Source organism: Prevotella pallens ATCC 700821 (assembly GCF_000220255.1).
GTDB classification, from domain to species: domain Bacteria; phylum Bacteroidota; class Bacteroidia; order Bacteroidales; family Bacteroidaceae; genus Prevotella; species Prevotella pallens.
Genome location: NZ_GL982514.1, coordinates 269,791 through 326,176, shown reverse-complemented (window position 1 = coordinate 326,176; position 56,386 = coordinate 269,791). Strand labels below are relative to the sequence as shown.

Genomic DNA, 56,386 nt, shown 5'->3' with positions numbered 1-56,386 from the left:
TGTTTAGATGTACGTTTAAGCATAAATATCTGCAAGAATTATAGTGTAAAGGTACAAAAACTTGCAGATATTTGCAAATAATTTATAGCATAATATACTATGAATCAGAGGAATATTAGGCTTTTAAGGGTGGACTACTTATGAAATTATATGCTTAAGAGTATAGACTTGCAACTGGGTTTTAGGACTGACCCCGTTTTCCTACTGAGCCGTTATATTTTGTAATGATGTAGTGTGTGGTATTCTTATGTCCTACGGCAATACGTATTTTATACGTGCCATCTTTTGCTTGCGTGTGCTTTAACAAAGCTAATTTTATTGTTGCCATTGTTTTAAAATTTAGAAAACGAATAAAAAATGTTCGCTTATACGTCCAAATTTGGACAGAAAACAAGTTTTTTTTATTCGTTGATATTCAACGGCTGTATGTCTTTTATTTTAAAAAGAGCCTAATTATAAGGTAATTAAGCACTTTTCAAAAAGTGATTCCGTTGGGGTTCGAACCCAAGACCCACAGCTTAGAAGGCTGTTGCTCTAATCCAACTGAGCTACGGAACCAACAATTCGGCTGCAAAAGTACGGCTTTTATTCGTTTTCACCAAAAGAATAGTAAAGTTTTTTAGTTCGCGCCTCTTTATTCGTACCTATTAACAGATTTACGTATAGGGCAAAACCAACAGTTATAAGCTGCAAGCCACATACAGTAAGGTGTGTGTGTAGTGCGTTATATATTAAGTTTCGTACAATAAAGGCAGACAAACAGAGCAGTCTACACATTCTACTTAAACTGATTAAGGAACGAGTCGGCTTGCGTATTTCCTAAGTTCTTCGCTTTTTCGATATTGGCAATACCCTCCTGTTTCTGATTGTTTTTACACTGTGCAATGCCAAGAACAAGATAAGCCTCTGCATAGTCGTCTTTTAAAGCAATTGCTTGTTTGGCAGCAATAATAGCCTCGTCTAACTTGTTTAGTCGTAGCAGCAAATTAGCCGCTTCGGCGCAGTAGATAGGTTCAGCCGGATCGAGTCGAGCAGCTATCAGAATATCTTGTAGAGCTTGTTGCCACAACTTTCCCTTTACTTCTATCTGTTCGCGCAAATAGTAGAAATCAGCCTCTAAAGTGCCTTGATTAAGATATTCGTACACATAGAGGTCTTTCATAGCATCGCGATACTTTCCCATTTTGTTAAATTGCTGTGCGCGCGCCAAGAAATAAGGAGACGATGTTTCCATATATGGCGTGTCGCATAGTTCAACACATTGGTTCAGCAATGCAAGAACAGCCTCGTTGCTTGCATTAAGTTTTTCTTGGCATTGCGCCATTTCTAAGTATAGTTCGGGATTTTTAATAGGCGTATTTGTAAGCGCTTCGAAGTCGGTATATGCTTGTTGGTAATTGCCTTTTGTGTAAACAATTTGAGCCTGAAGATGTTTGTATACAGGAGCAGGATTAAGTTTATAAGCCTCGTTAGCCTCGTTCATAGCCTTATCTAAAGTCCAGCCTTGTGCTTTTGCCTTATCGGCGATGGCAGCCGTTGTTACACCCTGAAAAATTAGTCTACCATAGTTATAGTGTGCTTCGTCTTTAGCAGTAGTTTTAGCTATAGCTTGTTGCAATGTCTTATCAGCTTCGGCAACCTCTCCATTTGCTAAAAGTTTAGTAGCCAATGTAACGTAACCATTATTCAGCGTAGGAAACTTTTGCAGAAAATCGTTAATGGTAGCCATTCTGAGCGACTCTATTTTTGTTGCAGACAACATTAATGCAATAATAGCCTCGTCGGGCTGTTGCGGTAATGCTATTCTAATTCCAGACTGTAAGAGCGTAGGATCGTTTTGAGAAAGACCAGTTAGCACAAAGTCGTTGGCATATTTTGCATCGGTAGCACTTTGCAGAGTTCCGTTGCTATTGTAAATGCCTACTATTTGTCCTTTATCGTTCAGCACCGGTGCCCCGTTATATTTTTCAGAGGCAGTTGTGGAAAGCACACAGTAGTTATACTTCGTCATAAATTTTTCCACCTTATCTATATTAGCTTTTATAGGGGCGCCAGCTTGTGAGGGCATAACAATCCATGCAGCTGAATTGGCAACAACCGATGGTGCAAACAGAGCAGCATTAGTTTTGGCTGTTATCTTAAACTTTGCCACATCGTAAAGCTCGTTTGCTCCCAATATTGTTTCCACACTATATTTTTGTCCGTTGTTATCGGTAACTTCAGCTTTCATAGCCCCCACAAAAGGTTTCCATGTGCTAACACAAATGCCATTGTTTGAGACGAAAACACCATTAGACGTGGAGAGAATGGAACCTTTTGCATCGAAGGTGGTGAGAGTAAAGGTTGTGTTTGCAGCCTTTTTTACAGCCGCTGGTTGTGCTGTTGCTGCAGTGGCAATGCCCAGACAGAGCATTAGAAGAATAGAGAATATTTTTATTGGTTTCATACTTTTATATTCGTTTACGATGGTTGATTACTGTTTATTAGTTCGCGTGCATTCTGTAGTGCAGCCTCTGACACGTCAGAACCAGACAACATTTGTGCTATTTCTGCAACACGTTCTTCGCTTGTTAGCTTGCGCAATTTGCTGGTAGTTCCAGTAGCAGAGTCGTGTTTCTCTACCTTATAGTGCGTTGTGCCCAAAGCAGCTATTTGTGGTAGGTGGGTAATAGAAATAACTTGTTTATTGTTGCTACCCATTTGGCGCATAACAAATGCCATTTGCTGTGCAATTTTTCCACTAACGCCAGTATCTATCTCATCGAAAATAATGGTAGGAAGTTTAACCGCTCCACTTATCATAGCTTTAAGCGACAGCATTACACGCGCTATTTCGCCACCCGATGCAACTTGTGCTATGGGTTGCAACGGACTGTTGCGATTTGCAGAGAAAAGAAATTGCACCTTGTCTGCTCCATCGTCAGCAAGTGGCTTCGCCTCGAACTGTATATCGAACTGCACATTGGGAATGCCCATTGGTATGAGTTTTTCTTTCATTTCTTTCTGAATAGTTTTTGCAGTTTTTTCTCGTCCTTTGGTTAGTATAGCCGCTTGTTTTGCACAGTCGGTTTGTTTTGCAACAAGCGTTTGTTCGGCATCTTTCAGCAATTCGTCGCTGTTGTCTATACTGTCCAACTTAAGTTTCAAGTTGGCTTGTATTTCGAGTAATTCGGCAATAGTTTCTACGTGGAATTTCTTTTCGAGATGGTATATCTTATCTAACTGTTCGTTGATAAAATCTAATCTGTTGGGATCGAAATCAATATCGGCAGCAGCTCTGCTAACTTCCTCTGCAATGTCTTTTATCTCAATATACACGGAGTCTAAACGTGTATTCAGTTCGTTAGCTTTCGGGAAAACAGCTGTTATATTAGCCAAATTGTCGGTAGCAGACCTTAATTGTTGTACGGCACCAGTTTCCTCGCCATTCAAGAGATTGTCTGCACTAAACAGCGACGACTTAATATCTTCTGCGTGCGTAAGAGTTTTAGCCTCAGCTTCCAACTCCTCTTGTAGTCCATCTTGTAAGTTTGCACTTGCAATTTCTTCATACTGGAAGCGTGTAAATTCTTCGTTTTCCGAACTCTCTTTCAATTGTTTTTTAATTTCTGCCAATTTGCGTTCGGCATCTTTATACGCTTTAAAGGAGGTTGCGTAAGCAATGCGTTCTTTATCGTTATCTGCCAAAATATCTATAACATTCAGCTGGAAATCTTCTTTTTGCAATAGCAAGTTTTGGTGTTGCGAATGTATATCCACAAGTTGGTCGCCCAATTCGCGCATTAAGTTAAGCGGCACAGGTGTGTCGTTAATAAATGCACGCGACTTTCCGTTGCTGCTAATTTCTCGTCGTAGAATAGTTTCGTTAGAATCGAAATCGATATTGTTTTCGGCAAAGAAGTCTTCGAAAGCATTTTTAGTTAAAGAGAATGTTGCTTCTATTACGCATTTCTTTTCACCTTGTTTTATTTGTTTGCTATCAGCCCTATTACCCAACAGCAATCCAATGGCTCCAAGAATAATACTTTTTCCTGCTCCAGTTTCGCCACTTATTACAGAAAATCCATTGTAGAAGTCGATATCCAATTGGTCTATTAACGTAAAATTCTTTATATATAGATGCTTCAGCATATTGTTTTTGTATTATTGTTTAATCTTGTCCCACGTAGCATTCTGACTAGCGTTAATGCTAAAAAGAATGTCGTAGACCGATTCTTTTTCTTTTTGTGTCCCTTTTTTGTTGTATATATTCGCCAATTCGTCTTTCTTATAGTCTGTCCAAATTTGAGGCCACATACTCATAGGTTTATCTTCGTGTGCTTTTTTCAAGTCGTTTTGCAAAGCAGTAGTTATGTTGGTTCTGCCTCGTTCCACACTGTTTGCCATTTCGTCTAATCCTGTGCGATAGTAGTCGTATTGCAGCTGTCGGAATGGTTTCATTCCTCCATCAATATAATCGTTGATAATGGCAAATCTGTTTTTTGAATTTTCGAATGCTTTCCAGCCCGTGAAACTTAAGTTCTGCGCATTGTTGGTAAGATTCATGCAACGCTGTAGTACGTCGTCGCCACCCATTGGTGAAAACGAGTCGAGGTCTATCCCTATAATGAGATAGGCATAATACGCAAAAAGAGCAGTAAGCTGATTGTTGATAGTTTCCTCGTTGAACTCAATCTGGTCGAACTGAGCAAACTCAAAATTGAAGTCTCCGTCTTTAAAATTAAACAAAGTAGATGTGTATGCGGAGTTATACACAGGTCGGTTTGCTTGTATAAGTGCAGTGCAAGTAAATGCGTTGTTGCTTGCATCGTACTTAGTTACTGTGATATTAAAGTTACAAACAATTCTTTCGTTCTTCTGGAACTTAAGATTAGTCCATTGACGTTCGTTTACAAACTGTTCGAGAGTTTGTTGCAAATTTTCGAATACCGACTTATCGGTTCCTTGTATTTGATTATGGTTGATGGTTATTTTGGCTTGTAGTTCTTGCGCTACAGTGGTGTTGCTAAAGAATAGAAACCAACTCATTAATAATGTCGTGAGCCACCAACCGTTTGCATTTCTTTTCATACTCTTTCTTTTCTCTTTTCGAAATAATCGTTATCTGATTGTCGTCCGACTGGAAAGTTGTACCAACATTTCGTGTAGAGTTTAGCACAATAAAGTCGGCGTTCTTTCTCTCTAATTTTGCTAATGCATTAGCCTCTTCGTTGTTGGTTTCCAAAGCGAATGCCACAATACGTTGCTGGGGTGTTTTTTGTTGTCCCAATGTAGCAGCTATATCGTGCGTAGGCTGTAATTCAATGTGCAGATTATCCTTTTCGCGCTTTATTTTCGTATCGGAGAAACGCATCGGTTTAAAGTCGGATACAGCAGCACACAAGATAGCAGCATCTGCATTTGGAAATACTTGTGTGCACGCTGCATACATTTGTTCGCAGCTCTCTACATCTATGCGGTTTATACCTTCCGAACACGTTATGTGAACAGGACCAGCCACAAGTGTAACATTTGCGCCACGTTTGTAACATTCTTCAGCAAGCGCAAAGCCCATCTTTCCAGACGAGTAGTTGCCTATAAAACGCACAGGATCTATCTTTTCGTATGTTGGTCCTGCAGTTATTAGAATATGTTTTCCGTTTAAATCGTGTTTTTCATCTATAGCATTATTAAAATATTGCTCTAAACAAGCTACAATAGTTTCAGGCTCTTCCATTCTGCCTTTACCTTCCAAACCACTTGCCAAGAAGCCACTCGCAGCCTCTATTATGTAGTTTCCCCTACTCTTCAATATATTTATGTTCTCTTGCGTTGCAGGGTGTTTGTACATATCGAGGTCCATTGCCGGAGCAACAAATACAGGAGCTTTCATTGATAAATAGGTGGTAACAAGCATATTGTCGGCAATGCCATGGCACATTTTTCCCAATGTTGCTGCAGTGCAAGGGGCTATCAGCATAGCATCAGCCCATAAACCTAAATCAACGTGCGAATGCCACGTGCCATCACGCTGAGAAAAGAAATCGCTTATGACTGGCTTTTGTGTGAGTGCCGACAATGTAATGGGGGTAATAAATTCTTTTCCACTGGGAGTTATAACCACCTGAACTTCGGCTCCTTGTTTAACAAGTTGCCGAATAATAAGGCAACTCTTGTAGGCAGCAATAGACCCTGTGATGCCCAGAACTATTCTTTTTCCTTTCAACATAGTTATCGGTTGTTGAATTCGCGGAGGCGAATACGTGTGAGCACTTGTTTTGTATTATAAGTAAAGTCGCTTGCAAGCATCCAACTATAGAAGCCTGGATCTCTGTGCAATACCTCTGCAACGTCCCAACCACGATACTTCCCAAAATTGAACACTTCGTGGCGACGAGGTTTACCATTTTCATCGAGCAACACGTTACCATCTTTGTCGGTTACGTCTTTCCAAACTATACGTCCTGCAAAGTCTACATTATCGTTCATTCGCGAAAACTCAGCCAGTTCGTCCATATCGTTTTTTAATATACGCTCTGGATTAGTTTGATTTTCTTCAGAGTACATATTTACTTGTCCCTGCAAAACGCGCCATGTTGCTTCGGTATCTTCGTCAGCCCTATGAGCCGCAAAGTCATCTTCCATCTTTCTCCCACAATAATACTCGTATGCTGCAGCAAGATTGCGTCGTTCCATCTTGTGATAAATGTTTTGTGCATCTATAAGGCGGCATTTTGAGAAATCGAAATCAACGCCAGCTCTTAAAAATTCTTCTGCCAATAGAGGAATGTCGAAACGATTAGAGTTAAAACCAGCAAAATCGCAGCCCTTAAACTTATTAGCCAGTTCAGCAGCTTTCTCTTTAAATGTTGGTGCATTAGCTACATCTTCGTTTGTTATGCCCGTAAGTTCTTCCACTTCGTGTGGTATTTCTTTTTCTGGGTTAATATAAAAGTTTTCTCTTTCTTCGTTCCCATTGGGCGAAATCTTTATGTACGACAATTGTATAATGCGATCTTTTACTAAGTCAAGACCAGTCGTTTCAAGATCGAAGACAATTAATGGCTTCTTTAAATTTAATGACATTCTCTGTACTATATATTATATAATGTATATGGGGGATATATATATTATAATGTATGTGGGCAGACTTAATGTAAAATCTGCCCACATCTATTATCAAATTTAATTAATCGTTGAGCAATACAGGCATAACAAGCATTAGCACGTTTTCGCCTTCTGGTTGCTCGGCTGGCACAATAATACCTGCTCGTGAGGGGTCAGCCAATTGTATGTTTACTTCGTCGCTCTGCAAATTATTTAATATTTCTAAGATAGAACTACCTTTAAAACCTATGCTCATTGGATTTCCTTCGTACGTACAAGTCATACTTTCTTTTGCACTTGTAGAGAAGTCTATATCTTCGGCACTCAAGTCTAATTGTCCGTTTGCAATATGGAAGCGAACCAATTGCGAAGAATCGCTTGCAAATGGTAACACACGACGAACTGCACCAATGAACGATTTGCGGTCTATTATAATCTGATATGGATTATTTTCTGGAATTACACTATTATAGTTAGGATATTTCCCGTCAATAAGTCGGCAAATTAAATTACCCTCACCAAAAGAAATTTCAGCAGAGCGAGCATCAAAACTAATAACTACATCGCTACTATCTTTTGAAATAAATCCCTTTAACAAAGTAGCTGGTTTCTTTGGTAATATGAATGATGCAGGAACTTCGTTCGTTACAGAGAATACTCTGTTGCGCACCAACTTATGTCCATCGGTAGCTACTACTGCCAATCCGTCTGGCTTCAAATCAAAGTAGATACCATTCATTACAGGGTGTAGTTCGTCTTGTGCTGTTGCAAATAACGAACGTGTAATATTATCAATTAAGATTTCTGCACTCAGCGTAATAGTAATCTTATCGGTTGAGAGCGGCTGAGGTATTGGAAAGTCGTCAGCTTCTATAACAGGAAAGTTATACGAACCGTTCTGATAGCTAACATAAATAGTATGCTCGTCCATATTTACGTCTATCGTCAATGGCTGTTCGGGCAATTCCTTTACAGCATCAAGAATGTTTTGGTTGTTTACAGCAAACTTTCCTTCACCCTCAAGCGAATCAAGGTTCATTGACATACAGACAACATTTTCGCTATCTGATGCAGTAATTGTAAGCTGTCCGTTCTGTACTTCAAATACAAAACAGTTTAATATTGGTAACGTGTTCTTGCTGTTAATAACACGCGAAAGCGACAGTAACCTGCTACTTAGGGCAGTGCTTGAAATGGTAAATCTCATTAGTTCTATATATTTTTAATTGTAATTCATATTCTTTTGCCGCACCAAATACGACTAAAGAGACGTTATGGATATTCTCAAAATTCGCTCTTCATCGTACAAAAATACGAAAAAACTGTGTGAAAGACAAAATTTAAAGCTAAAAGTTTCTGTTTTTAGAACTATTTTAGTAATTTCGCAGATATAATACTAATGGGCAACAGTTGGTGTTAAACAGTCTAACAGAGTTGTATGCCTACTTTAAAATAGTGTGATATAAAAAAACAATTTTATTAATAAAACTGCAAAATATATAACATGGAACTACAAGGTAGAGTTATCGTTGTAATGGAACCACGCGAAGGAACATCAGCACGTGGACCATGGAAATCACAACAGTATGTAATAGAAACCCACGACCAATATCCTAAAAAGATGGTATTCGATATATTTGGTGCCGACCGTATAGACCAATTCGCAATAAAAGCAGGCGAAGAAATCATCGTCAGCTTCGATGTCGATGCACACGAATATCAAGGTAGATGGTTCAACAATATTCGTGCTTGGAATATTCAGAGAGTAGACGCAGCGGCTGTACAAGCTGCAGGATCACCTGCTTCAGCTACACCAACTCAAGGAACACAAGCACCTGCAGGCGGTAGTCAGGCTCCATTCCCTCCTACTACATCGGGTAGCGATGCCGACGACCTACCATTCTAATAAAACAATTTGGTTAGAGATTCCAATAGTACTTATAACAAACAAAAGGAGCTGAAACCTGCTAAGTGTAGTTTCAGCTCTTTTTATTTTCTAATATATGAATTGTGAGCGACAAATGCTTGTTTAAACCGAACTCATTAGCACACGTATATTCTGACGAAAACGATGCGTGAAAACAAACGTTTCACGCATCGGTGTCGGCACTACAATTGTTTAGGTTCTACAACATTTTATGGGTGTTGCGATGGATCAGAACCTGAATTTGGTTTGGTTTTCTCGTCTTTCTTGTCGCCAACCTTTACACGTTCGTAGCTTACATCGGTAAGTGTAAAATACTTACGAGAAGGCAACAAACGCACCTTAGGTTTTGTAATGTGGAGGTTTGCGTTAAAGGTTTCTTTCTCCTTATCAACAAGTTTACTTCTGAACGATGGTGTTAGCATTCCAATATCGCCAAAATCTACTATGTCGCCGTTCTCCACGTGTCGTTTTGCTATTTCAGCGGCAAGGCGTAAAACTGCCTCTACTTCGGCACCCGAAAAGGTTGTGCCATGCGCCACTTCTGTGCAAAAACTGCGATGATGAACTCGCTTACGTCCGGTGGGACGTGCCTGAATAACTACTTTACCCTTTAATTTACCAAGGGTAGACTTGCGCTCTGTGAGCACAAATGTTAATGGTCTATTTGTCATAAAATAAAACTATGCTCCAAGTTGGTTAATAGATTAGAGGTTAGGAGCTTTAACCCTCTGTTTTGTTATATTGTTTATCTTGATTACGTTTGCAAAGGTACAACATAAAACAAGCGATTGCAAGAAAATTACAAACTGTTTGTGGGTAGTTTTGTAGCTACCTCCGCGATGCCTTATTTTACTATACTTTCAGAGGCTTTAAAATTAAAGGGTAGTGCCTTATTTGTATCATAACACACGCTGTGGGGTTATATCGCATAAAAAAACTCTCCTCTCATAGCACTTGCTATGCTATGTGCCTACTATATATATAAGGTGAAAAAGTAACAATGCATAAACAGTAAGCTAATAGTAATAGTCTGTTTGCTAAAATTTAGCCAATTGTAAAAAAAAAGAATTACTCTTTGTGTTATCAGCGTTATTTCTTAACTTTGTAGCAAATCATAGTTACATCTTATGTAGACAAGAATTGTTTAGTATTATACAATGAATTACTTGCAACCCATGTTCTACTAATACGGAATAAAACAACGTGTACGACAATATAAATACAATAACCCATCAACCTATTTTATATGAAAAGACTTTTATTATTCGTAGTGTCAGTATTTTTAAATATTGCTATGCTATCGGCACAAAATAGTAGCAGTGTTATTTCGGGCGAAGTGAAAGATAGTAAAGGCACTTTAGCTGGAGCTTCTGTTTTCTTAATTAAAGATATGTCTACACAAGACATCTATCAACATACCATAACCGACGACAATGGTAGGTTTTCAATTACTGTTCCCGCAGGCGATTATGTTTTAGGAGTAAGCTATGTGGGTTATGCTCTGCATGGACAAAAAATAAACGTTACGGAAGGAAATAACAATGTTGGCTCTATTGTTTTAGAAGAAACCACCCAAGAACTACAAACTGTTGTTGTACAAGGAAAAATTGTTCACGTGCGCACGCAACCAGATGGGTTCTCTGTAGATGTGAAAGATATACGGGACGCAAACAAACAACTGCAGCCACTATAGAACCGCTATACGATTTAGGCATTGGAATGAGCTATTTTTTGCTGAACAGACGCTTGTCGCTTACTGTTTCAGGGCTAAACCTCTTATCGTCAAGATATAAAGGAGTTAGCTATCGTCAGGGCTATACTATATCGTTTAATAACCAATACGATTATCCAACGCTCTATTTTTCAATCTCTTATAAGTTCTCGAATGGTAAAGATAAATCTTCGTTGCGCATATCTGAATTGACAGAAGACATAGAAAACAGATTTTGATAGCATTAACAAGATAAGTCGGGTTGCGGTTTTAAGAACGCATTGCAGCAGTACACCTACTGTAAACAACAAACCAATGCGCAAAAACAAACGTTCTGCGCATTGGTATCATAGGCTACAAATGTTTAAGAATTTACACCAACATATAGCTGTTACACCCCCTTCGGAACCAAAATTAGGTGCAGCCTTCTAAGCCTTCTTTTCAGCAACTTTTACACGTTAGTAGCCTATAATGATAAGCGTAAAATGCTTACATTAAGAAAGGCGAAAACTGCTATGTGCAAATTAGATATCTATAACGAACGTTTCAGATATCTGTCGTGTGCGTTTCAGATATCTGTCGTGTGCGTTTCAGATATCTGTCGCAATCGTTTCAGATATCTGTTTTTTTCGTATTGCTCGAAACAGGAATAAACAAAAAATATTCATCGTTTCGTTGATATCTATTAACAATATTAAATTTGCTTGTTTCAGAGCTATTTGCTATCTTTGCAACAAAGAGAAAATTAAAAACAAACATATTGCAGGCGTTTTACTAACACTATTAAAGCATACCAATATATTGCTCGGAAATATACTGGAACAGACGCACAAGAAACGTGATGCAATGTTTTACGAGTATTGAAAAGAAACAATAATAGCGAAGTATTTAAAAAGTTGTAGAACGCTGCTATATTGAAATTTAGAACCTTATACAACAAAACAGCTTACAAAGCATCTGTTTTTTGAAATACAAAAGAATATGCATTTATGACAAATATAGATACTACAAATATGTGCTCTCACCTTAAAAAGAAGCTGTTTGAGGCTGATGGCATATACCATTCTGTTTGGGAAGCAATACAAAAAGACGAAGAACTTAGTGCCGTTGTTCGCTCTCGGCAGTTGCACATTTACCGAAATGGTAAGAAAATAATGGTGTTAGCTGGTAAGGCAGCACCTAAACTTATATGCAATGATAGGCTTAACCAGCTAATAGAAAGGGGTGGTAAATGAAAAGGGCTATTGTTATGGGTGCCAGTAGTGGCATTGGGCACGAAGTTGCACAACTGCTTATTGCCGATGGGTGGACTGTAGGTGTGGCTGCACGGCATATCGACAAATTAGCCGACTTACAAAATGTTGCTCCCGAACGTGTGGTTGTTGCTAAAATTGATGTTACTGACAACAACGCCGAAACAAACTTTCGCCAACTTATTGAGCGCATAGGAGGGTTAAATCTTTACTTTCACTCAGCAGGAATAGGGTGGCAAAACACAACTTTAGACCCCGACAAAGAAATTAAAACAATGGAAACCAACGCCACAGCATTTACACGAATGGTGGGTGCGGCATATCGATACTTTACTGAGAATGGTGGCGGACATATTGCCTGTATCACTTCAATTGCAGGAATAAAGGGACTTGGTGTGGCTCCAGCATATAGCGCAACAAAGGCTTTGCAGAATGTTTATATTCAGGCTCTGGAACAATTGGCTATTACAAAGCATCAGAATATATGCTTTACAGATATCCGACCAGGCTTTGTTGATACTCCCCTACTCGCTGGTGCTGCTCATTTTCCTATGCTAATGACAACCAAATATGTTGCACACCGCATTATGAAAGCCATTAAAAAACATAAACACATTTGTGTTATAGACACCCGTTGGCACATTCTTACCTTCTTTTGGCAATACATTCCCAACTGCATTTGGAGGCATATTCCACTTATTCGCACATAAAGAATATGCAATATAAATGGTTACGCTGTAGGGTTGTTTATTGTTTTGTATGGGCTTAATGACCACATTGTATTAAACAATACACAAAAAACCGCCACTGCAATTAAATGCAATGGCGGAAGAGATGAAAAAGATTAATTACCAGAGAGTTATCACAACCCCCTTGCCTTTAGCAAACCAGACGCATCTGGTGCCTTAAGGCCCGTAAAATTGGAGAATATCTCCATTAAGTCCATTGTATTTCCACGACTCAGCACTTTATTCCTAAAGTCATCGCCCACTTTTCTGGTCAATGCGCCGTGCTTTGCAAAGTAGTCAGCAATATTAACAGCTAATACTTCAGACCACAAATAGCTATAATATCCTGCTGCGTAACCGCCTCCCCAAACATGGTTGAAATACGATGTAGAATATCGTGGAGGAATTTGATTGTTAAGCAATCCAACATCGTTTAGAGCCTTTACTTCGAAGTTTTTAGCTTCGGTAGCAGTAGGAACATTCTTAGTATCGAGCATGTGCCAAGCCATATCTACGCACGTTGCGCCAAGATTTTCGCCTAAGGCGTATGCAGCCTGATAGTTTATAGATTTCAACATACGGTCGCACAAGTCGGCAGGCATAGGCTGGTTGGTTTTGTAATGTTTTGCATAATGATTGAACACCTCTGGTATGCTTGCAAAACTCTCGTTAAATTGTGATGGCATCTCCACGAAATCGCGTGCCACAGCTGTACCACTTAGTGTGTTGTAGTAGCAGTTCGACAACATTCCGTGCAGCGCATGACCAAACTCATGGAACATAGTAGACACCTCATCCCATGTTAAAAGAGTAGGCTGCCCGTCTGGTGCCTTTGCATAATTGCACACATTATATATAAGAGGTATCTGCTGGCGCATTTTGCTTTGCTTTGCAAAAGCACTCATCCACGCTCCGCCACGCTTTGAAGGACGACGGAAATAATCGCAATAGAATAGTGCCAACTGTTTACCATTATTGTCTATTACATCGAACACCTTCATATCTGGGTGATAAGTAGGTATGTCTTTGCGTTCCTTAAAAGTTAAACCATATACCTTATTTGCAGCATAAAAAATACCATTAATAAGAACAGAATCGATATTGAAGTATGGTTTTACTTCATCGTCAGCAAAGTTAAAGTGTTCTTTCTTCATCTTTGCAGAGTAATAGAATCTATCGTAAGGTTGCAAACTAAAGTCGGCTCCTTGTGTTTTGCGCGCATACGCCTCTATATCTGCCGTTTCAGCAGCAGCCTTAGGTTGGTATTCCTTTATAAGTTGGTTAAGAAAAGCATACACATTATCGGTATTCTTCGCCATTACATTCGATAAGGCATACGATGCATAATTCTTATAGCCCATAAGTTGAGCCTTTTCGGCACGTAACTTAGCAATCTCCACAATTATAGGAAAGGTGTTGTATTCTCCTGTTCCATCGGTGCGATGAATAGAAGCATTGTAAACACGTTCACGAAGTTGGCGGTTTTCGAGATTAGCAAGTATAGGCTGTTGTGTGGTATTAGTAATAACAATGCAATAAGGGGCTTTCCCGCCACGACTTTCAGCGTCTTTCTTACATTGTGCAATAGCGCCTTCGCTAAGTCCAGCAAGTTCTTTCACATCGTTTACCCATACAGTTGATGCTACAGAGGCTTTAGGAAGCATATTTCCAAAGTCTTGCTGCAACTGTGCTAACTTAGTGTTTATTTCTTTCATACGAGCCATTTTATCTTTTGGCAACAATGCGCCTGAGCGTACAAAGTTCTTGTATATTTCTTCCAGTAGCACTTTGTCTTCGCCCTTCAAGCTTTTCCGCTCATGGTCGTACACATATTTTACACGTTCAAAAAACTTCTGATTAAAGCTTATTTCGTTCTCGAAGTTTGTAAGTAATGGTGTTACTTCCTTTTCTGCTGCTTCTATCTCGGGTGTTTTATTAGCTTCGGTAACACAGAAAAATATGTTTTTCACTCTATCGAGTAGTAATCCACTCTTTTCGTAAGCCAATATTGTATTCTTAAAAGTTGGCTTTTCTTTGTTGTTTACAATTGCTTTAATTTCGGCACGTTGCTCTTCTATACCAGCTTTAATAGCTGGAAGATAGTCTGTATCCTTTATCTTGCTAAAGTCTGGTGCGCCAAACGGTAGAGCGCTTTTTTGCATTAATGGGTTCGAATACATTGATTTCCCTTTTTTTCCTTTCTGTATAGAGGCTGCTGCAGCCACAATAGCGGCACATGCAAAACCTGTTAAGAAGAGGACTTTTCTTAAGTTGTTCTTCATAAAGTCGTTATTTTTTGTTTTCAAATTATAGTCTTATCCTTTCTTCGTATATTTGTTATTTTCTCTCCTTATACATTATCGTATAGTACATTTATATATTGATTAATGTAAGAGATACATTTATGTATAATGCAGTTGTATATTGTGTAATACAAGAGCAACCACTATACGCTATGTTTAAATAGTGCTCTGACTTTTCAAGATTTCTTTAATTAGTCGCCCATACGCACTTGCTGTTCAGCCAATGGCACTTTCTTTCGTTTCCCGCTAAACTCTGTAAAGTCAATACGTATTATCTCTACACGGTGAAAGCTCTTATGTGCATACATATCGCCTATCTCTTTAAAATCTGGCGATAGTTTATCAATAAGCAAATGCAATGCTTCCATCTTTTCGTCATCGCTAAGTTGTATGTGTGCTGTACCAAAAAAGATAGCGCTTTCATACTCTGTAGTAAACTTTCCTGGTAACAAATTCACATTACCGATAATACAAAGAGACACTCTATTGTTTACCTTTAATGCTTCTAACTTACGACCTACAGGTGCACAATGTATATATACACTGTTCTTACCATTCCAAACAAAGTTCACTGGAATGCCATAGCCACTGTTTTCTGATACCATTGAGAGCACACCGTACTCTCCATCTTTCAACAGTTCCAATGCTCTCTCTTCGTCCAGAAGTCGGTCTCTCCGACGAACAGTTTCATTTACATACTTCATTTCATCTTTTATTTTTTGCAAATATAATATAAAACTTTGAAATAGCCAAGACTACATTGCATAAAAAACCAGAAACGATTGCCAATAGAAAATATATATAGAGGAACTTCCCTATTTCATAATTAAGTTGTATCTTTGCAAAGATAAAATGGCCTGCATCTGCCTTTACAATGGCAGCATTGTGGTTTACTTAAACTTATCCAAATATTTGAAAATGAAAAAGATTTCGCTTTTTGTTTTAACGCTTTTTATGGTGTTAAACTCACAGGCTCAGGTGTCAAGACCTAAGCTCATAGTTGGTCTTGTAGTCGATCAGATGCGTTGGGATTATCTCTATTTTTATCAAAACGAGTACGGACAAGGTGGGCTTCGCCGGCTTCTTAACGAAGGTTTCTCTTTTGAAAATACACAAATAAACTATGCGCCAACTGTAACAGCCATTGGACACTCGTCTGTTTTTACAGGGTCGGTACCAGCATTGCATGGCATTTGTGGTAACAGCTTCTGGCAGGACGACCAATATGTGTACTGTTGCACCGATACTACTGTGCGTAGCGTAGGCTCGGACAGTAAGGAAGGACAAATGAGCCCACACAGATTGCTTACCACTACAATAGGCGATGAACTGCGATTAGCTACCGACTTTCGTTCAAAAGTTATTGGTGTGGCATTAAAAGACCGTGCTGCTATTCTACCAGCTGGACATTCTGCAAATGCAGCATATTGGTGGGACACATCTGCTGGTCACTTTGTTTCTTCTTCGTACTATATGGATAAACTACCAGAATGGGTAGAGAAGTTTAATAAAGACAACCATACAGCACCTAATTATAATATTAAGACATCGAATGAAGGAGTTACAATGACTTTCAAAATGGCTGAGGCTGCACTTGAAAACGAACATTTAGGACAAGGCAAAGAAACCGATATGCTTACTGTTAGCATTTCTTCTACCGATGCCATCGGACACCAATATAGCACACGTGGAAAGGAAAATCACGATGTTTATATGCAGTTAGATAAAGACTTGGCTCAATTCCTTAATGTGTTAGATGCCAAAGTGGGACGTGGAAACTATCTTCTATTCTTAACAGCCGACCACGGTGCTGCTCACAACTATAACTTTTTAAAGAAACATCGCATTCCTGCTGGTGCTTTCGAATATAAAAAGGCTGTAGAAGACCTTAACAATCACTTACAAGAAAAGTTCGGAATAAAGCCTGTTATGGGCGAAGACAATTATCAATTCGCCTTTAACGATAAGATGATAGCACAAGCTGGAAAAGACAAAGACGATGTTATCAACGAAGCAATAAAATTCTTAAAGCAAGATCCCCAATATATTTTTGTATTCAACGAAGAACGTGTTGCTACCGAAACCATGCCCGACTTCATTAAAACACGTATGCTGAATGGTTATATGCGTAATCGTTCTGGTGAAATAGGTGTGGTTACTCGTGCGCAATTCTTTGGTGCAAAGAACTCTCCAGACTATATTGGCACTCAACACGGACAACCATATCCATACGATACACACATTCCATGGGTTATGTTCGGTTGGCATGTAAATCATGGAGAAAGTACGCAAGAGGTTACTATAAACGACATTGCTGCTACCGTTTGCGCTATGTTGAAAATACAAATGCCAAGTGGCTGCATTGGTAAAGCTGCATTACGATAAACTCTAAAAACACACTATGCACATTGCAATTGCTGGAAATATTGGTAGCGGAAAAACCACTTTGACAACTATGTTGGCAAAGCGTTACGGCTGGGAACCACGCTACGAATCGGTGGAATATAACCCATATTTGGACGATTACTACAAAGATATTAAGCGTTGGTCGTTTGCTATGGAAGTCTTCTTTCTGAAAGAACGCTTTAAAGATTTGTTAGAAATCAGCCAATCGGAAAATAATGTTATTCAAGACCGCACCATCTACGAAGGTGTTTATGTGTTTACGGCTAACAACTACGCAATGGGCAATCTTGATGAACGCGATTACGAAACGTATATGGAGCTGTTCGAAGATATGACCGATGCTGTTAGATATCCCGACTTAATGCTTTATCTACAAGCTTCGGTCAGTCATTTGGTTGCAAACATAGAGAAACGAGGACGTAACTACGAACAACGTATGCCGCTAGATTATTTGGAGAATATAAACAAACGATACGAAGACTTCATACAAAATCAGTATAAAGGGCGTGTTCTCACCATTAATGTAGACGAACTCGACTATCAGAACAATCCAAAAGACTTTGGTTTCATTACCGATAAGATAGATCGGGAGCTATTTGGATTGTTCTAATCATTTAATACACTTACTATTATATCACAATAAAAAGAATATGCACATAGCAATAGCAGGAAACATTGGAGCTGGCAAAACAACTCTTACAACAATGCTTGCCAAACGATATGGTTGGACTGCACAGTTCGAACCAGTAGACAACAACCCCTATCTATCCGACTATTACGAGGATATGAAACGTTGGTCGTTTAATCTTCAGATATATTTTCTTAATAAACGATTCAGAGATGTGGTAGAAATATTACGGTCGAACGACACCATTATTCAAGACCGTACTATTTTTGAAGATGCTCGCATTTTCGCACCTAACTTACACGATATGGGGTTGATGAGCGATAGAGACTTCGATAACTATATACAGCTGTTCGATTTAATGCTCAGTTTGGTAAAGCTCCCTGATCTACTAATATATATAAGGAGTAGTGTTCCGCACCTTATTGAACACATTCAACGCAGAGGAAGAGATTACGAGCAAACTATGCGCATTGATTATTTAAGAGGATTAAATGAAAGATACGAAGATTGGATTAAAACATACAACGGAGAACTAATGATTGTTGATGGCGATACCACCGACTTTGCAGAAAATCCGCAAGACTTTAAACGTATTGAAGATATGATAGATGCTCGCTTATTTGGACTATTTCCGCCTAAAAAGTAATAAGCTCTACCCTACTTCGATACGACTAACTTGGTTGAATGATTTCGCTAAATCAATATAACTAGAAATGAAATAACATTGTAGAAACAAACACTATGGAAAAAGTAAAAACATTAATCATAGGTAGTGGCCCTGCTGGATATACAGCTGCTATCTACGCAAGTCGCTCTAACTTAAAGCCTGTGCTATACTCTGGCTTACAACCTGGCGGACAATTAACAACAACAACCATCATTGAGAATTTTCCCGGATTTAAAGATGGCATTGATGCTAACCAACTAATGTTGGAGATGAAGGCGCAAGCTACTAATGTTGGCGCCGACATTCGCGATGGTTCCATAACAAGAGCCGACCTTACTAAACGTCCGTTTATTATTGAAGACGAACGTGGCAACATTATAGAAGCTAACACGCTTATTATTGCAACTGGTGCAAGTGCAAAGTATCTTGGGTTAGCTGACGAGGAAAAATATCGCGGACAAGGTGTTAGTGCCTGTGCTACCTGCGATGGTTTCTTCTATCGCAAGCGCACTGTAGCTGTTGTGGGTGGCGGCGATACTGCTTGCGAAGAAGCTATGTATCTGTCAAGCTTGGCTAAAAAAGTATATATGATAGTGCGCAAACCCTATCTGCGTGCAGCCGAAATAATGCGTAAACGTGTAGAAGAAAAAGAGAATATAGAAATTCTTTACAACACAAACACTCTTGGACTATTCGGCGAAAATGGCGTAGAAGGAGCACATTTAGTACGCTTTAAGGGCGAAGAAAACGAAGAGAAATACGATATACAGATAGATGGCTTCTTCCTTGCTATAGGCCACAAGCCTAACACTGACCTATTTAAAGGTCAATTAGAGTTAGATGCACAGGGCTTCATTGTTACACAAGGGGTGTCTACCGCTACAAGCAAAGAGGGCGTTTTCGCGGCTGGCGACGTTGCCGACCCTATATACAGACAGGGCGTGGTTGCTGCCGGAAGTGGCGCAAAGGCTGCTATAGAGGCTGAACGTTTCTTGCAAGATAAGGGCGAAAAATAAAAACAAAACTACAAAAAGCCGTATAAAAACATAACTATTAAAGCGAGCTAACATTCTGTAAGGCTACTCTTGCACTATGTTAGCTCGCTTTGCATTTGCTATAAATACTATCTATATTGCGCAACTATAAACCTAAAAATGAACTTGGTGAAAAAAGAGAGCGTTTTCTGTGATATCTAATTCGTAACGGATAGATATCTAAAACAAATGCCACAGACGTCTAAAACAAACGTGAGAGATATCTGAGACGTGAGCTACTATTTTATGTCTACTTTCTTAAACATTTAATACGCTCTATCTATTTGGTAAACAGGCAGTAGAAACCATTTACAACCTCCCTACCCTTTTTCGGCTGAAGCCAAATTTGCAAGGCTCTAATGAGGCATTTAGATAAAACAAAACCTTTTGCGGGCATAATGAGTTTTTTAAACTAAATAGCATCGGCTGCATGGTACGAGCTGCGTACCAACGGACCGCTTACCACGTGTTTAAAACCTTTCTCTAAACCTATTTTCTTGTATTCGGAAAACTGTTGCGGACTTATATATGCTTTCACTGGCAAGTGTTTAGCTGTGGGCTGCAAATATTGTCCTAATGTTAAACGCTTACAGCCCGTAGCCAAAATATCGTCCATCGTCTGTAATATCTCTTCGTGCGTTTCGCCCAATCCCAACATGAAGCCTGTTTTAGCTTGCACACCGCAACGTGTTATCTCTGCCAGTACCTCCAAACTACGGTCGTATTTAGCCACACTACGCACCGATGGCGTCAGTCGGCGCACCGTTTCCATATTATGTCCACACACATGCGGTTGTGTTTTCAGCACCTTTTCTATCAATTCCTTCTTCCCCATAAAATCAGGAATAAGCAATTCTATCTTTGTTTCCGGATTTAGTTGTTGTATAGCTTCCACTGTTTTCACCCAATGTTCGGCACCATAATCGGGCAAATCGTCTCGGTCTACTGATGTAATAACAGCATAACGCAGGTTTAAAGCCTTTATCGATTCAGCCACATGGCGCGGCTCGTTTGGATTTAAAGCATTCGGACGGCCACTTAATGTGTTGCAAAATCTACACTTACGCGTACAAATGTCTCCTCCTATCATAAGTGTTGCAGTGCGTGCAGCCCAACATTCTGTACGGTTCGGGCACAGTCCGCTGGTACAAATAGTGTTCATGTGGTGGCGTGCTAATATGCCCGCTGTTTCGCCAGACGATTTCTTCGATGTTAAATTTATCTTCAACCAGTCGGGTTTCATCACGTGTGGCGGACGACCAAAAAGCAAGCGTAAGAATTGTTCGGTGGTAAAATTGCGTATCACGTTGCCCATTTCCACACCTTCAATAGCATTAGCTACAGCTTCACGAGAGAAGTCTACACCATGCAAAAGGTTCAGCAATTCATTGTCTAAATCGCCAGATAAGAAATAATCGCCCATCAAGTTTATATTCACTATCTTGTTGTTCTTCAGTTCAATATGTGCCTGAATGGTACCTACATCGGCAAAACGTTTCTTACGAACCTCTGTGTATTTTGGATTCTTGCCATATATAAAGTTGTCGGAAGCCAATTCCTTCTCTATCTCAGCAATTTGTTGCATATCATCGGGCGTAAGTTCCAACACTTCGTTACCACACATATACTGTCGTACGTAAGCCATAAATGCTTCTATATTCAGCGTGGTGTAAGTTCCAACATTTGTAACACGCTGTCGCACAGAGGCAACTCCTTTGCTTTGCAACTTCTCTTTACCGGGTGTTAGTGCTTGCGAAAGATGTTCTAATTGTGTGCTGAATAAGAGCGAATTGTGCAACACGCTACGCCCCTTAAGACGATAGAATGCACTGCCCGCTACTTTTTTTCCATCAACAAGTATGTCGTTTCGTCCAGAAAGTTCGGTATTTATACCTAAGCTTTTTATCATTTCTGCTATGCTTTTCATATACTCAATAAAGGCACTATTAACGTTTTCAGCAAACGAAATGTACGAAAACTGCATACAACCCTTATCGGCATAAATACAACCTCCTCCGCTTTTGCGCCTAAAAATGTGTATGTTGTTGCGTTTGCAATAGTCTATATTCACTTCGTTCTCTATTAGTTGGTTGCGCCCCAACATAACTGTTGGTTCTACACGCCAAGCCATAAAGTAATCGTCGTTAGTATATTTACGCGCTACATATTCTTCTACGGCAAAATAAAAAGGCAACTGGTGTATTGTTTTCTGTTCAGGAATGATGATATATTTCATTGTTCAGACAATTGTTTTCAATGTGTTTTAATAGGCTGTTTCACCTTATTTATATATATTTTTATGCGATTTTTAGCAGCAAAACCATATCACTTACTAGTATCGCCGATGGCTTGCAAATGTACAAAAAAATATTGATTTATACTAAAATACACTCTTTTTATTACAAACTATGCATCGCAGAGAGATTAAAAAAGATGAAATAACGCTATAAAACAAATATTTTCTCTACCTTTGTAGTAACGTTCTTCGCTATAACAGGCGCAGAATGTAATAGAAATAATGATACTATAAGACTTAAATACATTGATTATGAAGAAGCTACAACAAGTTTGTATGCTGGCAGTTTGTATGCTAATACTAATGATTGCAGCCGTCCAGAGAGATGGAAAAATATGGGGACATCGTCTGAAAGCAACAAAAGCCGACTCTCTAAAAACTGCAAGAGTAGACACAATGCGTACGCTCGACGATGGAACAAAAGTGATAAACACCACTGTTTTAGGCAAAGATATTACAGGGTATGGAGGCAACGTACCTTTAGAAATATACGTGAAGGAAAGTAGAATTGTGAAGGTAAAGGCATTAAAGAATGCTGAGACTCCAGAATTTTTTGCCGAAGTGAAACCATTGCTTAGCAAATGGAATGGTAAAACCATAAACGAAGCTCAACAGCTGAAGGTTGATGCTATAAGTGGAGCTACCTTCTCTTCGCGTGGCGTAATAGGAAATATGAAGCGCGGACTGGCATACGCTTCACAAAAAGCAATAGAACCCAGCATATTGGAGCAAATGAATCTTGATGCAAAAACCATTTCGGCATTAATAGTGGTGCTCTTAGCTGCTATTGTTCCGTTGTTTTATCGCAACAAACACTATCGCACCATACAACTATTGCTAAACGTTGTGGTGCTGGGCTTTGGCTGTGGCACGTTTCTTTCGTGGTCAATGTTTGTTAATTTCGTATCGAGTGGTATTAACTTTTGGGCTTCGCTCGTGCCTATTATTATGCTAACTACTGCCTTTATTTATCCGCTTTTTGGTAAGAAAAACTATTATTGCACAAATATATGTCCGTGCGGATCGCTGCAAGACTTAGCTGTGAAAACTAAGAACAAGAAGTGGCACATAAGCAGTAAGGTTGCGAAACGCCTTAATGCCGCCCGAAAGTTTTTATTTGCAGTGCTGTTGGTGCTTTCTCTTGCTGGCATTTGGTTTAAGTGGATGGACTATGAGATATTTTCTGCCTTTATCTTTCAAACGGCATCGGTGTTCGTTTTAGTGCTTGGCGGTGTGTTCTTTGTGCTTTCGTTTTTTGTTGCTCGTCCTTATTGCACGTATGTTTGCCCCACAGGAACTTTGTTTAGAATAGCCGAACGTCGCTAATTTGCTATGCTATAGCATTTTTATAACTGAACAGAAAAGGGAGTTTTAAATAATGCAAGAAGAACACAAACACGCTACGCAATTCGTAAGTGCTCTGTAAAGTTTAGAACACTTACGAACTGCGTTTAATAGAAATGATGTTATTAGAGGCTGACTATTTGGGCTGTTAAGGTTTATTTATTCTTAACATGTCCTGTACGCTTTAGCACGCCCCAAGTTTGCAATTCGCCTTTAATAGCCTTTAAATAGCTCTTAAAAAGCACGTAATACATAATCCAACGATAGAAGAAACGTTGTGGAATTATCCAAAGAAGCACCCACAAACGTTCGTGTTCAAATATGTAAGCCATTATAGAAACACTTGCATCTACAAGCAAAAACACAAGATAATAGGCAAATACTTGAGCGGCATTGCCTGTAAACAAACCTATTATCATAAGTATATCGGCAAGTGGCGAGAATGTTGGTATAATGTATTGAAATATAAGCATATTTGGCATAGCCCACATACCAAAGCCTTTTTTAGATGTTGCAAATAACGAAGAACGGTGTTTCCAGAATGTTTGCATTACGCCAAAACACCAACGTATGCGTTGCTTTACAAACTGGCGGAGTGTTTCGGGCACTTCGGTCATAGCCACAGCGTAGTTTTCGTTCTCTATTATATAACCACGCTCGTTTATGCACATTGTTAAATCGCAGTCTTCTGCTAATGTATCGGTGGTGAAACCGCCTACTTCTTCTAACACTTTTTTACGAAAAGCACCTATGGCACCAGGTACAACTGTAATGGCATTTATGTTTGAATATGCCATTCTATCGAAGTTCTGACTTGTGGTATATTCTATGGCTTGCCAATAAGTGAGAATATTTCGGGAGTTTCCTACCTTTACATTGCCTGCCACTGCTCCTATGCGCCCCGTCTTATCGGCAATAAAATGGCGCATTAGTTTGCTCACCGCATCGGAGAGTAGTTGTGTGTCGGCATCTATACACACCACATATTCGGTGGTGCATGTTGCTATACCCAGATTTAAGGCAGATGCCTTTCCACCGTTTTCTTTTCCTATGATGGTAACCGCAGTATCGTTATCGAACTTTTCGTGCACTCTTTTCAGGGTGTTATCTTTACTTCCATCGTCTACCAAATAGATGTGAAAGTTTGGATAGTCTTGTTGTTTAAGGTTGTTAATGGTGCGCACAATGTTTACTTCTTCGTTGTAAGCTGGCACTATTATTGATACTTCGGGGGCAGTTTTAGCATTTATAGGGGCATAGTTTCTATGGTTTTCGGCACGTTTCTCTCTAATCATAAGTATGTACATAAAAAGTAAACGCACAAATCCTAACACAAGGAACACCAAAAACAATGCTGTGAGAAAATCGCTAATGTGGTATATAAATTCGGCTAAACTAAGATTAGCCTGCATTGCGTAATAAACTTTTCCTTTCTCAATGGGGGGCATAAGTGTTTGCCTACTCATACCCAAATATTGTTCTAACGATATAAACTGATAGCCTTCGCGTTGCAAAGTTTCTATTATTCGTGGCAAAGCCGTTATGGTTGGTTCGCGTGTTGCGCCTCCTGCATCGTGTAAAAGAATAATGTGTCCGTCCTCGTTGTGCACTCCGTCTATAACACGTTTATATATTTGGTCGGCTGTTACCCCTTGTTGCCAATCGTTAGGGTCTATTGATTCGCCCACGAAAAGATAATTTCTGCGACTTGCAATTATCATTGGCCATATTTCTTCGTGTCCTGTTGGATCGGCATCGGCGTTGTATGGTGCGCGAAAAAGAATGGTGCTTTGCCCTGTAACGCTCTCTATAAGCATACGCGTTAGCTTTAGTTCGGCATACGAACGGCTGTCTGAGTTTTCTGACATATCGTGGTGGGTAAACGTATGGTTGCCTATGGTGTGCCCAGCATCGAACACTTGTTTCACTAAAGGCAAGTTTTTCTCCATCTGTAGTCCTACCATGAAAAATGCGGCAGGCACTTTATATTTTTTTAAAGTGCTTAACACAGATGGTGTCCAGCGTTCGTCTGGACCATCGTCGAAGGTTATTACCAATTGTTTTGGCTTACATTTACCCAACCGTTGCACGGTGTATGTTGTGGGAAGCTCACGGTAATATTCTTCAGTTATAAGACAATTGTCTTTGTCCATAGTTACTGCTATTTTACCATGATGTGGTTCTGATGTTACATTAAGCACCTCGCCCGACCCCACAAAGTTTACGTCGTCGGTACCATTCAGCTGCATAAGTTTGGCTATAGATAGTTTTGCGGCATTTTCCCAACCCATATCTTTACCATAAAAGCGCCAAATGCGTTTATCTTCTGTGCCCAAACGCCATAAGCCAAAGCCTGCTAAATGATATTCGGAGCCAAAGCGCATGATGTTAAATGTGGTAGCCGCATCGGGAAAAAACACGTGGTGCAACGTGCCGTTGGTATTGTCTTGATAGCTGAAATTGAGGTTATAAGTATCGTCGTTAAACGCTATTTTAGCCTCAGCGTTCTGCGCCGTAGCTATAATTTGGTCGAAAGAAACGGTTGAGCCTACTGGTTTACCTTCGGTCCAGTCGTATCCGTAAGCTGCCAAACCTAACACTATTTTATCGTTAGGAACATTTTTAGCAGCCCAGTCGGTTGCTTTTTCTACCCAGCGTTGCGAACTAATGGCGCCTGGTTGGCTGGTAGAGTTGTGCTCATCGTATGCCATTAGAAACAAATAATCGTCGTATTTTGCAAGCTCTTGCATATCGTAATCGTCGTTAAAAGCTGCAATGGCTTGTGTTACATAGAGTCCACGAGCGTGAAAAACGGTAGCAAAATCTTTCACAAGCGTTATCAACGGTACATTATCGGTAATGTTTAGGTCTTCAAGGTCGAGGTTTATACCCGTAAATCCATACTGTTCGCACTGGTCGGCAAGTTGCTTTATAAGTGCCATTCGCTTTTCCTGGTTGTTCATAATACGAACAATAGGCTCAGAACGGAACTTTGCGCCATAGTTGTTGGTAAGCATTGGCAATATAGGAATGCCTGCACTACGCATTAGCTTCAGTGCTTTTTTGTCTATCCTGCTTTCCAGTTGGTCGGTATTAGGGTTTATAAAAAACCACTCTGGCAACACCATATTGAGGTTTTTAATATTGTTTTTTAGCGACAAATAGGCTCGTTTGTCCCAATTTACATACCATGCAGAACGTATTCCCATTCGCGAATCGGTCCACTCGGCAATGTATTTTTGCGTTAAGCTGTTTGCCTTTCCAACAAATCGGTGCCGCTTTGCTGCAATATGAGCATCGTTGCTATGCATTCGCTGTTCGTGAAAGAAGTCGCGAAACGACTTGTATTCTTTCGACGTTTTATTGTCTTTTAGAAATGGTTTTCCAGCCGAAACCACGCTACGATAATCGTGGCGAAAAGGCATTTGGGGGCTTTCTTCTAATGCGAACATTGCCAAAAACACTGCTCCCAGTAGTATAGCAATGGTTAAAAGTACACGTAATGTCCATTTAAAGCGATTCCAGCGTTGTCGCGAATCTGTTTGAAATACTTGTTTATCCATACCTCAATCTGTATAAATTTCCTTAGTGTGTTTTGAAACAACGTACAAAGGTATAACATTTTATATATTCTTGCTTACTTTTTGGTGCAAAAAAGGTGAATAAAGAATTAAAATAGTGTAATAGAAGGCATTTGCCTGAATCGACTTACCAGACCATTGCACCATTATACATTTTATGGAGTTGCCGTCTGAAGGAATAGAAACAGATATCTGAAACGTTTACGACAGATATCTGAGAGAATCGTTACAGATATCTGAGACGATTGTCTTAGACGTCTAAAACTTTGCGCGTACATATACCATTGTGGCACAACACATTATAGATAGCAAAAAAATAGGACTTTCAGAATAATCTGAAAGCCCTAAAAACTCTAACTACTATTTACGAACAACCGAAAAGAGAATACTCTCAACTCTAAGCTACTGAGTGTAAAAGATGCCTAAACATATATTTAGCAAAACTCTCTTTCGCATTTTGTTCCGTAATTTTGCTTCGTTCAATAGCGATTTTTATTTAACTAGTATTTTCTTTTTATTTATAACATATACGCCTGAAGGAAGTGTAGAAAGAGTTGCTGTGGTGCCCACTTTTGCACCCGAAACAGAGTAAACTGGCTGTGGTGTAGCAGTAGAATCGGCATTTGCGTTCTCTATTCCAGCTGCTGTAGCTATAGTTAGCTTACCTTTTTTGTAAGTAAATCTGTAGTTTTGAGCCTCACCACCACTTATAATTATCTCGTATTCGCCCGCCGGACTACTTTCGGTTGCAGTAGTTGTAACAACAGGAACTTTGGTAAGAACGTGCTCGTTTTCGCCATTTACAAATCCTCTATAGTACAATATGAACTCTGGATTAGGCTTTCCTTCTTGACGTGTAACATCGTTAGTAGTAACAGTAAGCATAGCTTTGTCTACTGTTAGTGTTCCACCAACAAGCTGAACACTCTTGTCGGCAATAGTGCCATAGTCTATATGGATTTCATATTTTCCTACTGGCGACTTAGCATCGGCTACACACGTAATTTCTGGTTTTCCCTCTAAGTACTCTCCACGAATGCTATATCCAAACTTCGGGTTTGGTTCGCCATATTCGCGAATGGTATTGCGCACTGTTACAATGCTACCAAATTCTTTTATATTTCTAACAAGAAGACCACCCCAACCACGGTATAACTTCTTTGTATCAATAGGAACTCGTAAAACGATATTGCTGATTGGACTACTTAAGAACATATCTTTACCCGCCTTTGGAGGTTGTTTTGCAAATATTTTTATCTGGCTTAAGCTATGACAACCTGCCATGCTCTCTTTACCTAAACTTGCGATAGAGGTGGGCAAAACAATACGTTTTAATCCTGTACAGCCAGCTAAAGCATAATCGTGAATACCAGTTATGCCCTCAGGAACTACAAGATCGGTTACCATTCCAGGTATTGCACTAATTATTTCGTCGCCTTTTTTATTTAAGAAAATACCATCGCTGTAAACAAAGTTGTCGCCTCCATTAGCAGGAATATTCTCTATTGTTCCCAAAGCACGACAGAAAGCAAATGTACCATCGGCAATGGTTTTTAAGCCATCGGGCAAAACAAGTTTGCGCAAACTATTGCAATTGTAGAAAACACGCTCTGGAAGATTATCGTTAGAGGTTGTTAGATTACCATCTTTGAGGTATGCTCCGCCACCACTCACAATTTTTGCACCTTTAAGGTCGAGCATATACAGTCCGCCTTGTGTGAATTTTCCATCAAAATCGCGACCCGCCATCTCGCGAATAACACGGAAGTCGGCTCCATTAATCTCGCCAATCAAAGTAAGTTCGCCTATCTCTGTGCGCATATTAGCAGGAATGCTATCAGATAAAACGCCAGCTTTAGGCAACTGAATGGTACGGTTCTTTAATTCTTTAGGTGTACCGTAAACGCCTCGTATAACATCTTGGTCAGATGTAAACGAGTACATATTGCCTGGATTCAGCAGGTCTATCTTGTAATAACCGTTTACATCGCCATTCCACCCCCAGTTTACACTTACTAAGCCATCGCTATTATAGCCATCTAACACAAAGGCGTGTCCAGCGTCTTGTCCCATAGAGCCAGGACTAACACCACCATAAATAAGTGGGTGTCCGCTTGATAGTTCACTGAAAATAATGTCCATCCATTCTTTAGAAGAATAGTTTGCACGAACTAAATGCTCAACATCCGAAAAGCCAAAATAAGTACGAAGACCTTCAGCGCAATCGCTCATAATGGCTCCACTACCTTCGTTCGGACCTCCGTATGCCATTTCAGATGCTACGCCACAATGCAACATTAGTGTAGCCACAGCATTAGCTTCTTCGTTTGTATAGCTTCCACTGTAGTCATCTTTCATATTAGCCCAATCGTAAACTGTATTTCCGAAGTTAGCTTCTATGGCATCTCCATCATAATCGTTGGCTGGATAGTATACAGTGTGTGAGCCTATGCCGCGTAAAGGGTATTTAAAGTAATTAAGAACCTGTGCTGTTGCCGTTGCTACACAACCTGTAAGCAATCGTCCTTTAGGCGTATTGGGCAACAATTTATTGTATGGCATTTGTTGCCCCCAAACGGTTGTTAGCATCGTTGGAACTTCAGACTTATATTTAGTAGGGTCTGGTTTAATAACATTAAGAGGAGTATTGCTTTTTACTGCCTTAGTTATCACTTCATCAATAGCTTTCAACCACCAGTTGAATCCAGGATTATCGCTTTGCGTATAATCAGTTTCCGATACTCCCAACAGTTCTGGTGCGAGGTCGTCTGCCGATATTATGGCAAACCCACCTTGTTTATAGCCATATATAGAATAGGCCTTTGTATGTTTTAGTTCGCGCAACTGTTCAGTGCTTCTAGTTCCGCTGCTTGTACGCTTACCTGTTTTGTAAGCACTTAAAGTTGTTTGTAGGTTAATTGCACGTGCTGCAGTTTTCTTCATATCAGCTGTTGTGCGAGGTTTAGCCCCTACCGCCACGGGCAGAAGTGTGAGTAGCACAAAGGCTACCAGCATTTTTTGTTTAACGTTCATATAGGTTTTATATTTAAAATGAATATCAATGAGAATATTAATTGAATTTCTAACAGCTATTCCACTCTCTATATATAAAAATATCGGTGCTCGCTATTCCCGATATGGGAGCGAACACCGACAAAGAGCTTTTATTCGATAAGTATTTTCTTGTTGCCAACAACATAAACTCCTTTGCGTAAACCACGAAGAGTAGTTGTCTGGCGACGTACAAGTTTGCCATCGACGGTGTAAACATCTACTGGTTTGCCGTCGGTTATGACGTTTTCGATACCTGTTGGTACATTTACTTCCACTGGAGCTGATTCTGTTCCGTCGGCATAAATGGCTGTAACGGCATACTGGGTATTCGCTCCAGCATTGACATCTACGCAATGGCGGACGGTAACAGGCACCTTATTGATGAGTGCGCCAGCCTTGTAAATGTCATAATATATTGGTGTAGGCGTTTCTTTTGTATAAGTAACGTCGTCAATTCCAAACATAAGACCAGTTTGTGGGGTTGTCTGATGAATTGCAAAATAGGTTGTTCCAGCAGGCACATTGATGGTTACCTTCTCCCATTCGCCCGATACAGCCTGACGATTTTTAAGAACAATATTGGTAAAATCTGTAATGTCATTACCCGCTGACGAATAAAGTACATCATAATTTTCAATATAAGCAACATTATTCACCGTCATATTATGCACATAGAACGATATAGTTTGTGCCTGTCCAGAAAGCTTTGGACTGATAATCCAGTTATCACTATTTACATAAGATTGTCCTGTTTCATCAAGCTCGTATGGAACTGAAGCATACTGCTGACCCGAGAATGGTTTCAGCCAAGGATTAAGGGTTGGCACATTTTCGCCTAATACAAAAGGATTAAATATAATATAGGCGAACTGTGTGAACTGATTGGGGTACCAAAGATCGTCGAAGAAACCACCAGAATAGCCGCCATTGGCATCAATAAGAGTCCAATCGCCAAACTCTGTAGACCATGCATCGTAGCGTTCGAAGTCTTCTGTTACTGTTTGAGGAGCTGTATTGGGCGCTTCCCATTCCAGTGATACATTCGATTGTTCCCTTGTTCCTCTCAGATTCTGTATCGTTGGCTTTTCAGAATCTTCAAGTCTGATGGTCGTTTCTGCCTTATTATCGGTGTTATCTAAGTCTTTATCGTATTCCACTTCTGCTATAACCTTCATCTCTTTTGCATCTGCAATGATAGCAGATGATGGCACTTGGAAGTCTAAAGTGCAGCTACTGAATGGTGCGAGTTTATCATTCCATTCATAAGAATTTATCTCTTTGCCACCAGATTTAAGACGAACGGTGAAGTTTTTGGCTTCACATTCGCCAATATTCTCTACTTTCACCTGGAGTTTGGCAGTACGTCCCTTGACAACCTTACTTGTTCCAGACACGTTGATAGATAAATTGTGGCGCTGAACTTCCATTATACGAATGTTATCAACGAAGATTGGTTCGTGGTTAGTACCACTTACTGCTTTAAATCCAATAAATACGAAGCGCTCATTCTCGAACCCACTCAATGGAATAACTTCGTTAAACCATGCATCATTGCCATTTATCAGAGAGTAATCTATCGTCTTTAATTCGGTGCGTGTACCGTCCTGACGTTGCACAAATACTATTAACTTTGTGTCGGGGAAGTTCTTTCGTCCGTAGCTGAATATCAATTTAGGATTGGTAGTGCCTATAAGCGAAATCTTTCCTGTGCCTAACGTACTTTCATCGCCTGTATGTGCAGGTTCAAAACAGAGTGCGCCACCGTCCTTATCGTATGCTACGCCACGTCTAATCTTCCACGATGTGCCTTTCGTATCTGCCAACCAAACCAACGAAGAAAGCGATGCGTTGGCAAAACTCTCCTTGAATGGCACGTTATAAGCTTTTCCGGCAATGAGTCGAGTGGTAGCTATACCACTGCTTCCCAACTGATTTTGCGCTGAAACGCCCCAATAAACAAAGTGTTGTTGCTCGCCAGTGTTAAGGTCTACAGGCGTTACGTCGTAGCTATTCTTATTCTTAAACGAAGCCAAAGTGTCGGTAGGCTCTTTTGAATTTTTCATAGACATAACGTAATAGGTAATCTCTTCAGGTACAACAACGCCACCATTGGCACCGACAGTAGACGTTTTATCCCATGAAAGGGCTGCCACTGTGTTCTTGTCTAACGCCTTCAAACCTGTAGGAGTAGCTGGTATATCGAAACCTACAAAGGCTTTTGCCACTGCTTCGCGACCTGCTCCTGCTGCATTATAAGCTACCACCTTATATATATGTGCGCCTTTTGCAACATTGTCGTCCTTATATGTCATGACTTGACCGCTCATTGGGTTCTTCAAAACACCGAGTTTCACATCGTCGCGGTATATAACTGCCGAATCTAACTGGGCAGTAAGGGCGTCTCCATTGACTGCTTTCACTGGCATTTTGAAGTTTAATGTAGCTTTCTCTCTTCCTGTTTGGTCTACAATAACGTGGAAATCGGTCGCTGCATCAGGTGCTGTGAAGAGCGCACCAGGCACTAATTGGAAGTTGCGGACATAGAAACGCCATTGGTTAAAGCCGCTCTTATCGTGAATGGCAAGGTGGTATGAGCCATCTTTTGGTACCTTAAGCTCGTAAGTAAACTTTGTTTGTGCCTTTGGAACCAGCACTTGCTGCCCCACTTTCGCATAGTTTACAGGGTTATAACCTTCGCCACAAGCAAGTTGGAACACCTCTTTAAACTGTTCAGCAAGCGTGTTATAGGCTTCAAAAGAAACAGTATAGAGTCTATCTGCCTTTAGTTCAAACGGTGGAGAAAGTAGCCAATCGTCAGCTACTCCCTTAGGATTGTAACCCGACTGAGCCCTTCCTTTCCAGTCATCAGCCAATCCCCACTCCCAAGTTTGGCCGTCGTCGTTTGCATCTATGGCTGTAAAGTTGTTGAAAGATTCCTCATCATAGAAGCTTTCCTTAAACGGTGGCACGATGGCCTTACCTATAACGATTCCGTTAGAAGCCACTTCATTACCTTGACGGTTGCCCGCTTTCGGTGTAATGGCGAAACTATACTTCTTTAATTCGGTGGTTGTGAAAGGTACCGACAGACTGTTTCCTGTTACATTGGTTTGCACTTGGGCTCCATCTGGCATTCTTTTCACGTCGTAAATCACCTCTCCTACATATCCACCGTGCTTTCCTTGCGTTACAGAATGCCATGTAACAACAGCCTTTGTGCCATCGTAGTTGAACTTCACACGCTCTATATCGGCAGGAATGTCGTAGCCTACCCATGTAGTATATCTTACTTTAGGCGATGAGCCTGCAGCGTTTGCTATGGTAACGAGGAACTTTGTATCGCCACCAGGTACGGTTATTTCGTCATCAACCTTAGCTCCTGCCGTAGCAACAGCCTTCTTTACAGTGTCGTTATTAGCCACAACATAGTATGTAAGATTACCTGTTAGCGGTTCACCGTTTATCTTTTTACTTGGAGCAGTGAACTGAATGCGTCCTGTTGTATTACCTTTTTCAAACACAATCTTAAGGTTGTTTATACGTGCAGGTGCCTCTGGTGCTGCTGTTGTTGTGGGTATTGTCAATGCTAATATCTGCGTTTCAGATGGCATATCACCTATTTTATTAGCACGACCAGTTGTAAGGTCTACGTTATATAGCACCGACTTGCCGTCTTTGTCTATGCTTGCCCAATAGAATATATTTGTTTTCTGATCTATCTCTCCACTCTGCTGGTAATAACTACCATCTGAATCTCTCACAGTAACACCTGTTGAACCTACTAATGTTTCCTTTCCATCTGTTGTACTAATGGAATAAAGATTCCCATCAAGTGATATTCCATAGAGTGTACCTTCTTTACTTATACCGAGTGCTACATACTGGCGTTCTGCCCAACCAATGAAGTTACGCTTCATCTTAGTATAATCAATGGTTCCCCACTGCAAATTCGTACCACTCTCATCCCAAAACACACCATATATCTTACCTGTTTTGCGGTCTTGTGCAGTTTCCATTGCGCACAAAGAAAGTCCATCTCTACCTAAATTATCGTCAGATAACTGTTCCCACGTATCTATATCATAAGTGTAATGGTGTACTTTTATTTGACCTTCCGAGTATGCCAAGAGGTCTAAATACATTGCATGGAACACGTCGCCAACTATTCCGCTTCCTGCATTCACCTCCATATAGTTCATAAGTCCTAACGGTTTCACTTCAATAGGGACTGTAGTGCCTACCGAATACATGCCGTAGGCAGCGTTACCCACCTTCCAACCTTCTTGATGAATGACGTTTCCCCACAGTACAGTGCCTCCGGGAGTCTTTAAGAGAGGCGCAGCAAGAGGCTTTTGCAGGGGTGAAGCCACTGTCTGCAATAGCATATTGTCTGAACTTGAACGCTGAGCGACAGGCATTTTGAGGGTTGAACCCATCACCATACCACCTTGTCTTGCCGACAAGGCGTTTCTTAGTGTACTCTCACGCTGGCTGTTGTTCTGTGCCATCATTGCTGATGACCAGCATAGCAAAAAGGCTATGATGCCAGCAAACATAATGTAAGACTTCTTTTTCATAAGCAATAAATTTAGTGAGTAATATGCCATCACGATGATGACGAAAGTTTCTCGGTTGTTTCGTACTTGTCTACGGTTATAGGGGTGCATAGTGCTATGTATTTATACATAGTTACAGCCTACTGCACACAAAAGGTCCATTTATAGAAATAATATGGTGCTTGTTTGCCTTAAAATAACTGTATTCGTTTATATATTGCTTTTTTACGTTACTCTGCCGAACCTCTATATATAATAAGGTGTACAACAGTGCGTGCTTTCTCTATTGTTTCTTTCGTTTTGAAGGTCCACAATGTTTTGCAAAAATAAATATATTATTTCAACTACACAAACGAAAGAGAAGAAAAATCTCAATATGTTTTCAACATTCTGTAAGCTGTTATTACGACAAGAAAAGGAAATTAGCGGTAAATGAAAGAAATGATGTGAGGTTATGGTAGAGCGATAAGAGGGGAAGACGAAGGGGTAAACTTATTTAACAATATAGAAACGCTAAGATTTCAATATTTGGGAGATAACAAATCAAAAACAACCCCTTGCATCTTTACGCAAGGGGTGTAAGGGGGGTAAACAAAGTTGTTTCGAAGCTCTCGTTATGCTTCTGTAGCAACCTATTGTGGCAATACCACCAACTGAAGACTATCGGTTTTTATGCGCACCTTAAGCCATTTGTAAAGCTGTTGCTTGTCGTTTGCAGGAAGTGTTTTGCTGGTTTTAATCACCGCAAGCACGTATTTTTGGGTGAGAGCAGTATCTACAAAGACTTCCGAAGTGTGCGAAAGGGTTATACTTTTAGCTTCCGGACAAATGGCTTTCAGCTCTTGTTTCATCTCTTTAGCCAACTCCGGATAACGTGTATAAGCCGCTAACTGCTTCTGTAAGGCATCGTTTTGGTACACTTGTTCCTTCAAATCGGAAGACGTTCCTTCGCTTGCTGCTACCAAACCGCGCTTCTTTTGCTGCATAGCCATAAGACTATCAGCACTAGCACCTTGTATAATGCGAAGTCGATAGTCGGCTAACTGATAGTCGGACAGGGCTTCCTGTGCCTTCTTAACGTTGCTATTAGAAATAGAATTGCCTATTGTAATAACATCCAACGTTTTGTTTTCTTTGTCGAAAGTGTGCGAAAGAATGTAAGTTCCTTTGTCTTTTATTTCGTTGCGCAGAAAGCTTTCGACGTTATTTTCGATGACACTCTGCTTAATAATTTGCCATGTCATGTAGCCAGCAGGTATCATTGTGATGATAACAATACTTGCAATACAGTAGTTTACATACTTCAACTTCTCATGATGGACTATCTTTTTACGATGGAAGTGCATTAAACGAACGCCCACGCAGGTGGTGAAAGCGATGAAAACAGTATTGATGAAGTAAAGATAAAAGGCACCCAAGAAGTAAGATATGTTGCCCATTGCAAGTCCGTAGCCCGCCGTACAGAGTGGTGGCATTAGGGCAGTAGCAATCGCAACACCCGGTATCACGTTGTTTTTGCCTTTTGTAGCTACTGCCAAAATACCTGCTGCACCGCCACAGAGTGCTATCAACACATCGTAAAGTGTGGGCGATGTACGTGCAAGAAGTTCTGATTGTGCTTCTGTGATAGGCGAAAGGGAAAAGTAAATGGTAGCTGTAACAACGCTGAGAAAGGTGGTAATGAGGTAGTTGATGATAGCTTTCCTGAACAAATTCAGGTCGGCTATTCCAACCGCTAAGCCCATTCCGATGATTGGTCCCATCAGTGGCGAGATGAGCATGGCACCGATAATGACAGCTGTTGAATTGACATTGAGTCCTAAGGAAGCGACGAAGATAGCAAGAATAAGTATCCATAAGGGTGCTCCCTGGAAGTTTACACCTTCGGTTATCTGTGCTATTACGTTGTCTTCAGAGGCTTTACCGGGCATGACATTGAAGTATTTCTTAACTACTTGCCACAGTGTTTGGTTGTTGTTTGGGTCCATACGCTTTGTTTTTTGTGCAAAGATAATGTTTATTTGTGATATACTGATATTGTGGATAACGATTTTTTTCGGTGTAGCAATGGGATTGATGGAAATTAGAAGGACCATGAATAATAGGAAAACTGTAGGCAACAGGAAGGTCATCAAGCAAAAAAGGAGCCTCACCATAGGGTGAAGCCCCTTCAAAAGTGGGTTACTGCATTAAAAGAATACAGCTACTGTGTGGTTAAACCTTACTTTACTACCACTTTTTGTGTGCCTTTAGCGGTGCGTACAAGGTAGATTCCCTTTTCGAGGGCGATGTGCTGACCAGCTTTAACAGCGCCACTAAAGAGGTGAGTGCCGTCGATGCGCACTACGCTGATATAGTTATCAACGCCAAGAACATAGATTCCTCCGTCGGCAATGCGTAGGCTGACATCGGCTGCAAGGGCAGATACGTTGTTAATGCCAGTTGTTCCTATCTTCTTTAAGCATATATTGTCTAAGTAAAGGTTCATTCCTTTCTCTACATCGGTAGTGTTAGCATGGAATCCAATATATATTGGTGCTGTCTGTTTGGCTGTAAATTCAACAATGCGCGGAGCAAACTTGTCTGTGTCTTCTTGTGTATCAGGCACCAATTGTTCGGTCATAGCAGCAGATTCGGGTTGTAAACCGTACATCACTTCATACTTTTCGGTGCCGATGGTGCGTATATCGAACGACAATTCGTATATTGCGTCTTTCTCTACGGCTATGAATGGTGTAAACAGCCAGTCGTTTTTAGGAGATGAAGAGCTGTATATCTTCATGAATTTGTAGTCGTTGTCCCAGTCCCAATAGGCGTTTCCGTCGCCAAGATGTTCAGTAGTAAAGAGCAATACTTCGTCGTTGGTGTCGAAGGTGGCGGTATAAGGCACTTCGAAAGGCTTACCTATCATTATCTTATTCGATGCTGTTGGAATGCCTTTGTGGTCGTCGTCGATGTAAGGGGTAACATCGAAGAAGCACTTTTCAGCCTTTTCTTGTGTAACGTTGTAAGTATATGGCGATGCGCCTGCGTTGTCTACTATTTCGCCTGAAGGCATTTTGCGCACCTGGTATTTCACTTCTGTTGGGTCTACGTAGCCGTTGTACATTCCTTCTGTGGCAGCGTCCCATGTCAATATCAGCTTATTAATATCTTCGCCTTGTATTAGTTTCACGTTCTTCACCTGCTTTGGTGTATCGTGTCCCACGTAAATGTTCTTTATTTCTGCCTTGTCGCCATCGCCTTCTGTATTTACCACAATAACAGCAAAGCTGTGTAAGCCTTGCGTTGTGGTTACTTCGGCTGTGGTAGCCTGTCCTGCCTGTGTGGTGCCGCTGGTGTTTTCCACGCCATCAACAAGCACCTTGTAGGTTAAAGCTCCCGTAAGAGGCTGTCCGTCGTAGGTTTTTGTAGGTGCCGTAAAGCCTATTTTGCCTTTCAAATCGCCATTTGCGAAGTCGGCAACAATATCTGTTGGCGCTGCAGGAGCACTTGGATTTACTATCTTATCGCCCACCCAGAGGCAACCAAACTCTTCTTCGTGCTTGAATTCGCGTAGCATTGTGCTGGTCTTAGCTTTTAGGTCTATTTTGTAAATGCCCGGTGTTCCGCCCCAATCGTCGAGTGTTGCTGCCCAGTAAAGGGTGTTATTGTCGTTTGCGGGGAAGGCTGCAGACTGCTGATAAAGTGGGTTCATGCCTGTAGAGAGTATCTCTGTGAATGTAGCATCGGTTGTTGAGATTTCTCCTACCCTACCTGCTGAGTTTATTCCGTATAGTTTTCCTTCTTTGTTAAAGGCTATTGCGAGAATGTTGTTGCCCAATACGCCCACCTCTTTGCGTTCGTGTTTGGTTAGTTCGAGGGTGCAGAGCTTATAGGTTGAACCATCTTTGTAGACAGAATATACCTTGTCGGTAGTTTCATCGTAGGCTATCGGACAACCTATAGATACCATATCGGCAGGCACTTTGTGGCGTGTTATGTTGGTGAAATCGTTGGCGTTGTAGATGTACATGTACATATCTGAGCCGTAATCGGAGTCGTCTTTCACAAAAAAATAGTAGCGGTCTTTCACCTTCACAATGCCGTAGTCGGGTGTATATGGTATTTTTTGCACTTCAGTAAAGTTAGATGTAGATGCTGTTGTAAACTTATAGATACCATTATTCTCCCGTGTGCCAACAAGATGTCCGTACAAATTATATTCTGTTTGTGCCGTTACAGGTAGCGCAGCAAGCAGGCTAACAAGCAGAGCTATACCTGCAAAGAGTGTAGTAAAAAGTCTTTTCATCGTATGTATTCTTTTTATTAATTATTAGATAGTTCTACTGTTTTTAGGTTATTCCCGTTTCTATACATTGGCATTTGCGCTTTTTATACGCACATATTTTTATCTTTCTACAGCGATACCTCTATTTTTCCACCTCTATATATAACAAGACGTAGACGTATATATGCTTTAAAATTGATATTTGCCAACAAATGGTAGTATTTGTTTGCAAATGTATAAATATTATTTTAAAAATGCAAACAAAATGGAATAAAAACTACCATTTATGCGGCTCAGCAGAAAAAAGGTGATGAATTTTCGGCTAAAAGAACTATTACGGTAAGTCTTAATTATATATAATAGAACGACAAGTAGCATATTGCTGTTCAACAAGTTGTAAGAATACATTAATTAAAACATTCTATATAATGTATTCTATAAATCTTCTGTTGAATGGGTATATTTTAGGTGTTATAATATAGCGTTATATGGGTGGTGTTTCTTGATGATATCTAAAACGTTACTGACAGATATCTAAAACGTTACTGACAGATATCTGAAACGTTACTGACAGATATCTGAAACAAGCGTGATAGATATCTGAAAAGAAAGTAACTGTATTTAGCAGTTTTTTCTAAATATCTAAGATGTTCTATCTTATTGAGAATAAACAAATAAGCACTGTTTATAACCTTCCAACTTCGTTTCTACTAAACTTGCATTTATGGTTATGCGAGAGGACTATATGTATGGTATGGGGCTATTATTGTAAACAAAGGTAGAAACTTAATGAAATGTTGTAACAAACAGTATCACAACAAATTGTTTACACGAATATAGTTGGTTTAATGTATGTTTTTCGATGTGCGGACGCTGTTAGAAGCGTCCGCTGTATATTAAGAAACGACTTATTGATAGTTGTATATTATAAGTCTTTAAATGTTTTGCTAAGGCACTTAAAGTATTACTTTAACTCTCTTTTCACCTCTTCGAGTGCAGCAATCCAATTAGTATCGAGGGAGAATTGCGTAGGATAATCCTCACGATTGTAGTATGCTAATACCACTTCATCGTCCTTATCGCCATACAATGGGTTATTTATACTAGCATCGCGGAATATCTTTTTTATGCGGTTTTTGTCTTTATCGGTACCAGCCTTCGCATAATTCTTTAGATAAAGGTTCACGAAGTCGTACATATAATACGCCATTGAGTCTAACTGTGCATTCAGATGGGCTACTTCTTTACCCGTTAATTCCTTGTCGGAAACAGACAATGCTTCCAGCGTCTTGGTTTTTAAGTAAGATATTGCGTCTACTCTAAACGATGCAATCTTACGAATCTCGGTATCTTCAGACTTATCTGAAGCCACTTTATATGAACTTCTATAAATCTGGTCGTATACGCGTTGTGGTGTTTGAGCATAAGCAGTGGCTGTAAACAAGATGGCTACAAGTGCCATAGTTACCTTTTTTAAATTCATCATTGTTATTGAGTTTAATTGTTATCGTTATTGTTTAATACTATTTATTTTAACTATCTTATAATGTTTGTTCTTGCTTTCGCATCGTCTTAATTGCTATTCAACAATGTAGAAATAGTGTTATTTATATTTACTAATTATACCTATCTTTGTGCAAAAGTACAACTCTTATAACTTAAAACCGTACAAAACGCTTATTTTTTATAGAGTTTTATGTTATTTATTACTAATGCGCGACTTGTTTTTAAGTGCAAAATCTTTCCACGATCCATAGTGTTTAGCATCTGAATTAGGACGATTAGACTGCAGAAAGTGGCAATAGGCAGCACCCAGAGCATCGGTTGCGTCCATAAATTGTGGCATTTCGCTGTCTTGCAAGTGCAACAAACGTTGCAACATACCCGCAACTTGGTCTTTAGAAGCAGAACCATTGCCTGTTATTGCCATTTTTATTTTCAATGGGGCATATTCGTGTATGGGCACATCGCGTTGTATTGCGGCTGCAATAGCCACCCCTTGTGCTCGCCCTAACTTCAACATAGATTGTATGTTCTTACCAAAGAAGGGAGCTTCTATAGCCATTTCATCGGGTAAATAAGTTTCTATTATACTTGTAACGCGTTCAAAAACTTTACCTAAACGTAGATAAACGTCTTTCTCTCTGCGCATATCTATAACTCCCATCACCACCATTTCAGCCTTATTACCGTGTACACGGATAACGCCATAGCCCATAACATTAGTACCAGGGTCTATGCCTAATATGATTTTAGACGGATTTTGCTGCGCTGTTGTCATATTTCTATCTATCCATATACGGATTATGCGCCAGTTCGTAGCCCATTGTTGTTTGCTCTCCATGCCCTGGGTAAAGCACAGTATCGTCGGGAAGCTGCGATAACTCTCGTAAACTACTAATCAGCTGAAACATACTACCGCCCGCAAAGTCGGTTCTTCCTACACTACCACGGAAGAGAGTATCGCCTGTAAATGCCACTTTTTCGTCTTTACAATAGAATGTTACACCACCGGGGGTGTGTCCTGGGCACTCTATAACCGTTAGTTCGTGATGCCCAAACTTTATTATTTCGCCAGCGTTAAAGGTGTGTTCAACAGGTGGGAAGTCGTAGTTTAGCTGCATTCCAAACATATTTTGCGCCTGTTCTTTGAGCGAACGCAAAGCAGGAGCGTCTTTTTCAGACACCTCTGGCAACAGTCCGAACGTATCGTTAATGGTGTTTATGCCAAAATTATGGTCCAAATGTGCATGCGTTGTCAGCAAATGTACGGGTTTAAGATGGTTTTCTTTTATGAAATTCACTATTGTTTGGCGTTCTTCTTCATAGAAAGCACCACAGTCAATGATTACACATTCCAGACTGTCGTCCCATACTATATAGGTATTTTCTTCTATCATATTGAACACAAAACACTTTATCTGTATCATATAAATATTGTTTTTTGAGTATTATAGTTTACTTTAATGCTTGCAACAAACATACTATATGCGAGGAACATATATTAAATTCTTCTCTTCGAACCACGCTTCTTCAAACCATTGCGATAGTTCTTCTTGAATAGCTACCTTTTTATAGGGTTTCAATTCCTCATCGAGTGTTCCTCCTTTCAGCACTATTACACCATTCTCCACCACATTATGGTTGTCTTTAGCAATGTTTTTGCGCACAATTTTCATCATGTCTGGTAGTGGCATCACAGCTCTCGACACAATAAAATCGAATTTTCCTTTCTCTTCTTCGCCTCTCTTGTGTTGCAAAAGCACATTTTCTAAGCCTATAGCATTGGCTATTTCGGTGGCAACTTTAATTTTTTTGCCTGTACCATCTATCATTTTGAAGTTTGCATTGGGAAACATTATTGCCAAAGGAATGCCTGGAAAACCACCACCAGTGCCAAAGTCGAGCACATTTGTGTCGTCTCTAAAATTTATAAACTTGGCAATTGCAAGTGAATGAAGCACATGGTGTTCGTATAAATTAGTTATATCTTTACGCGAAATAACATTTATTTTTGCATTCCACTCGGCATACAAATTGTACAAAGCGTTAAACTGCGCTTGCTGTTGAGCTGTTATTTGAGGAAAATATTTGGTTATAATGTCTGACATATCTATATTTTTCGTTAGTTTTCTATGGTTACTCGCACTTCGTTAGGATTAATTTCTCCTGGCGAATATATAAATGTTGTGGAATCGTCGTACAGAATAAAATTGGTTGAAGGATAGGGTTTTATCCCTACAAAGTAACCTTTGGCTTGCGCTTCAGGCACATCGTCGTTATCCCAACCATTGTTTTTCGCCATTTGTTCCACTATTTTCTCCGTCAAAGTTGCTTTGTAATCGTCTCCAAAGGTCTCTTTCAGCGTTATTTGCCTACCAGTTTTTGGATCGATATTAAAGCAAAGCGAATATTTAGTGATTGTTTCGCCTGTCTTAATAGATATATTCGATATGTAAACCACATAGTTTTCCTTACCAGAAAGTATGCGCGTATCTATGTTAAGTGCCCAATCCAGCTGACTTGCAGCGTGTTCTCGGTCTTTTAACCAGCGTGCAAGGTCTAAATATTCCTTACCATAGTTCTGCACTAAACGTTCTATTACCTGCTGAGGTGTAAGTTTTTCGTAGCTTGTTGCAAAGTAATTGGGTTGCAAAGTGCCCATTCTAAGCAACGAATCGTTAGCTGTGGCATACTGTTTACCTTTTAAATACACATAGTTAATGTGTATTTTGCACGCAGCATCTTTGTTAAACCGAATAATAGTGTCTATTTTAACTGTACTGGTGGGTACAATTGCCTTTACTTTTGCTTGCTTCTTTGTACAACCTATAGCCATAAAGCAAGCCAATACAAAAACTAAAACTGCTGTAAATATATTCTTTACCATATCAATTGGCAAAGTTACAAAAAAACTTTCGTAACTTTGCACACGATAATAATAATATAATGAAAATGATAAAGGCGTGTCTTTTCGATTTAGATGGTGTGGTTTTCCATACCGAACCACTTTATACTGAGTTCTGGAAGAGTATATTTAACGAGTTTTATCCTACTGAACAAGGTTTAGAATTAAAGATTAAAGGACAGACTCTCACCCAAATTTATAATCGTTATTTTGCTAAACAAGTCAATCAACAAGCGGAAATAACACGCCGACTGGACGCCTACGAACAACAAATGCCCTACACATTCGTAGATGGCTTTGTGGACTTTGTGCAACAGTTGAAGCAAAATAACATAAAAACCGCTATAGTAACAAGTTCCAATAAAGCTAAAATGGAAAACGTTTACCACCAACACCCCACGTTTAAACAGCTTTTTGATGCTGTGTTTACAGCTGAGGACTTCCACGAAAGTAAGCCTTCGCCCGATGGATATATCACTGCTGCACGTGCATTGGGTGTAGAACCAACTCACTGTATAGTGTTTGAGGACAGCTTTAATGGGCTTCGTGCAGGTGTTGCGGCTAAGGCACGAGTTGTTGGACTAGCTACTACCAATTCGGTAGAAAGCATTAAAGAGTTTACAAAAGAAGTGATACCAAACTTCGTTGGCTATAAATTAACAGAACAGCAATAAAACATAAACAACGTAATGGGCTATTTATCAACAGATAAAAAGAAAATAACTGCAATAACACTTCGGCAGATGAAGGAGGCTGGAGAGAAGATTGCACAGATTACTGCCTACGATTTTACGACTGCAAAAATATTTGATGAAGCTGGCATTGACAGCATATTGATTGGCGATTCGGCTTCGAACGTAATGTGCGGAAACGACAATACGTTGCCTATAACCATAGAAGAGATGATTTACCATGCCAAAGCTGTTGCCAAAGCGTGTACCCATGCCTTTGTAGTATGCGATATGCCGTTTGGTAGTTATCAGGTTAATAGCGATGAAGGTGTGCGCAATGCTATCCGCATAATGAAAGAAAGCGGCGTAGATGCGGTAAAATTAGAAGGCGGCAGCGAGGTTGTTGCCACCGTAAAAGCTATTATTGCGGCTGGAATACCAGTAGTAGGACATCTTGGTTTAACCCCGCAGAGCGTACATAAGTACGGTGGCTACGGCTTAAGAGCTAAGAACGAGGCAGAAGCAACCAAACTTTTGAACGATGCTAAACTATTAGACGAGGCTGGTGTGTGTGCTTTGGTGTTAGAGAAAGTACCACAAGCATTGGCTACCGAAGTGTCTAAGCAGATTAAAACTCCCACTATTGGAATTGGCGCAGGCAGTGGAACCGATGGTCAAGTGCTGGTTTATGCCGATGCAATGGGTATGACACAAAGTTTCAAACCCAAATTCTTACGTCAGTTTGCCAATATTAGAAAGTGTATGACCGATGGAATCGGCGATTATATGAAGTGTGTAAAAGCGCAAACATTCCCTAACAACGAGGAATCGTATTAGGAAAAACAACCTATCAGGGGGTACAATATACAGGGCTATATGGTTGCGTTTTTAGATAAAAGAACATGATAAAAAGACACCCTAAAGCCACAAACAGCTTGCTATAACGTAGCACACAAATAGCAACAACGCAACACTCTCTTAGTCATATTGTTACTATCGTTTTACAAATACAGTAGTTTTGCAATACAATATCGGCATTTTTGCACTGTAAGTGTTGCGTATTTACGAAGTGTTCGCAACGTATTTTGTTGCGTGAATGTTGCATTCTTATAATTCGTTCGCAATATTTTGACAGTCTGTAAGCTGCTGTAGGGGTCGATTTATCGTGCCCACATATCTATATATACCCACGAAATGTGGAACGAAAATGCGTGTACGATGACGAATATATGCGTATCCGATGATGTGAATATATATATTCGGTGAAATGAAAATGTGTATTCGACAAAACGAAAATGCGGGCGTGGAAACAAAAAATGTGTTAGTATGGTTAAACGAAAATATAAGTACGATGAATCGGCTCCTACGGCTGGCGGAGTGTTCGTTGTGCATTTTGTTGGTATCTATGGTCTATTTGGAGAGTAAAAACTCCCTTTTCGCAACACAAGAGGGAGGCTTTTTGTGTTTCCACTCTTAGGAATATCATAGATACTGAGTACATTTTAGCAAACGCGAAACCCTAAATACATCTTAGTTCATATTGCTTTTAGTTTTTATAAAAGCTCGCAACTGTTATTATCTCCCCCTGCAATTGATACACCATATATACAAAAAGGACTCGCTTGCTTCACAGCCTACGAGCCCCGTTGAACCAAAAATATAATCTGAATTTATACCTATGAAAAACTATTTACATGAAGTATTCTAAATGTTTCATTTACTTTTCTATCTTCTTTAAGCAAAATAACTTGTTAATAATTATCATGAAAAAAACCTATCTACCTAATAACTAAATTTCTTTACCTTAGTCTTTCTGTGTGCAAAGATACACACGAACATCGAAATAACCTATATACAATTATCTATTTTCGCATATTTTTATATGCAATCGTTTGCAAATTAAAATATGAAAGCAATATTAACGTAAATCAAAAGGAAGATGCTTACAACTTAAAACAATTAGTAAGAGAACACAAAATTGTACAAACAATATTTCTATATTTATGCAAACACTGTTTATTTAACCTTACATCATATATAAAATATATACAAAATACAATGGCAAGATTGCCTTTTTAGGCTATTCTATACCATTTTTATGAATTTATTATAAGTTCTTTCATATTCCTTATTTATATCTATAAAAATACTGATGTATTTTACGAAGATATAAAAACCCACTTTTTGCAGGTCAAAAAGGTGGTTTTTGTAAGCCAAAAAGGTAGTTTTTGCACGCCAAAAACCATACTTTTGCAACGCAAAAACCATACTTTTACACGGCGAATATGTAACACACAGATAACGAACACGTTGCGAACATTACATAAATGTGTTTCAAACGGATTGCAAATGTGCCCCAACGTTTTACGAATGTGTGGCGAGCACGTATACACGGGCACGATAAATCTGCCCCTACGGCTGCTGACAGCCTGCCATTTCGCTGCGAACGGATTGTTAATAATGCAACGAACACCCACGAAATAACCACGAAACACTCCGTAAACACCCAACATTCACCCACGAAATAACCACGAAACACTCCGCCAGGCGTAGGGGCCGATTCATCGCGCCCGTATTCTGACATAAATAAATACACATATCCATTTCACCGAATACGCATTTCCACATTATTGTATACGTGTATCCATTTCACCGCACACGTGTTTCCGTTCGTCATTTTATGGGTGTATTCCGATATGCGGGCACGATAAATCAGCCCCTACAGCTGCTGACAGCCTGCCAATAATGTTGCTGACGGATTGCAACAACACAACATTCAAAAAACAAAAACCATACTTTTGTAATGTAAAAACCATACTTTTGAAAAACAGAAACCACACTACAGTAAAGTCATCGCTAAAAGAAAAATAAACAATAGCCAATATTTAGAAAAATGAAAGTAGTATAAAATTTTTGTGAAAAATATTAGGTTGTATCATAATTTTTACTTAAATTTGCTGCATAAATCTACTAAATAAAAGAAAAAAGCAAAAGAACCAAACAACCGTGTTATACCCACTATCACCTAAATCGGGTACAGACAACACTGGAAAGCCTATAAGCTAACCAACGCCCAAGCCTCCGACACGGCGTTACTCCACAAGAGTTTCAACAGGGAAGGCATACAACAGTATGGAGAATTATCTACTAACGAGAACCAAAAACACAACCATTGTTATTGCGATAGTTGCTTTGTTAGCTCTCGCACAGCAGCTAAAGGCACAAACTAAGTATGATTTCGCCATTGCAGGCACGTGGGTTACATCAGAAAACTGTAACGATTTAACCGTTATACCTGGTGTAGAAGGTAGTGTTAAATACGATGCAGAAAACAAAACCCTATTTCTGAAGAACGCAAAAATAGACGGAGGAAATGCCAATGCTATCTATTCTACCCTCAAAGGGCTAACCATTAGGGTGGCAGGAAAGAATCAAATGCGGTCAGACTTTACCTCTACCATACAGTTTACACAGCCTATGCAAATTGCAGGAAGTGGTACATTAAACGTGGAAAATACGCAAGGCGATGCCATTTATGCCAATGCTACCAGCTTAATAATAGATGCATGCACATTGAACGCACGAGGATTAAACTACGGAATAGTGGGCGAAGATGGTAAAAACAACGAAAAACTAACCATAAAATATGCCACCGTAACAGCCGAAGGTAAGAATATTGCCTCGATAGGGTGCTTTAAATATCTTACACTAATGGGGTGCAAAATAAGTCAGCCTACGGATGTTGACTTCGATGAAGAGCTTGGAGGAATAGGCAAAGACGGCAAACTGCTAAAAGAACCTATAACCATTACACCCACAACATACCAAATATGGATTGCAGGAAAGCTTATAACACTGGACAATTGCAACGACCTTACAACTATTCCAGGTGTAGAAGGAACCGTAAAGTTCGACCCTGCAACACGCATACTTACATTAGAGAATGCCAATATAAGCACAAACGCACACTATGGAATACTAAATTTCATGGACAACGTAACTATTCAGCTCATTGGAACTAACAATATTACGGCCCAACTAAGTAATACTATATATAACAACGACGACTGTTCGCTGAGCGTCGTTGGACCAAATGCTACCTTAAACCTACACGGTGCCATTGAAGCAAAGGACAAAGCGAGTCGTCAAGCATTCCAAAATCACGGCTCAGTAACCATTAGTCAGTGCACCATAGAGGCAAATGCGGGTATCAATGGCTTCTCTTTCGGCGAATGGAAGTTCGACCGTTGCAACATCAAAGTAAAGGGAAACGGCGACGATAAGTATCCGTTTGCAGGCAGTATGGCATACTTTACACGCATACCTCTATTAGAAGGCTGCGCTCTAAAGGTACCTACTGGCACGCATTGGAAGGAATTTACCGACCAATATGGTACGTGCTACTCGCTCGTAGATGGTTCGGAGAAAGCCATAACAGACTGGATTACTATCACAACCGACCCTGCTTACATTGACAAACACACCATTCGGACTACCAAAACCACACAAAACATCTACTCTATTGGTGGTGCACGCCTTTCAACCGAACTCAATCGGCTACCAAAAGGCCTATACATCGTAAACGGAAGGATAGTAGCAAAGCCATAATCTGCTTAGAAACGGAGTGCATTGCGGGCACTCCTGCTACTTCTTCCCTATTCTTAAGAATCATAAAAAGGTTCAATATACTTAATTTTTTCATTGTTTTAGATAAGAGTATCTATCTATGTGGCTAGGGAGTGCAAGTGGTTTGTACTCCCTTCGTTGTATATTATAGTGGGCTAAAAAGTATTTGTGCACTGCTTAAAACCAAATTACGAATTAGTGTTGTACCTTATTTTGTTTTATTATTGAACAGCCAATTGAGGTTAAAACCCTTCTTTTAATAATGCAAACTCTACACGCATCTGAATTTATTTCGTAACTTTGTCGGCATCAAAACAATAAACTATTCAGAATTATGTATACACGCAACTTTCTAACAGCACTATTGTTGCTATTTGGTATTGCCACATTCGCACAACAAGAACACTGGGTTGGCACATGGGCTTGTGCCCCACAAACAGTAGATAAAAGGTTTATGCCTTACAACAACCAGATGAATAACAGAGCTGTAAGGCAGATTGTGAAAGTGAGTATAGGTGGAAAAACAATACGATTGAAGCTAAGTAACGAACTGTCTACTACACCCGTAGAAATAGAGAGCGTATATATTGCACAAGCTGAAAACGGTTCGGACATACGCAAAGGCAAGGTTAGCTATCTTAAGTTCAGTGGTAAAGACGGTGTAACCCTACCGGCAGGAAAAGCAATATACTCTGATGAATTGCAGTTCGAACTACAACCGCTAAGCAAAATAGCCATTACCATAAACTATATAAAGGCTCCTAAACAACCAACAGTGCACATGGGGTCGCGCACAACAAGCTATATTCTGAAAGGAAAAGCCAATGCCGACACCAGTTTTCGCACAGCTTTCAAAGAAGAACACTGGTTTAACATTGCAGGAATAGAGGTGCTTAGCAACACAGCAACAGCCATTGCCATACTCGGCAACAGCATTACAGATGGCAAAGCAAGCACAAACAATGCACAAAACCGATGGCCCGACTTCTTCTCGGCTGCCATTAACACACCCGAAAAAGCCGAAACGGGAGTGCTAAATTTGGGTATTGGCGACAACAGAATACTGTCTGTTGGCTTAGGAACACCCGGAAAAGAACGCTTCGACCGTGATATTCTTGGACAACACGGACTGCATTCTGTTATAATATTCGAGGCAATAAACGACATTGGTACTTCTAAAAATCCAGAAGAAACGGCACGTCAGCTGATAGAAGCATATAAAGAAATGACGAAAAAAGCACATGCGCACGGGCTAAAAGTATATATGGGCACCATAACACCCTTTGAAGGGTGCAAAAGTTACTACAACGAAGCACGCGAAAAGGCACGCCAAACCGTGAACGAATGGATAAGAACAACACACGAAACCGATGGTTTCATAGACTTCGATGAGCTTATGCGCAACCCACAACACCCCAAACAGTTACGCAAAGAGTGGCAAAGTGGCGACTGGTTGCACCCTAACCCAGAAGGATACAAGGCTATGGGCGAGCATGTAGCAAAGGTTTTGGCACACGAAATAAACAGTACAACCACCCTGTAAGGTACATTAAACGTGAGCCATACACAACAAAACTACCCCCTGTGTGGCACCATAACTTTTTAAAATATATAGAAGCTGTAACCATCTAAATATTAACCACTTACCAAAAACCCCCTTTTTGTGTTACAAAAGATAGGTTTTTGCACGATAAAAACCCTATTTTTGCATTGCAAAAGTGGGGTTTTTGCAATGTCAAAACCCCACTTTCGTTTTTCTTCTGCACTATTCTTACAAAACGCACACCATCATCTTGCAAAACAGAAGTCCTACCCCACTATTCAAATAAACCATAAATACACAAACAATACGCCACAAATGGGCTGCCAAAATATTGCGAATAAATTATAATAATGCAACATTCACACAACGAAACACACAATGAACAATCCATCAGGCGTAGGGGCAAATTCATCGTGCCCGTATCCTTACATTATCAAATATGTATATTCGTTTCATAAAATACGTACATTTGTTCCATCGAACATACATTTTCGTACCCCATTGTGGGTATAATTTCCAATACTCTAATATCCTATTTGAATTCAAAAAGGACGATTTAACAACTTTAACTTATTTTTATAAGACCTTTAAAATATACTGAAATAAAAGTATTACCTTTGTACCCTACTTTGCATAAGTGGGTAAACTGCTTTTTATAAGCAGGCTAACAAGTAGCTAAAAGTAATTTACACATTATTATATATATAATAAATGAAAAAGTTTAGACTAGTGGACAACACGCTGGGGTGGCTTGCTTTCTTGATAGCTGCCTTTGTTTACTGTTCCACAATTGAGCCAACGGCAAGCTTTTGGGATTGTCCCGAGTTCATAACAATAGGCGATAAGCTCGAAATAGGACACCCTCCCGGGGCACCATTCTTTGCCCTTACCGCCAATCTTTTCTCACATTTTGCAAGCGATGCTACCCAAGTGGCACGCATGGTGAATACTATGAGTGCGCTATTATCGGCAACTTGTATTATGTTTTTATTCTGGACTATCTCCCATCTAGCCCGTAAACTCATCGTAAAAGACGGTGAAGACATTTCGTTAGGCAAGATGATTGCCATTGAAGGGGCTGCTATGGTGGGCGCATTGATATACACCTTCAGCGACACTTTCTGGTTTTCGGCTGTCGAAGGCGAGGTTTACGCCTACTCATCGGCATTCACCGCAGTAGTATTCTGGCTGATTTTGAAGTGGGAAGACAATGCCGACAAGCCGCACGCAGACCGTTGGTTGGTGCTAATTGCGTATATGACAGGTCTTTCTATTGGTGTTCACCTGCTCAACTTACTATGTATTCCAGCCATCGTACTGGTTTATTACTATAAGCGTGTGCCCGATGCCAACCTCAAAGGGTCGCTTGTAGCTCTCGCAATATCAATTGTTTTGGTAGCCGCTGTGCTATATGGCGTGGTGCCAGGCATTATTACTGTGGGCGGATTTTTCGAGCTTTTGTTCACCAATACACTCGGAATGCCGTTCAACACAGGTACCATTCTATATATCTTACTACTCATAGGAAGCTTCATTTGGGCAATTGCCGAAACATATAAGGATAGTAATCTACGCCGACAGAACATTGCATTCTTAACGGCTTTCGCCCTTATTGGTATTCCATTCGTAGGCTACGGTTGGTCTGCATTCATTGTTGGAGCCATAATCTTAGTGGCTTTCTACTTCGTTCTGAATATGAAACGCAACAAAGAATTGCTTATTTCGGCTCGCTTAAAGAACACCGCACTGCTCTGTATGCTTATGATGATAATAGGATATTCATCATACGCAGAGATAGTAATACGTTCAACAGCTAACCCTCCTATGGATCAGAACTCGCCAGAAGATATCTTTACGCTTGGAAACTACCTTGCACGCGACCAGTATGGCGACCATCCACTACTCTACGGACAGGCTTATACCAGTGAACCAAAGGTAGCAGAGGACGGTAGACACTACGAAATTAAACAGGGCAAACCAGTTTACGAACGTAAAGAAAAGGCATCGCCAAACGAACCAGATGCATATTTCTTGGTGCGAAACAAAACTTCTCAGGTGTTCGAACAGAATATGTTCTTCCCTCGTATGTGGGATAATGCACACGCACAAGACTACGAACAGATTATGGGAGGCATTGAAGGACACGATGTTGACGGCGTTAAGATGCCTACACAGACGGAAAACATACGCTTCTTCCTATCTTATCAGTGCAACTTTATGTACTGGAGATACTTCCTTTGGAACTTTGCTGGACGCCAAAACGACGTACAAGGATACGGAGAACCCGAACATGGAAATTGGATTACAGGTATCTCTTTCATCGATAATATGCTATATGGCGACCAAAACTTGCTGCCCGATGAGCTAAAAACAAACAAAGGACACAATGTTTTCTATTGTTTGCCACTCTTACTTGGTATATTTGGACTGTTTTGGCAGGCATGGAGAGGACGCAGAGGCATACAACAATTCTGGGTAATCTTCTTCCTTTTCTTCATGACGGGACTAGCAATCATCATCTATCTTAACCAAACGCCAGGACAACCGCGTGAACGCGACTATTCGTATGCAGGCTCTTTCTACGCTTATGCTATATGGTGTGGACTCGGAGTTCTAGCCATTTACGACCGATTAAAGAAGCTAAAACTGTCTGGAACAGCCGCTGCAGCCATTGCATCGGTAGCATCTATCATCGTACCAATACAGATGGCATCGCAGACTTGGGACGATCACGATCGCTCAAATCGATACACTTGTCGCGACTTTGGACAGAACTACCTGAACTCTATGCAGGAAAAGGGCTATCCAATTGTATTCACCAACGGAGACAACGACACCTTCCCACTATGGTATAACCAAGATGTTGAAGGCGTACGCACCGATACTCGTGTATGCAACTTGTCGTATTTGCAAACCGATTGGTATATCGACCAGATGCGCCGACCTGCTTATACATCGCCAAGTGTGCCTATCAGGTGGAACCGTCTCGACTATATAAGTGGTACAAACGAGGCTATTCCAGTGAGACCAAACCTAAAACAGCAAGTTCTGGATATGTATAAAGAGAATCCAGAAGAGGCTCGGAGGCAGTTCGGAGAAGACCCATTCGAGCTGAAAAACATACTAAAATATTGGGTACGCGCTAAGGATTCGCAGTTCCATGTCATACCTACCGATACCTTATATATGACTATTGATAAGGCAGCAGTACGCCGAAGTGGTATGATGATGCCTACTGATAGCATTCCAGACCGTATGGTTATCTCGCTCGCAGGTAAAGAAGAACTCTTTAAGAACGACATCATGATGCTCGAAATGATAGCCAATTGCAACTGGACTCGTCCACTTTATGTGGCTATTACTGTGGGTAGTGAGAACTTTATGAACCTCGGCGACAACTTTATACAGGAGGGATTGCTGAACCGTATTACACCTTTCAACACACGAAAAGGAGGTAGTTTCGACACTGAAAAGACCTATAACCTTGTAATGAATAAGTTCCGATGGGGAGGAGTGGCTACTAAAGGTATCTATCTTGACGAAACTGTAATGCGAATGTGCTACACACACCGTCGTGAAATGGCACAATTGGCAATGAATTTAATATTGGAAGGCAAGAAAGATAAGGCACTGAAAGTGCTCGAAAAAGCCGAAAAGGTGCTGCCAACTTATAATCTTCCACTTTCATTCTCGTATGTAAAGGGTGGTCCAATAATAGCTGATGCCTACTATATGTTAGGAAAGAAGGCTAAGGCAGAGGCGATGTATAACGAAATGTGGAAGACTTCTGCACAGTACATTCGCTACTATCTCAACCTGTCAGAGCGGTTATTCAATATCAGTATGAGCTCTTGCGCAATGCATTTGCAGATATTATACCAATATATAGACGCAAACAAGCAGAACAATCCACGCTGGGCGGAAGCTCATAACGCTGAGTTTATGGGTATGTTAAAGGCTTACGAAGCACGCGGAGGCAAGATGCAATAAGTAAAAGAGGCGGATTTTTATCCGCCTCTACCTATTTATAACATAACCAATCTATGAGATGAAATAAGTTAAAGCATATTTCTCATTATAGATTTGTATATGTATAAAGCAATAAAAGTAATTCTCTCGTGCTCAAAACACGAAGAATTTAATACTCATATAAATGTTTAATAGAACACAAAGAGTATACTTTGACGTATGTTTATAGAACAACCTGCACGCTGGATACGGTGGCTTTACCCACACGCATTGTGGCGAATGTCGCCCGATGACCATTCCGTTTATCTCACATTCGACGATGGTCCAATACCCGAAGCTACACCTTTCATTCTCGATACACTCGATAAATATGGGGCAAAAGCTACCTTTTTTATGGTAGGAGACAACGTTAGGAAGTATCCAGAACTATACGAAGAGGTGGTACGAAGAGGACATTTGGTGGGCAATCATACCTATCACCATCTCGGTTCGTTTAAACATTTCACGCTAACTTATGCTGTTGATGTTACCGAAGCCAATGCTCTTATCAAGTCTAAATACTTTCGTCCACCACATGGGTGGCTTCGTCATAGCGTCTATTGGTGGGTAAAGCAAAAGTACAGAGTGGTTATGTGGGACCTTGTAACACGCGATTATTCTAAATGGCTTACGGGACACGATGTTCTTCGTAACGTTCGTAGGTATGCACGCAATGGTTCTATCATTACGTTTCACGACTCATTGAAGAGCATCGACAAGCTTCATTATGCCTTGCCACGTGCTTTAGAGTGGTTAAAACACGAAGGATATGAGTTTAAAATATTCGAAGAAGGAGATTAAAGCTGAGGCTAAAAGTCTCGGCTTTTTTGCTTGTGGCATTGTACAAGCTACGCCTGTAGATGCCGAAACAGCCGCTGCTGTGCGCCAGTGGATAAGCAAAGGCAGTCAAGCCACTATGGATTACATGGCAAACTACACCGAAAAACGACTTAACCCCTGCTTACTTGTACCGGGAACAAAGACTATTGTTTCACTCGCAATGAACTATGCACCTGCAAAAACTATGGCTGCTACAGAGTTTCAGCTTGCTGCATACGCCTACGGACAAGACTATCACGATGTAATGAAGAAAAAGTTGCGACAGCTTGCTACTATTATCGCAAATAAATTTGATACTGACGAGGTTGAAAAACCAATAGGCGAAATACGCATTTTCGTTGATACGGCTCCCGTTTTGGAACGTTATTGGGCACAAAAAGCTGGTTTAGGGTGGATAGGAAAGAACCATCAGCTCATTATTCCTAAGGCTGGTTCAATGTTTTTCCTGGGAGAAATATTCTTACCATACGAGTTTGACAGCTACGATGTGCCTATGCCGAACCGCTGTGGTAGATGTAAACGTTGTATAAATGCCTGTCCCACGTGTGCAATATGCGAGGGAAAGAACTTTGAAAGTGAGCGTTGTTTATCGTATCAGCTAATAGAAAACCGTGGCGAACTATCGAAACAAGCAAAACAAACAATGGGAACAACCATCTATGGGTGCGACCGTTGCCAAACCGCATGCCCTTGGAACAAGTTTGCTACACCCAATACTACACCCGAATTCCAACCTAAATCTGAGTTACTTGCTATGACAAAAGCCGATTGGCACAACCTTACCATCGAACAATATCGCGCACTTTTCAAAGGCTCGGCTGTAAAACGCGTCAAATTCGACGGTTTAAAACGCAACATTTCTGCAACAGAATAAAGTTCAGGAAAGGGCTAAAAACCATAGAATATCCTAAGTTCATAACTACGAACCACACTTTTTGGGTCTACAAAAACTACCTTTCTGACCTGCAAAAAACACTCTTTTTGGGTCTGCAAAAACACTCTTTTTAAATTACAAAAACCACTCTTTTGAATTGCAAAAATGGGGTTTTTACATTGCGAAAGTATGAGTTTTGTTTTTTGAATGTTGTGTTGTTGCAATCCGTCAGCAACATTATTGGCAGGCTGTTAGCAGCCGTAGGGCAGATTTATTGCGCCCGCATATCGGAATACACTCACAAAATGACGAACGGAAACACGTGTGCGGTGAAATGGATATGTGTATTTGTTTATGTCAGAATACGGGCGCGATGAATCGGTCCCCTACGCCTGGCGGAGAGTTTCGTGGTTATTTCGTGGGTGAATGTTGGGTGTTTACAGAGTGTTTCGTGGTTATTTCGTGGGTGAATGTTGGGTGTTTACGGAGTGTCTCGTGGTTATTTCGTGGGTGTTCGTTGCATTATTAACAATCCGTTCGCAGCGAAATGGCAGGCTGTTAGCAGCCGTAGG

39 protein-coding genes and 1 tRNA gene are annotated in these 56,386 nt (G+C 40.2%); 17 read left to right on the top strand and 23 right to left on the bottom strand.

Features of this window, described 5'->3' with window-relative positions:
- Positions 1-181 precede the first annotated feature (181 nt).
- The 8 genes from HMPREF9144_RS13370 to dnaN all read right to left on the bottom strand — a co-directional run bounded on the left by HMPREF9144_RS13370 (position 182) and on the right by dnaN (position 8,293).
- Complete coding sequence (locus tag HMPREF9144_RS13370; protein ID WP_006046035.1) at positions 182-328, bottom strand: hypothetical protein; 147 nt, start codon at positions 326-328, stop codon at positions 182-184.
- A gap of 155 nt (positions 329-483) precedes the next feature.
- Positions 484-558 (bottom strand) — tRNA-Arg (locus HMPREF9144_RS10495).
- A 220-nt stretch (positions 559-778) separates the two neighbouring features.
- The gene (locus tag HMPREF9144_RS10490) at positions 779-2,446 is read right to left on the bottom strand and encodes a serine protease (RefSeq protein WP_006046033.1); all 1,668 of its coding nucleotides are present in this window, start codon (positions 2,444-2,446) and stop codon (positions 779-781) included.
- Between the two features lie 14 nt (positions 2,447-2,460).
- Complete coding sequence (recN, locus tag HMPREF9144_RS10485) at positions 2,461-4,131, bottom strand: DNA repair protein RecN (RefSeq protein ID WP_006046032.1); 1,671 nt, start codon at positions 4,129-4,131, stop codon at positions 2,461-2,463.
- A 12-nt stretch (positions 4,132-4,143) separates the two neighbouring features.
- A complete protein-coding gene (gene porD / locus HMPREF9144_RS10480) occupies positions 4,144-5,028 on the bottom strand; it encodes a type IX secretion system protein PorD (RefSeq protein WP_006046031.1) in 885 nt (294 codons plus the stop codon).
- Positions 5,006-6,208, bottom strand: coding sequence for a bifunctional phosphopantothenoylcysteine decarboxylase/phosphopantothenate--cysteine ligase CoaBC (gene coaBC / locus HMPREF9144_RS10475; RefSeq protein ID WP_006046030.1), 1,203 nt, complete (start codon positions 6,206-6,208; stop codon positions 5,006-5,008). Before coaBC ends, porD begins: the two co-directional genes overlap by 23 nt.
- A gap of 2 nt (positions 6,209-6,210) precedes the next feature.
- On the bottom strand, positions 6,211-7,065 hold the full coding sequence (locus HMPREF9144_RS10470; protein ID WP_006046029.1) for a 3'-5' exonuclease: 855 nt from the start codon (positions 7,063-7,065) through the stop codon (positions 6,211-6,213).
- A gap of 103 nt (positions 7,066-7,168) precedes the next feature.
- The gene (dnaN, locus tag HMPREF9144_RS10465; RefSeq protein ID WP_006046028.1) at positions 7,169-8,293 is read right to left on the bottom strand and encodes a DNA polymerase III subunit beta; all 1,125 of its coding nucleotides are present in this window, start codon (positions 8,291-8,293) and stop codon (positions 7,169-7,171) included.
- 297 nt (positions 8,294-8,590) lie between these two features.
- Between dnaN and HMPREF9144_RS10460 the strand changes: the two genes are divergently transcribed.
- Positions 8,591-8,992 carry a DUF3127 domain-containing protein gene (locus HMPREF9144_RS10460; RefSeq protein ID WP_006046027.1) on the top strand — a complete coding sequence of 134 codons (402 nt, stop codon included), beginning with the start codon at positions 8,591-8,593 and terminating at the stop codon, positions 8,990-8,992.
- A gap of 230 nt (positions 8,993-9,222) precedes the next feature.
- Here HMPREF9144_RS10460 and HMPREF9144_RS10455 read toward each other — a convergent pair whose 3' ends face one another.
- Positions 9,223-9,684, bottom strand: a complete 462-nt coding sequence (locus HMPREF9144_RS10455; protein WP_006046026.1) for an HU family DNA-binding protein — start codon at positions 9,682-9,684, stop codon at positions 9,223-9,225.
- A 575-nt stretch (positions 9,685-10,259) separates the two neighbouring features.
- On the opposite strand from HMPREF9144_RS10455, the gene HMPREF9144_RS10450 reads away from it, so the two are divergent.
- From HMPREF9144_RS10450 to HMPREF9144_RS10435, 4 genes are all read left to right on the top strand, one after another.
- Positions 10,260-10,706: a carboxypeptidase-like regulatory domain-containing protein gene (locus tag HMPREF9144_RS10450; protein WP_006046025.1), complete on the top strand. Its 447-nt coding sequence runs from the start codon at positions 10,260-10,262 to the stop codon at positions 10,704-10,706.
- The gene (locus HMPREF9144_RS10445) at positions 10,703-10,963 is read left to right on the top strand and encodes an outer membrane beta-barrel protein (protein WP_112317047.1); all 261 of its coding nucleotides are present in this window, start codon (positions 10,703-10,705) and stop codon (positions 10,961-10,963) included. The genes HMPREF9144_RS10450 and HMPREF9144_RS10445 overlap by 4 nt, the downstream gene beginning before the upstream one ends.
- Before the next feature lie 750 nt (positions 10,964-11,713).
- Positions 11,714-11,959, top strand: coding sequence for a hypothetical protein (locus HMPREF9144_RS10440; protein ID WP_006046022.1), 246 nt, complete (start codon positions 11,714-11,716; stop codon positions 11,957-11,959).
- Positions 11,956-12,687, top strand: coding sequence for an SDR family NAD(P)-dependent oxidoreductase (locus tag HMPREF9144_RS10435; RefSeq protein WP_006046021.1), 732 nt, complete (start codon positions 11,956-11,958; stop codon positions 12,685-12,687). The genes HMPREF9144_RS10440 and HMPREF9144_RS10435 overlap by 4 nt, the downstream gene beginning before the upstream one ends.
- 152 nt (positions 12,688-12,839) lie before the next feature.
- Here HMPREF9144_RS10435 and HMPREF9144_RS10430 read toward each other — a convergent pair whose 3' ends face one another.
- Both HMPREF9144_RS10430 and HMPREF9144_RS10425 read right to left on the bottom strand, forming a co-directional pair.
- Positions 12,840-14,987, bottom strand: a complete 2,148-nt coding sequence (locus HMPREF9144_RS10430; RefSeq protein ID WP_006046020.1) for a M3 family metallopeptidase — start codon at positions 14,985-14,987, stop codon at positions 12,840-12,842.
- A 212-nt stretch (positions 14,988-15,199) separates the two neighbouring features.
- A complete protein-coding gene (locus tag HMPREF9144_RS10425) occupies positions 15,200-15,712 on the bottom strand; it encodes a pyridoxamine 5'-phosphate oxidase family protein (RefSeq protein ID WP_040595765.1) in 513 nt (170 codons plus the stop codon).
- Positions 15,713-15,926: 214 nt separating this feature from the next.
- Between HMPREF9144_RS10425 and HMPREF9144_RS10420 the strand changes: the two genes are divergently transcribed.
- The 4 genes from HMPREF9144_RS10420 to trxB all read left to right on the top strand — a co-directional run bounded on the left by HMPREF9144_RS10420 (position 15,927) and on the right by trxB (position 19,725).
- On the top strand, positions 15,927-17,393 hold the full coding sequence (locus tag HMPREF9144_RS10420; RefSeq protein WP_040595873.1) for an alkaline phosphatase family protein: 1,467 nt from the start codon (positions 15,927-15,929) through the stop codon (positions 17,391-17,393).
- Positions 17,394-17,409: 16 nt separating this feature from the next.
- Entirely contained in the window at positions 17,410-18,024 is a 615-nt protein-coding gene (locus HMPREF9144_RS10415; protein ID WP_006046017.1) for a deoxynucleoside kinase, read from the top strand.
- A gap of 40 nt (positions 18,025-18,064) precedes the next feature.
- Positions 18,065-18,688, top strand: a complete 624-nt coding sequence (locus HMPREF9144_RS10410) for a deoxynucleoside kinase (protein WP_006046016.1) — start codon at positions 18,065-18,067, stop codon at positions 18,686-18,688.
- A gap of 95 nt (positions 18,689-18,783) precedes the next feature.
- Entirely contained in the window at positions 18,784-19,725 is a 942-nt protein-coding gene (trxB, locus tag HMPREF9144_RS10405) for a thioredoxin-disulfide reductase (protein ID WP_006046015.1), read from the top strand.
- 430 nt (positions 19,726-20,155) lie between these two features.
- Here the strand turns inward: trxB and lplA are convergent, their stop codons facing one another.
- Positions 20,156-21,979: a bifunctional lipoate--protein ligase/lipoyl synthase gene (gene lplA, locus HMPREF9144_RS13040; RefSeq protein WP_006046014.1), complete on the bottom strand. Its 1,824-nt coding sequence runs from the start codon at positions 21,977-21,979 to the stop codon at positions 20,156-20,158.
- Between the two features lie 312 nt (positions 21,980-22,291).
- Between lplA and HMPREF9144_RS10395 the strand changes: the two genes are divergently transcribed.
- Entirely contained in the window at positions 22,292-23,365 is a 1,074-nt protein-coding gene (locus HMPREF9144_RS10395; RefSeq protein WP_006046013.1) for an FMN-binding protein, read from the top strand.
- 173 nt (positions 23,366-23,538) lie between these two features.
- On the opposite strand, the gene HMPREF9144_RS10390 is transcribed toward HMPREF9144_RS10395, so the two are convergent.
- The 10 genes from HMPREF9144_RS10390 to HMPREF9144_RS10345 all read right to left on the bottom strand — a co-directional run bounded on the left by HMPREF9144_RS10390 (position 23,539) and on the right by HMPREF9144_RS10345 (position 43,234).
- The gene (locus tag HMPREF9144_RS10390; protein WP_006046012.1) at positions 23,539-26,946 is read right to left on the bottom strand and encodes a trifunctional glycoside hydrolase family 18/polysaccharide deacetylase/glycosyltransferase family 2 protein; all 3,408 of its coding nucleotides are present in this window, start codon (positions 26,944-26,946) and stop codon (positions 23,539-23,541) included.
- Positions 26,947-27,456: 510 nt separating this feature from the next.
- Positions 27,457-29,997 carry a C10 family peptidase gene (locus tag HMPREF9144_RS10385; RefSeq protein WP_006046011.1) on the bottom strand — a complete coding sequence of 847 codons (2,541 nt, stop codon included), beginning with the start codon at positions 29,995-29,997 and terminating at the stop codon, positions 27,457-27,459.
- A 131-nt stretch (positions 29,998-30,128) separates the two neighbouring features.
- Positions 30,129-34,595 (bottom strand): choice-of-anchor J domain-containing protein, encoded by a 4,467-nt coding sequence (locus tag HMPREF9144_RS10380; protein WP_006046010.1) that lies wholly within the window; start codon positions 34,593-34,595, stop codon positions 30,129-30,131.
- A 611-nt stretch (positions 34,596-35,206) separates the two neighbouring features.
- Positions 35,207-36,562, bottom strand: coding sequence for a TIGR00341 family protein (locus HMPREF9144_RS10375; RefSeq protein WP_040595763.1), 1,356 nt, complete (start codon positions 36,560-36,562; stop codon positions 35,207-35,209).
- Between the two features lie 233 nt (positions 36,563-36,795).
- On the bottom strand, positions 36,796-38,865 hold the full coding sequence (locus HMPREF9144_RS10370) for a choice-of-anchor J domain-containing protein (protein ID WP_006046006.1): 2,070 nt from the start codon (positions 38,863-38,865) through the stop codon (positions 36,796-36,798).
- A gap of 943 nt (positions 38,866-39,808) precedes the next feature.
- Entirely contained in the window at positions 39,809-40,330 is a 522-nt protein-coding gene (locus HMPREF9144_RS10365; RefSeq protein ID WP_006046004.1) for a hypothetical protein, read from the bottom strand.
- Positions 40,331-40,543: 213 nt separating this feature from the next.
- Positions 40,544-41,125 (bottom strand): crossover junction endodeoxyribonuclease RuvC, encoded by a 582-nt coding sequence (gene ruvC, locus HMPREF9144_RS10360; protein ID WP_006046002.1) that lies wholly within the window; start codon positions 41,123-41,125, stop codon positions 40,544-40,546.
- Positions 41,126-41,129: 4 nt separating this feature from the next.
- Entirely contained in the window at positions 41,130-41,774 is a 645-nt protein-coding gene (locus HMPREF9144_RS10355; protein ID WP_006046001.1) for an MBL fold metallo-hydrolase, read from the bottom strand.
- Positions 41,775-41,828: 54 nt separating this feature from the next.
- Positions 41,829-42,455 (bottom strand): 16S rRNA (guanine(527)-N(7))-methyltransferase RsmG, encoded by a 627-nt coding sequence (gene rsmG, locus HMPREF9144_RS10350; RefSeq protein ID WP_006046000.1) that lies wholly within the window; start codon positions 42,453-42,455, stop codon positions 41,829-41,831.
- Between the two features lie 14 nt (positions 42,456-42,469).
- Entirely contained in the window at positions 42,470-43,234 is a 765-nt protein-coding gene (locus tag HMPREF9144_RS10345) for an RsiV family protein (protein WP_006045999.1), read from the bottom strand.
- Between the two features lie 59 nt (positions 43,235-43,293).
- Here HMPREF9144_RS10345 and HMPREF9144_RS10340 point away from each other — a divergent pair, with 59 nt between their 5' ends.
- Complete coding sequence (locus tag HMPREF9144_RS10340) at positions 43,294-43,926, top strand: HAD family hydrolase (RefSeq protein WP_174262617.1); 633 nt, start codon at positions 43,294-43,296, stop codon at positions 43,924-43,926.
- A 15-nt stretch (positions 43,927-43,941) separates the two neighbouring features.
- Positions 43,942-44,760, top strand: coding sequence for a 3-methyl-2-oxobutanoate hydroxymethyltransferase (gene panB, locus HMPREF9144_RS10335; protein ID WP_006045997.1), 819 nt, complete (start codon positions 43,942-43,944; stop codon positions 44,758-44,760).
- Between the two features lie 1,435 nt (positions 44,761-46,195).
- On the opposite strand, the gene HMPREF9144_RS10325 is transcribed toward panB, so the two are convergent.
- Positions 46,196-46,507 carry a hypothetical protein gene (locus HMPREF9144_RS10325; protein WP_040595762.1) on the bottom strand — a complete coding sequence of 104 codons (312 nt, stop codon included), beginning with the start codon at positions 46,505-46,507 and terminating at the stop codon, positions 46,196-46,198.
- Positions 46,508-47,055: 548 nt separating this feature from the next.
- Between HMPREF9144_RS10325 and HMPREF9144_RS10320 the strand changes: the two genes are divergently transcribed.
- The 5 genes from HMPREF9144_RS10320 to queG all read left to right on the top strand — a co-directional run bounded on the left by HMPREF9144_RS10320 (position 47,056) and on the right by queG (position 55,814).
- Positions 47,056-48,531, top strand: a complete 1,476-nt coding sequence (locus HMPREF9144_RS10320) for a hypothetical protein (RefSeq protein ID WP_006045993.1) — start codon at positions 47,056-47,058, stop codon at positions 48,529-48,531.
- Between the two features lie 352 nt (positions 48,532-48,883).
- Positions 48,884-50,092: an SGNH/GDSL hydrolase family protein gene (locus tag HMPREF9144_RS10315; RefSeq protein ID WP_006045992.1), complete on the top strand. Its 1,209-nt coding sequence runs from the start codon at positions 48,884-48,886 to the stop codon at positions 50,090-50,092.
- 711 nt (positions 50,093-50,803) lie between these two features.
- Complete coding sequence (locus HMPREF9144_RS10310) at positions 50,804-54,082, top strand: protein O-mannosyl-transferase family (protein ID WP_006045990.1); 3,279 nt, start codon at positions 50,804-50,806, stop codon at positions 54,080-54,082.
- A gap of 198 nt (positions 54,083-54,280) precedes the next feature.
- Complete coding sequence (locus HMPREF9144_RS10305; protein WP_006045989.1) at positions 54,281-54,901, top strand: polysaccharide deacetylase family protein; 621 nt, start codon at positions 54,281-54,283, stop codon at positions 54,899-54,901.
- Positions 54,870-55,814, top strand: coding sequence for a tRNA epoxyqueuosine(34) reductase QueG (queG, locus tag HMPREF9144_RS10300; protein WP_006045988.1), 945 nt, complete (start codon positions 54,870-54,872; stop codon positions 55,812-55,814). The genes HMPREF9144_RS10305 and queG overlap by 32 nt, the downstream gene beginning before the upstream one ends.
- The last annotated feature ends 572 nt before the right edge of the window (positions 55,815-56,386 follow it).

Bases quoted from the DNA above. Each gene is read 5' to 3' on its own strand.
- HMPREF9144_RS10320 (WP_006045993.1), top strand. From the start codon at position 47,056: ATGGAGAATTATCTACTAACGAGAACCAAAAACACAACCATTGTTATT.
- HMPREF9144_RS10380 (WP_006046010.1), bottom strand. From the start codon at position 34,595: ATGAAAAAGAAGTCTTACATTATGTTTGCTGGCATCATAGCCTTTTTG.
- HMPREF9144_RS10310 (WP_006045990.1), top strand. From the start codon at position 50,804: ATGAAAAAGTTTAGACTAGTGGACAACACGCTGGGGTGGCTTGCTTTC.
- ruvC (WP_006046002.1), bottom strand. From the start codon at position 41,125: ATGACAACAGCGCAGCAAAATCCGTCTAAAATCATATTAGGCATAGAC.
- HMPREF9144_RS10340 (WP_174262617.1), top strand. From the start codon at position 43,294: ATGAAAATGATAAAGGCGTGTCTTTTCGATTTAGATGGTGTGGTTTTC.
- HMPREF9144_RS10305 (WP_006045989.1), top strand. From the start codon at position 54,281: ATGTTTATAGAACAACCTGCACGCTGGATACGGTGGCTTTACCCACAC.
- HMPREF9144_RS10470 (WP_006046029.1), bottom strand. From the start codon at position 7,065: ATGTCATTAAATTTAAAGAAGCCATTAATTGTCTTCGATCTTGAAACG.
- HMPREF9144_RS10410 (WP_006046016.1), top strand. From the start codon at position 18,065: ATGCACATAGCAATAGCAGGAAACATTGGAGCTGGCAAAACAACTCTT.
- HMPREF9144_RS10355 (WP_006046001.1), bottom strand. From the start codon at position 41,774: ATGATACAGATAAAGTGTTTTGTGTTCAATATGATAGAAGAAAATACC.
- HMPREF9144_RS10370 (WP_006046006.1), bottom strand. From the start codon at position 38,865: ATGAAAAGACTTTTTACTACACTCTTTGCAGGTATAGCTCTGCTTGTT.
- HMPREF9144_RS13370 (WP_006046035.1), bottom strand. From the start codon at position 328: ATGGCAACAATAAAATTAGCTTTGTTAAAGCACACGCAAGCAAAAGAT.
- HMPREF9144_RS10440 (WP_006046022.1), top strand. From the start codon at position 11,714: ATGACAAATATAGATACTACAAATATGTGCTCTCACCTTAAAAAGAAG.
- coaBC (WP_006046030.1), bottom strand. From the start codon at position 6,208: ATGTTGAAAGGAAAAAGAATAGTTCTGGGCATCACAGGGTCTATTGCT.
- HMPREF9144_RS10345 (WP_006045999.1), bottom strand. From the start codon at position 43,234: ATGGTAAAGAATATATTTACAGCAGTTTTAGTTTTTGTATTGGCTTGC.
- trxB (WP_006046015.1), top strand. From the start codon at position 18,784: ATGGAAAAAGTAAAAACATTAATCATAGGTAGTGGCCCTGCTGGATAT.
- HMPREF9144_RS10315 (WP_006045992.1), top strand. From the start codon at position 48,884: ATGTATACACGCAACTTTCTAACAGCACTATTGTTGCTATTTGGTATT.
- HMPREF9144_RS10435 (WP_006046021.1), top strand. From the start codon at position 11,956: ATGAAAAGGGCTATTGTTATGGGTGCCAGTAGTGGCATTGGGCACGAA.
- rsmG (WP_006046000.1), bottom strand. From the start codon at position 42,455: ATGTCAGACATTATAACCAAATATTTTCCTCAAATAACAGCTCAACAG.
- HMPREF9144_RS10395 (WP_006046013.1), top strand. From the start codon at position 22,292: ATGAAGAAGCTACAACAAGTTTGTATGCTGGCAGTTTGTATGCTAATA.
- HMPREF9144_RS10415 (WP_006046017.1), top strand. From the start codon at position 17,410: ATGCACATTGCAATTGCTGGAAATATTGGTAGCGGAAAAACCACTTTG.
- HMPREF9144_RS10365 (WP_006046004.1), bottom strand. From the start codon at position 40,330: ATGATGAATTTAAAAAAGGTAACTATGGCACTTGTAGCCATCTTGTTT.
- porD (WP_006046031.1), bottom strand. From the start codon at position 5,028: ATGAGTTGGTTTCTATTCTTTAGCAACACCACTGTAGCGCAAGAACTA.
- dnaN (WP_006046028.1), bottom strand. From the start codon at position 8,293: ATGAGATTTACCATTTCAAGCACTGCCCTAAGTAGCAGGTTACTGTCG.
- lplA (WP_006046014.1), bottom strand. From the start codon at position 21,979: ATGAAATATATCATCATTCCTGAACAGAAAACAATACACCAGTTGCCT.
- HMPREF9144_RS10375 (WP_040595763.1), bottom strand. From the start codon at position 36,562: ATGGACCCAAACAACAACCAAACACTGTGGCAAGTAGTTAAGAAATAC.
- HMPREF9144_RS10430 (WP_006046020.1), bottom strand. From the start codon at position 14,987: ATGAAGAACAACTTAAGAAAAGTCCTCTTCTTAACAGGTTTTGCATGT.
- HMPREF9144_RS10385 (WP_006046011.1), bottom strand. From the start codon at position 29,997: ATGAACGTTAAACAAAAAATGCTGGTAGCCTTTGTGCTACTCACACTT.
- HMPREF9144_RS10390 (WP_006046012.1), bottom strand. From the start codon at position 26,946: ATGGATAAACAAGTATTTCAAACAGATTCGCGACAACGCTGGAATCGC.
- queG (WP_006045988.1), top strand. From the start codon at position 54,870: ATGAGTTTAAAATATTCGAAGAAGGAGATTAAAGCTGAGGCTAAAAGT.
- HMPREF9144_RS10425 (WP_040595765.1), bottom strand. From the start codon at position 15,712: ATGAAGTATGTAAATGAAACTGTTCGTCGGAGAGACCGACTTCTGGAC.
- HMPREF9144_RS10490 (WP_006046033.1), bottom strand. From the start codon at position 2,446: ATGAAACCAATAAAAATATTCTCTATTCTTCTAATGCTCTGTCTGGGC.
- HMPREF9144_RS10460 (WP_006046027.1), top strand. From the start codon at position 8,591: ATGGAACTACAAGGTAGAGTTATCGTTGTAATGGAACCACGCGAAGGA.
- panB (WP_006045997.1), top strand. From the start codon at position 43,942: ATGGGCTATTTATCAACAGATAAAAAGAAAATAACTGCAATAACACTT.
- HMPREF9144_RS10420 (WP_040595873.1), top strand. From the start codon at position 15,927: ATGAAAAAGATTTCGCTTTTTGTTTTAACGCTTTTTATGGTGTTAAAC.
- HMPREF9144_RS10325 (WP_040595762.1), bottom strand. From the start codon at position 46,507: ATGTCAGAATACGGGCGCGATGAATCGGCCCCTACGCCTGGCGGAGTG.
- HMPREF9144_RS10455 (WP_006046026.1), bottom strand. From the start codon at position 9,684: ATGACAAATAGACCATTAACATTTGTGCTCACAGAGCGCAAGTCTACC.
- recN (WP_006046032.1), bottom strand. From the start codon at position 4,131: ATGCTGAAGCATCTATATATAAAGAATTTTACGTTAATAGACCAATTG.
- HMPREF9144_RS10450 (WP_006046025.1), top strand. From the start codon at position 10,260: ATGAAAAGACTTTTATTATTCGTAGTGTCAGTATTTTTAAATATTGCT.